Origin of the sequence: Acinetobacter sp. Swhac1, from assembly GCF_013390985.1 — a bacterium.
Lineage (GTDB): Bacteria > Pseudomonadota > Gammaproteobacteria > Pseudomonadales > Moraxellaceae > Acinetobacter > Acinetobacter towneri.
The window spans coordinates 1-49987 of record NZ_JACASN010000023.1 but is presented as its reverse complement, the minus strand read 5'-3'; the positions used below and the strand labels follow the sequence as shown (position 1 = coordinate 49987).

The window sequence follows — 49987 nt, the reverse complement described above, 5'->3', positions numbered from 1 at the left end:
GAAGCTGACCAATACTAATTGCTCGTGAGGCTTGACTATACAACACCCAAACAGTTGGGGTTGTATGCTCAATCGATTCAAATCCAATCAGTCAATTCAGACTGACCTTGATTTAGTTAACGCTAAACAATAAAATTCAGACCCAATACAGCCCAACCTGTTAATAACTCATTTGGAACAAAGTAAGGCATTACATGCAAAAGCAGAGTAACTAAGACCCGAACAAGTCCATAACAGTTGTGCTGGCGACCATAGCAAGAGTGAACCACCTGATCCCTTCCCGAACTCAGAAGTGAAACCTCTTCGCGCTGATGGTAGTGTGGGGTTACCCATGTGAGAGTAAGTCATCGCCAGCTCATTATTCAAACACCCTCAACTAGCGTTGGGGGTGTTTTTTTATGTGGAAAAGAAAATATTAAGAAGAAAAGTAGAAAAAGAAAGGATAATAAAACCATCTGAGGATGGCTTTAATTCAACGGGTATTGGCTACTTTATTAAGCTAGTAAGTCAAAATTAAAGTGCATCTTTTAAGTTTTTTTGGTGCTGTTTGACTTGTTTCGCGTAGCGTTTACCTTGCTTTTTCATTTTTCGATTACTATTGTAGCCAGTAGGTCCCACATTGTAATAGGCCAAAGCTTTAGGCCATTTACCCGACTGATTTTTATAATGATTTAAAATAAATGTACCACAGTTGATATTGGTATGTTCATGGAATAAATCGCCAGGACAAGTCTGCTGCCAATAACGTGGAATAATTTGTGTGAACCCAACTGCACCTGAAGGTGAAACAGCATAGGCACGATAATTCGATTCTTGTCTAATAACTGCAGCGACAAGCAGAGGATCAACATTATGTTGTTCTGCACTTTGTACAATGATTGGTGCTACACGATTTGCTGTATCAGGATGCACAGCATAAGCCTTTTGGATCCCTGTAGAAAGTTTAGCTGAGCGTTTTGCAAGAGAGCCACCTCCTAGTGGAGAGCAGGCTGCTAACGTTAAAACAGTACAACCAATACTGAATATTTTTATAGATGGATATTTTCTAAATGCATTAAAAATCATATTAAAACTATATCTGTCATTTTGGCGTATGTGAGTATATATACTGATTTTGAGGTGAGCGATTGGTTCAGTCAAGTGAACTGAAGATTTGAATTGTATCGTGTCAGCATAATACAGAGGTTTCGTTTTGTTTTATCGAATGATTGGATAAACCAATGGAGTCTGATCTATCCTTAGGTTTTAATAATATGTCAAATTGATGATAAGTTTTTTATTTAATATAAACTATTGGAATAGAACAAATAAACTGCAATTTTAAGATAAAAGTACGTACAATATCGGCTTTTTAGCACTTTGAAAATTGCTTATTGCACAGGGAGTAAGTGTGTTAGAAGTCTTTGTACAATTATGTGGTGGTATTGGCCTATTTTTGATTGGTATGACCATGATGACGGACAGCTTAAAAGATATGGCAGGGGAAACCTTGCGTATTTGGTTGTCTAAGTTCACAGGTTCACCCATTAAAGCTGTGCTTTCAGGCATCGGTTTAACTTTAATTGTACAGTCTTCTACGGCAACAACTTTAGCCACGATTGGTTTTGTTAGTGCGGGGATTCTTACTTTTGCTCAGGCAATTGGTGTCATTATTGGTGCGAATATTGGCACAACCAGTACGGGTTGGATGGTGGCATTTTTAGGTGTTAAATTTTCCATCACCAGTTTTGCATTACCTTTGCTGGGTTTGGGTGCAATGCTCAAATTATTTAGTCAGGGGCGAGTTGCATTATTTGGAATGACATTGGCAGGTTTTAGTCTGATTTTCCTTGGCATTGATATGTTGCAAGTTGCCATGTCAGGTTTTGCTGAACGTGTCGATTTATCAGTATTTTCAAGTAGATCTTTGATTGCGCAACTCAGTTTGGTTTTGGTCGGTATTATCATGACCATTCTGTTGCAATCTTCAAGTGCTGCAATTACCGCGACCTTAGCAGCATTGGCCAGTGGTGCGATTGATTTGCAACAGGCTTTAGGTTTGGTGATTGGACAGAATATTGGTACGGTGGCGACAGCCATTATTGCTTCAATTGGTTCAACTGCAAATGCCAAACGTACTGTAGCGGTTCATGTGATTTTTAACATCATTTCAGCCATTTTTGCTTTTATTATTTTAAAACCGTTATTTCTTGAGCTAACACAAAATCAACGTCTTATGGCAACATGGGACAATGTGGTGATTGTTGCTGCATTTCATACAGCATTCAGTATTTCTGGTACTTTGATTATTTTGCCTTTTATCCGTCAGTTCGAAAAACTGATTATGAAAATTATCCCCGATCAAACTCAATCGGTTTTATGTTATCTCGATCAAGCGAGTTTATCTGTGCCCGCCTTGGCTATTCATGCTGCATCAAAGGTGATTTACCATAGTTTGTATGACGTTTTGGTGATGCTAAAACTGGCTATCCAAGAGGGAAGATTACCTTCAAAAGTACGTTTATTACAGCTAGATGAAGTACTCATTCAAGTCCAACGCTATTTGGAAGAAATGTCGATTTCAGAAAATGAAGCCGATCAACAGCGTTTAATGGCGATGCTTCGTTTGATGGTGTATTTACGTGTTTTACGAAGTGATTTGGAAAATATTACTTTAGCAAAAGAAATACGCACCCAACCTGCAATTTATCAAGTTGGCTTAGATTTTGTACAAATTCTTGATGAACATCTAAAAGAAATGGATGATTTTGATGTGCATAAACATGTACTAAGTCTAAATACCGAATTATCTAATTTGAAAAAATGGGCAGAAGATCAACGTGCCGAAAACCGTGAAAAAGTGTTGCAATATACTGCTGTGAATCAGCTCAATGCTGCGACAGGTTTAGAGTTGTTGGCGGCACAACGCTGGTTGGACCGCGTGATTGCGCATGCACAGCGCTTAGCTAACGTGTTGGTTGAAAATTCACGTAAACCAAGTTAATGATTTTAGGCTATTTTTTCGATAGTTACTTTTATATTTAAAAATGGCCTAAGCGAATTCACTTTTAATCTCAATCAAGCGTATAATTTGAGCATCGTTTTTTACAGTATTTTTTCAATGACTCCAGCAGCTAAACTTTTAAAAGCCAAGAAAATTCAATTTTCTATGCATGAATATGAACATGATCATAATGCTAAAAGTTTTGGTTTAGAAGCTGCGGAGAAGTTAGGCTTAGATGTCACAGAAGTATTTAAAACTTTATTGGTCAGTGATGATAAGCATTATTTTGTGGCGATTTTACCTGTCCATTACCAATTAAATCTTAAAAAAGTTGCGGCTGCTTTTCAGTGTAAAAAAGTACACATGGCTGATCCTAAAGATGCTGAGCGTTTGACAGGTTATTTGGTTGGGGGCATTAGTCCAATTGGGCAGAAGAAACAACTGAAAACAGTGATTGATGCATCCGCTCAACAGCTTGCAACTATGTATGTGAGTGGAGGGAAGCGGGGATTAGATATTGGTTTAACACCAAGCGATTTGGCAAAAGTTTTAAATGCTAATTTTGTAGATATTGTAGATGCATGATATGTTGAACTTTATATTGTTTTGAGTCCAAAGCACACAGATGCTTGTTCTTGTATGAATGTAGCAACTATTCCTATTCGTTTCATCTCAGTGATTCTTGTTCTAAGTGACCATTTAATAACAAAAAAAGTTATCTTTAAGCAATAAATAGGGTAATTAAAAACTCGTATTGATGATTTTTTAACAAACTAAATTTTATGTTATATTAGTGAAAGTTAAGAAATTCTGAGAGGTGCAGTATGGGTAAGCGTCTTAAAGACTACACAATCGAAGATCGAAAAGCTCGTCCAATGTGTCCAGCTAAACCTATTGACTTTGGTGATGATGAGACTACCAATCGCATTATGTTAGATGCTGCTAAACGTGTAATTCGTAGGCATAAAAAAGAACTTATTGCGCTTGCTCACAAATGAGTCTAATGCCCTCAACTTTTGTCGTTGCTGTCTATTTTGATATATCTTTATTACGTTATGAGGCAGTCATTTAGAATGACTAAATTTTCTGCCTTATGACTTAATATCAGCCAAAAACTTGCGAAATCTCTCTCACATCGCAAACATAGACGAATAGTCAGATGAAGTTTACAAAACTTACAAGAGAATAGTTGAATAATAATTACAATAATATATTATAAAAACATATATTGTTTTGGGTGTTCAAAATGCATGATTATCTGCTGGCATTAATCGGTGGTGGATTGCTTGGTCTTGCAGTCGTGGGCTATTTATATGTTCATGGTCGTATTGCAGGCATTAGTGGTTTACTGGCTCAAGTATTAAATCCGCAAACGCTGTTCAAAACGCCTGCATTGTGGTTTGTGTTAGGTATTTTCATTGTGCCTTTTTTCTATGGCATCGTGGCTCAACCTAAAGTTGAATTGAATGCAAGCCCATTGATGATGATTGTGGCGGGATTGTTGGTTGGTTTCGGTACTCGTTTGGGTTCGGGTTGTACCAGTGGACATGGTATTTGTGGCATGAGTCGTTTATCTAAGCGCTCCATTGCAGCAACAGCTACCTTTATGTTAGCTGGCTTTATTACCGTTTATGTTATCCGCCATATCACAGGAGCATTCTAAATGAAAAATTTCTTAGCCTTTGTTTTCGGTGGTATTTTTTCAGCTGGATTGATTCTTTCTGGTATGTCGAATCCTGAAAAAGTTTTAAACTTCCTCGATCTTTTCGGTACATGGGATGCAAGTCTGGCATTTGTTATGATGGGTGCAATTGCGGTTGCCTTTATTCCATTCCAAAGAATTATGCGCCAAGCTGAACCAAAAACCATTTTAAATGAACCAATTGATTTGCCTAAACAAACTCAAATTGACTCTAAACTGATCACAGGTAGTTTTATTTTTGGTATCGGTTGGGGCGTTGCAGGAATTTGTCCAGCGCCAAGTCTAACCTTGATTGGTTTAGGTTATTATCAAGCAATCTATTTCATTGTTGCAATGTTGGTGGGGATTCTCATTCATCGTAAGGTTGCAGGAGCATAAGATGCACGCAGATATTCAGCATTTTTTTGATGAAAATACTAATACATTCAGTTATGTGGTAAGTGATCCTGTAACGCGTCAATGTGCCATTATTGACAGCGTGTTGGATTATGACCCTGCATCTGCGACTACTTCAACAATTCATGCCGATGAAATCATTGCTTACATCCAAAAAAATGAATTAACGGTTGAATGGATTTTAGAAACGCATGTGCATGCCGATCACCTGACAGCTTCTCAATATTTAAAAGAGCAGTTGGGTGGTAAAATTGCCATGAGCCATAAAATTTCGATTGTGCAAGAAACATTTAGTGCTATCTATAACTTGGATATCAAGTATTTCAATTCACATCAATCATTTGATTATCTGTTTGACGATCATGAAACTTTTACGATTGGTGAATTACAAGCCTATAACATCCCTACACCGGGGCATACGCCTGCTTGTTTAAGCTATGTGATCGGTGATGCTGTATTTGTAGGTGATACTTTGTTTATGCCTGATTATGGTACGGCACGTTGTGATTTCCCGAAAGGCAGTGCAGGGCAGTTGTACGATTCTGTGCAAACGCTATACGCATTGCCTGAAGAAACACGAGTGTTCTTATGCCATGATTATCTACCAGAATCACGTGAACAATATGAACATGAAACACTGCTCAAAACTCAAAAAGAGCAGAATATTCATATTCATACAGGGGTAAGCAAAGCTGTATTTATTGAGATGAGAACTCAGCGTGATGCTACTTTAACGATGCCTAAATTGATTCTGCCATCAATTCAAATCAATATGGACGCAGGTAAGTTCCCACAACCTGAGGCCAACGGCATTCGTTATTTGAAGTTGCCTTTGAATTATTTTAAATAAAATTTTAAGAAAAGTTCATCTTGTATGTTATTGCTTAGGTTTATACAAATAGCCTAAGCAATATTATAAGTTATCACGATAAAAAGCACATATAAAATTTGATTTATAAACTCAAAACTCATTAAATAGATTAATCATTTGTATTCAAGTTTAGAGTCTATTTTATGTTATTAAATTATCAAATCACGCAAAATCAGCCTGAATCTACGTTGCCATCTTTGGTTTTTATTCATGGTTTATTTGGTAGTTTGAGTAATTTAGGCATGCTCGCACGTGCATTTCAAGAACAGCGCACCGTAATTCAATTAGATGTGCGCAATCATGGTAAGTCTGCGCATTGTGATGACATGAATTATGCAGCAATGGCACAAGATGTTTTAGAAACGTTGAACAGCTTGAATATCGAACAGTTTTCTGTGGTTGGGCATTCAATGGGCGGTAAAGTTGCAATGACTTTAGCTCCTCTGGCTGCTGGGCGTTTACAGCAATTGGTTTTATTGGATATTTGTCCTTTTGCTTATCCTGAAAATCGTCACGATCAAATTTTTACAGCCTTGTTTGCTGTGCAAGATGCACAAGTTGAAAGTCGCCAAGCGGCAATGGAAATTATGCGTGAGCATCTTCAAGAAGAAATGGTTGTGCAATTTTTGATGAAGTCATTTAGCAAAGGGCAATGGTTATTTAACTTAAATGCGCTACATGAACATTATGCCGAAATTTTGTCATGGCAGACGGTGCATAGTGATGTCAATACTTTGTTTATTCGTGGCGGTAATTCACCTTATATTGAGTTACCTGAGCATTATGCCGCTATTCAAGCACAGTTTCCTCACGCAAAAGTTGAAACAGTCGCTCATGCAGGGCATTGGTTGCATGCCGAAAAAACCGCAGAAGTATTGGCATTCATGACTGAGTTTTTAGATTAATCTTGTCTAGTATTTTGCATCATTCGATGATCTAAAATGATCTCAGTTTTTAAATCAATTTTTAAACCAATACTCCATTTGGAGTATTGGTTTTTTATTCATACTGATCTGCATAGATGAACGGTTTAGCTTTTATTCTCAACAATAAAAAAGAGCTGACGTTGAATCATCAGCTCTTTATTTTAAACTTAAGCAACCTTAATTACTTATGCTTTTTCTTCTTCATTGCCAGCAAGTTGCTTTAGCAAATGCTTTTCAAGATAGTGAATATCCATTGCTTGTTTGCAGAAGTTTTTATCTTGCAGAATCAAGTCTTTGTGCAAAGGAATGTTGGTTTTAATTCCTGTTAAGATAGTTTCATCCAAGGCTTGACGCATACGCGCTATACTGGTTTCACGATCTTTACCATGCACAATCAGTTTAGCAATCATTGAGTCGTAATACGGCGGAATGCTATAACCTTCGTAGATGTGTGAATCTACACGAACACCTGCACCACCTGGGGCATAGAAGTGTTCAATTTTACCCGGTGAAGGTACGAAGGTGGTTGGGTCTTCTGCGTTAATACGACATTCGATTGCGTGACCACGAATTTCAACCTGATCTTGCTCAATGTCTAAACCTAGACCTGCAGCAATACGCAATTGTTGTTCAATGATGTCAATGCCTGTCACCATTTCAGTTACAGGATGCTCAACCTGAACACGTGTATTCATTTCAATGAAGAAGTATTCATCATCTTCAAATAAGAATTCGAAAGTACCTGCACCACGGTATTGCATTAATTTACATGCATTAACACACGCTTCTAAAATATCGGCACGTGCTTGTTCTGGTAAGTTAGGTGCTGGCGCTTCTTCAAGAACTTTTTGGTGACGACGTTGTAAAGAACAGTCGCGGTCATAAAGGTGAATCGCGTGACCATTACCATCAGCCAATACTTGTACTTCTACGTGACGTGGCTTTTGTAAGAAACGTTCCATATAGACCGTGTCATCACCAAACCACATTTCTGCATCACGTTGAGCCGCTTGAACTGATTCAAGCAGGGTGTCTACGCGCTCTACAATACGCATACCACGACCACCACCACCAGCAGCCGCTTTTACAATGAGCGGGAAACCAATTTCTTTGGCTTCAGCTAAAGCATTGTGTGGTGTAACGGCGTGTGCTGAACCCGGTACAGTTGGTACGCCAGCTTTACGCATTGCAGTAATTGCAGAAACTTTGTTACCCATTAAGCGAATATGCTCAGGGCGTGGACCAATGAAAATGAAACCTGAACTTTCTACAATTTCAGCAAATTCGGCATTTTCGGCAAGGAAACCATAACCAGGGTGAATGGCATCTGCACCTGTAATTTCTGCTGCAGTAATAATTGCAGGAATATTCAGGTAACTTTCACTGCTCGCACCCGGACCAATACACACGGCTTCATCACAAAAGCGTAAGTGCATCAGGTTTTTATCGGCATCTGAATAGATACCCACGGTTTTGATCCCTAAAGTTTTGCAAGCTCGGGTGATGCGCAGGGCAATCTCACCACGGTTTGCAATTAAAACTTTTTGCAACATTGTGAATCCCCGAGGTCTTAAGCGCGGTAGCGGAAGAGTGGTTGACCAAATTGAATCACTTCGCCATTTTTAACTAGAATTTCTTCAATCACGCCACTTTGAGTTGCTTCAATTGGGTTCATGATTTTCATTGCTTCAATAATACCAAGCGTTTCACCAGCAGAAACAGTTTGACCCACTTTAATAAATGGTGCTTCACCTGGGCTTGGTGCTGCATAGAACACGCCAACCATTGGAGAAGTTTCAACAGCACCACGTGGTGAAGATTTAGGTGCAGATGGTACTTCTGCAGAAGGTGCAGGCATTGCAGGAACTGCTGCCGCTACTACTGGACTGCGACGAGTTAATGCAATCGACTGATCGCCTTCTTTAACTTCAATCGCTTGTAAGTCAGATTCAATCATCAAGTCGATGAGTTTCTTGATTTTACGAATATCCATGGACAGTATTCCTAGTTTAAGATTGTGTAGTAGGTTGAATTTTTTCAAGAACAAAGTCGAGTGCTGCGGCATAGCCTTTTGCGCCTAAACCGCAAATCACACCAATGGCTTTGTCTGATAAATATGAATGATGTCTAAACGCCTCACGTGCATGCACATTCGACAAATGGACTTCAAGAAATGGAATAGCGACCCCTAACAAGGCATCACGTACCGCAACAGAGGTATGCGTTAATGCAGCAGGGTTAATAATGATATATTGTGTGCCATCTAACGCGGCTTGATGAATTCGGTCTACAATTGCGCCTTCCCAATTACTTTGGAAAGTATCTATAGAAATTGATGCTTTTTGCGCTTGTGAAATGAGCTGTTGATTTATATCCTCAAGAGTGAGGTAACCATAAACTTCGGGTTCACGCTTTCCTAGCAAATTTAGATTCGGTCCATGAATAACCAAAATGGTCGAACTCATTCCGCTTGCTCCAATAAATAATTGCAATAATACTTTGCAAGATGTCTGCAAAGTTTGCTAATTATGGCATAAAATTCCACATTTTTTTTGTAATTTGTTTAATTTGACGTAGAAAGCGTGTGCCAAAATAAGGCTCTATAATGAAAACTTTGCAGGGAATTCGCAATGTTAAAAAATTACATTTTTAGTTTTTTTTGCTGATTTTTATATTCTAAAACAACTGACCAAATCTATTCATTTGTTTTCTGTAACGACTGATCAAGCGAGTGACTTGAACTGGTTTGATTCGGAATGTCAAAGCCAGAAAACAACCAACATCAATATCGCCTTTCTTTATAGCATGATATTTCGTTGCTGTTTATAAAAAATGGCGATTCCATTTTTTCAGTTCATTCAAAGTAGATGACCACACAAACTGCAGTGGATCATCTAATACGTTTTGTGATCATCGTTCAAGTGGTTATGGATTCGATAGAAAGATCATTTCGATAATAAGATATTTTAAAAATTCAACTTTATTTAAATAAAACATGAGCTTAAATGGAATGCTTTGATTGATATATTTATCTATATTTTAGTCTGGAATAGATGCTCCTACGCTGCGTATTATATTTTGAGTGGGGTGCTGTTGGTTTTATGTACACTTTAATTAAGTTGTAGATTGATCACAAGACCAAGCACATGCACGATCTGCACGGATATCTACCTCATTTAAAAATATGACGTGGTATCGAACAAAAAAACGGTGATGAAAGTTTCAGCAATTTTTTTCTAGCCAATGTTCTTCTACTCAATAGCCCGCAGCATCTACATCATAGATAAAATTTTAGAACGCATTGACCTTTTATTTCAAAAATCACCTTAAAAATGGCGTTATCGTAAAGTAGAGCAATATGTTCGGTATTGGCAAAAGTTAAGTGATCTTGTTCTGAATCTTGCTTTATTTGCTGTTAAAGCTCAGAAAAGCTTAATCCGTCTGTTGTTTCTCTGTTGCAGAAGGTGCTGCATCAAAACTGACAATCACTTTTAAACCTTGCGGTTGGTTAGCCTGAAATTGAAGTAGGTAGCCATATTGCTCTAATAATACTTTGACTAGAGTTAGACCTAAGCCATAGCCTTGTTTATGCGCAGATTTACGCCAAAAACGCTGAGTCAGAATGGTAAAATCATCTTCATTCAGGCTTTTGCCTTGGTCTGCAATGATCAATTGCAGGTCTTGCATATAAATTTGAATGTTTGGCGCATCCTCTGCATGCAAATAAGCATTTTGAATCAAGTTTTTCAGTACCATGTGCAACGCAGGCGCTGGAATATTAATGTGTTGTGCTACCAAACTCGCCCAATCAATCTGTAATTTCGCTGATAGATTGGGATATTCCACAGTCAGTTCCGACAAGACTGTTTCTAATACGCTACGCATATCTGCATGGCTATGTGCCGCTTGAATACCTGCTTCAGTTTGACTGAGCAATAACAGTTGTTCCAAAAGTTGTTGATAACGTTGGATGCTGCGTTCTGCGTGTTTTAAATTGTCGATGACTTTGGCTGTATCTTGGGCAGATGCGGTTTGATTCAACATCAATTGGCTCAGTTGCACATGCGTTTTAATAGCCGTTAACGGCGTGCGCAGTTCATGCGCAGCAAATGCACTAAAGTTTTTTTCGTGTTCCAGACTTTTATGTAGGCGTTCAATCAGCATCAATAAGTTATCGACAAAAGGCTGAATTTCTTTAGGAATTTTTTGTGATCTCAGTTCAATTAAATAACGAGAAGCTTCATCTAAAGATTGTTTTTTCTGAATTAAGTGGCGGGTGATGTGATCGAGCGGTAAAAACTCCAGACGGATAATCCACAAAATTAGCAAAATACAAATAATCAAAGTAAGCAGTAAAGGAATCAGTACCGACTGTAAAATTTGTTTAAGTAGGTTTTGCCGTAACTGAATTTTTTCAGCCACCACCACCTGAACTTCACCTTCACGCAGTACATAACTACGCCATTGCAGTCCATTTTCTGTCCATGTGCTGAAACCGACTTGTTGGTTTTTTAAATTTTTCGGTGCGCCTTGAGTGCGTGCAATCACATGCTGTGGTAATGAAACATTGGCACGGAAAATAGAGACTTCACAAGCAATTAAACTATGTAGCAAGGCATTTTCTGATTCGGCATGCAAACTTTCTGTGAGTTGTTCTAGGGGCAGTTGCTGAATCAGGCGGGCGACCATACGGGCTGAGGTAGAAAGTCGTTCATCCAGCGTATTTTGTAAGCGTTGTTCCAAGTCATGGTAGAGCCATGCAAAGACAATCACCCACAGCAAAATAAATGCACAGCTGATGGTCGATACCAAACGCCATTTCAGACTGTAGTTTTTCATGTCAGCAGCTCAGGTTTAAAGATGTAGCCGACACCACGCACCGTTTGAATAAAATCGGGGTGGATTTTATGCCGTAAATGGTAGATATGCACATTTAAGGCATTGCTTTCGATACTGTCTTGAAAGCCATACACTTTATCTATCAGTTCTTCATTTTTTAAGATTTGGTTCGGATGCCGTAAAAAGGTTTCCAATAGGCTATATTCACGGCGTGAAAGCTGAATGTTTTGTGAATGCCAACTGACTTCTTGTGTATCGAGGTTCATGTGTAACTGACCACTTTGCAGTTGGTTCGATGAATAACCACGATGACGGCGGCTTAATGCATATACACGGGCAATCAGTTCATTTAATTCAAAAGGTTTAGTTAGGTAGTCATCTGCTCCTAAGTTGAGCGCCTGTACGCAGTCTTGAGTATGATTCCGCGCGGTTAATACCAATACTGGAATATGAATGGCATCTTTACGCCAGTTTTCGAGTAACTGTAAACCATCTTGGTCAGGCAGACCTAAATCGAGCAGGCACAGATCTACCGCACTATGACGTATGAAGTAATCGGCATCGCGCGCGTTATTCACGTGTTCGACTGAAATACTTAAAAATTCGAGTGCTGCCACAATACTTTGGGCAATATAAGGATCATCTTCCACCAAAACGACGAACATATTTGCTCCTATACCACAGTCAGCCCAATATATGACACATCTCGATCACGCCACAAATTTAGATTAGGCACCTACAATGCTCAAGTTTACAAAGAAAAATCTTTATTAATGTTCTCTTAATCTACACTTACCGATAATACAGTCAGTTTTTTAATTTTTAGTATAAATACATGATTTTTATTCGCGTCATTGCTTATTTTGTGTTGAGTCTGTGTGCGGTGTGGGTCAATGCTGCCAATGAATTTTTAGCGTCCGATCAAGCTTTTAAGTTTCAGGCGACGTCATTGTCTGAACAAACGGTTGAACTGAAATGGGATGTCGCACCGCATTACTATTTATATCACGATCAATTCAAAGTCAGTCAGGCTCAAAAGCCGCTTGCTTTTAAATTGCCTGCAGGGCAGGAAAAAGATGATCCGACTTTCGGGCTGACACGTGTGCATTATGGGCAAGTGACAACACAGATTCAGGTGAAGCCTAATCAGCAATATCAAATTACTTGGCAAGGCTGCGCTGAAGATGGTTTGTGTTATCCCGTACAGCGTAAAACGATTCAAACCGATGCCGATGGTTTATTGCCACAGCATAATTTAAGTGCGGGCAAAGGTAATTTACTTCAGCAACTCAATCAGAATAATCTGGCTGCTTTAAACACTAACTTAAATGATGCAGATAAGCATCAAGCCAATGGTTCTAGTACACAAAAACAAGTTACGACAACTGCAAATACTGTAACGACAAAAGAACTCAAACTTGAACAGCAAACGCTAGAAAACAAAGCACAGCTTGCTGAAAATGCGGTTGCTGTAACACAAGCTGATCCTAAACTTACCCCTGAATCAGTAGAAAACGTTGATTTAGCAAATTCCTTAGAGATTGAAAATACAGATACGGCGTTGACAGACAATACATTCGCTGCATCAGCCAATTCAAGCAATACGGAAACAGCCAGTAGTACGAGTCTGAATCAGCAATGGAACAATGATCAATTTTTCCTGAATTTATTGTCTGGGCAAGGGTTGTTACTGAATGCGTTTATCTTTTTAGGTTTTGGGGTATTACTGGCTTTTTTACCGTGTTCATTGCCGCTGATTCCAATTCTTTCTGGCATTTTGGTGCAGCGCAATACAGGCTATAAAGCGGCAGCAATTGCGATCACCTTTATCGTCAGTATGGCGCTAGTCTATGGCTTGATGGGCGTTGTTGCGTCACACATTGGTTATAGCGTACAGCGTTGGTTCCAAAATCCCGTAGTGATTGCAGTTTTTGCTATGTTGTTTGTGCTCTTTGCTTTAAACCTGTTTGGACTGTATCAGTTGTCATTACCACAAGCAGTGTTACAGCGTTTAGATCGTATTCAGCAATATCAAAAAGGCGGTACTTTATTGGGTGCGGGCGTTATGGGAGTGATTTCTGCACTGATTGTCGGGCCATGTATGAGTGCGCCTTTAGCGGGAGCATTGCTGTACGTCTCACATTTGGATCAAGCAGCATTGGGTGGTTTATATTTGTTCCTGCTCGGTTTAGGTATGGGAATTCCTTTACTTATTGCCAGCGTGTTTGGCGCGAAATATTTGCCAAAGCCAGGTTTGTGGATGGAACGGCTAAAATTTAGCTTTGGTTTTATCATGTTGGCAATGGCTTTGTATTTTGCTCGTCCGCTATTTTCTGTGACTTGGTACTATGTTGCTTTTGCTGTGGTGTTATTTGCCTTCGCTGCATATTTAATTGCAATTTTGCGCCACGTGTTACATCGTCCACAGCGTTTTTCGTTATTGGCTTTGGCGGCAGTAATCGCCAGTAGTGGAATTTGGCATGTCAATCAGAGTATTGCCAGTGTCAATGCGCAGGTACAAGCAGACCAATTACAGCCATGGATCAAAGTACGCACAGAACAAGAGTTGAATGCAGCTTTGGCCGCACATGCTCATCAAAAGATTGTGATTGATGTCTATGCCGATTGGTGTGTGGCGTGTCAGCCGATTGAGCGTGATGTGATTCCTCGTACCGATGTGCAAGATGCTTTAAAGCATGTGGTGCGGATTAAACTCGACTTAACCGAACAGCATCCTTCACAAGATGCCTTATTGAAAAAATGGCAGATTTTAGGGCCGCCAACGTTGTTATTTTTGGCAGATCCACAACGGGAACAACGTGAATTGCGTCTAACAGGTGCTTATAACGCAGCGCAATTGATTCAAAATATTCATCAACTGCAAGAGGCTGCGCCATGATTCAATCCGCAGTCTTGCAGTTAGGCATGTTGATGATTCCATGGCCATTGGTGTTTTTATTGCTAGGACTGATTGTCGTCTTTGCAATGGGTAAATTTTTTCAGCGTCGTTATACATGGAATGCACAGACTTGGACAGGTTATCAGGATGCATTATGGAATGCGCTGTGGATTGGTGCTTTAGTTGGGCGGGCAGTTTTTGTGTTGCAGCATTATGAGCTGTACTTTGCCAACCCGATTGATATTTTAAAAATTCAGGACAAAGGCTTTCATCTGATTGCCGCAGTTATGGCAGGTGTGGCGTGGTTTGTCTGGAAAAATCGCGCTATTCAACGTGTTGTTCTGGCATGGGCAGTTGCGCTCTTTATTACAGTACAAGTTGTAGGTTGGAGTCTTATCCAACCTTTGCAGACGCAGCATGCCTATCCCAATCTAGTATTGCACAACCTAGCGCAACAACCTCAAGATTTAGCTCAATTTTCAGGGCAGCCCACGGTGATTAATCTCTGGGCGACTTGGTGTCCAGTTTGTCATCGTGAAATGCCTGTTATGCAACAAGCACAGCAAGATTTCCCTGAGGTCAATTTTGTATTTGCCAATCAAGGCGAATTTGCAGCAGAGATTCAAGCCTATTTACAGAAACATCGATTTCAGTTTGAACACGTGTTATTAGACCCTGCAGCTCGTTTAGGACAACACTTCAATATGTTCGGTTTGCCAAGTACTTTGTTTTTTAATGCACAAGGAGAATTGGTCGATCATCACATGGGTGAATTGACCAAGCCGATGCTGCAGCATTATCTGAAAAAAATACAAGCGAATCCATAAATGCGCTCTTAACGATTTGAAAGAAAACCCGCCGTGAAGCCAAAATTAAGGACAATCAATATGACATCAAACATCAAAAATAACATGCTGAAACTGGCGATAGGTATGAGTCTTGCCAGTAGTGTGAGTATGCTGCAAGCACAGGACAACCTCAAACAGCACATTGAAAAAGAAGGTTTTAAGTTTGTGCAACAAATTCAAGCACCTGCACAAATGACAGGTTGGGCAGGGCATATTGAACAAAGTCCTGCGACAGTGTTTATTTCCAATGATCAGAAATACTATATTGTAGGCACTTTGTTTGATGCACAAGGCAATAATTTAACCGTCGATGCTTTAGACCGTTATGTGAAAAAGTCGGTACTTGAAGATGTGTGGCAAAGTCTGGAACACGCTACTTGGATTCAGGATGGGCAAACCAGTGCTGAAAAAATTGTCTACGTGTTTTCAGACCCGAATTGTCCGTATTGCCATACCTTTTGGAAGCAGGCACGTCCGTGGGTAGAATCTGGCAAAGTTCAGTTAAGACATATTATTGTGGCGGTGATCCGACCTGAAAGCAAAGGGCAGGCCGCGACTTTATTAATGGCGAAAAACCCACAGCAGACCTTTAATGCGTTCCATCGTCAATACGGACAAAAAAAGCTGATCAAGCAAAAAACTGTGCCTGTACATGTAGAAAAAACCTTAGAACAGAATCAGGCACTGATGGATAAATACGAGTTCTTTGCCACACCTGTTGTGCTTTGGAAAAATAAACAGGGCGAATTACAGTCGGTACAAGGAATGCCAAAATCTATGAAAGATGTGTTTGAGTGATTTTAAAAATTTCCGAGCAAATATCTAACTGAATATTCAAATCTAAAGCGCAAAAAAGCTTGCTCTAATTGCATTGGAGCAAGCTTTTTGATGTAAAAGATTCAGTCTTTTATTTCTGAATACGAATCGCAAATTGAATGACGTGGGATTTGCCCTGATGCAGTTTGCCTTCTGAGCGTTCTACATCGCCCACAAAGAAATGAATCAGATGATCGTGTTTAAAATGGCTTAAAAACTCGATAGGATCGTACAGCATTTCTACTGCACGTGGGCCGCCCGTTTTATATTCTAGCTGACGAGTAGAATACAGCTCACCAACAAATAAACCGCCGTTGACCAAAGTTTCGCGCACGCCATTTAACACTTTTTGCTGTGTTTCAGGGTTAAAGTGACCAAATACGCAAATCACGTTGTCATATTGATTCGCTGGCCAATTCACCTGACTTAAATCTTGCTTTCGTGTATTTAGACTTAAACCACGTTGCTGTGCATAGCCTTGGGCCTTATCTAAAGCAACTTGCGAGTAGTCCCACAAATCTGCTTCAAATGCTTGCCCATTGGCTTGTGCCAAAGCGGCCAAATATAACAAGTTACGACCTTCACCTTCGGCCAAGCCCAAAGTTTTGCCGTGAATAGACAGTTTTTGCGTAATGTCCTGAATGAACGCATTGGCTTGTTCACCATAAATATGGTCATGTTGGCTGTAGCGTTCATCCCATTCATTATGGATATTTAACATAGTTTCGACTCGGTAAATAATTTGATGCTGTTATTCGGCTGTAGATGGAGAAAACTCTTTAAATGCTGCCACGGCGTTTGCGGCATACATGAGTGATGGGCCACCGCCCATATAAACAGCAATACCTAAAATTTCATTCAATTCTTCAAAAGTCATACCCATTTTGACCAAAGTTCTGACGTGAAAACCGATACAACCATCACAGCGTTGTGCTACGCCAATTGCCAGTGCAATAAATTCTTTGGTTTTGGCATCAATTACGCCATCTTTCATCGCAACTTGTGACAGGGCATTAAAACTTTTAAGTAAATCGGGAGATTGTTCTTTAATGGATTTGATATTAGACGAAATTTCAGCAGTGAGTTCGGTATATTTCATGTTGTTTCACCATCAAGCAGATTAGAACCTAAAGACAATATAGCATATATTTAAATATATTATGTTTGTATATATTAATTAGCAGCTTTGCTTAAATTCAGTAAATCTGTATTTATAGCATTATCAATTCACCTAAATCACTTTATAATGTTGTCGCATATTCTGGAGTCGCTGTTATACCGTTGCGATGACTTCAAACCTCATTTTTAAGTCTTATTCTCCCTCTTGATTCGGCTTATAAATCAATATTTTAGAATTTTGTGTCTGAGTAGGCACATACAATAGGTGCCTGCATGGAAATTAAAGTCAATTATTTAGACAACTTGCGTCTTGAAGCTAAATTTGACGATTTTACCGTCATTGCCGATCAGCCCATCCGTTATAAAGGCGATGGTTCTGCGCCAGGCCCATTTGACTATTTCCTTGCGTCATCTGCATTGTGTGCTGCGTATTTCGTGAAGGTTTATTGCCAATCACGAGATATTCCAACCGATAATATTCGTTTATCTCAAAACAATATTGTCGATCCTGAAAACCGCTATAAGCAGATTTTTAAAATTCAGGTGGAATTGCCTGCAGATATTTCTGAAAAAGACCGTCAGGGGATTTTACGTTCTATTGACCGTTGTACCGTAAAGAAAGTCGTGCAAACAGGCCCTGAGTTTGTGATTGAGCAAGTTGAAAGTATTGATGCCGATGCACAAGCTTTGCTGATGCCGAACTTGACTTCATCTCAAGCGACTTTTATTGCTGGTAAAGATTTACCGCTTGAAGAAACTATTGCCAATATGTCAGGTATTTTGGCAGGTTTGGGCATGAAAATTGAGATTGCCTCATGGCGTAATATCGTACCCAATGTCTGGTCATTACATATTCGTGATGCGCAATCGCCAATGTGTTTTACCAATGGTAAAGGCGCAACCAAAGAAAGTGCATTAGCATCTGCTTTGGGTGAATTCATTGAACGTTTGAACTGTAACTTCTTCTATAACGATCAGTTCTGGGGTGAAGAGATTGCCAATGCCGAATTTGTGCATTATCCAAATGAAAAATGGTTTAAGCCTGGCCCAAATGGTGAATTGCCTAAAGAAATTTTAGATGAATATTGCTTAGAAATTTATGATCCTGAAGATGAGTTGCTGGGCACACATTTATATGACACCAACTCAGGCAATACTGAACGTGGTATTTGTTCATTGCCATTTGTGCGTCAATCCGATGGTGAAACGGTATATTTCCCATCAAATTTAATTGAAAACTTATATTTAAGTAACGGGATGAGTGCAGGTAACACGCTTGCAGAAGCTCAAGTGCAGTGTTTATCTGAAATTTTTGAACGTGCAGTGAAGCGTGAAATTATTCAGGAAGAAATGAGCCTGCCTGATGTACCGCAAGAAGTTTTGGCAAAATATCCAAGTATTGTGGCAGGTATTCAGGCTTTAGAAGAACAAGGTTTCCCAGTATTGGTCAAAGATGCGTCTTTAGGCGGTCAATTCCCTGTCATGTGTGTGACCTTAATGAACCCGCGTACAGGCGGTGTTTTTGCTTCGTTTGGTGCACATCCAAACTTTAAAGTCGCTTTAGAGCGCAGCTTAACTGAACTATTGCAAGGGCGTAGTTTTGAAGGTTTAAATGATTTACCACAGCCGACCTTTAGCACGAATGCGGTAACTGAGCCGAATAACTATGTTGAACACTTTATTGATTCTAGTGGTGTAGTGTCTTGGCGTTTCTTTAGCGCGCAGGCAGACCATGAATTTGTAGAGTGGGATTTCACCAACAATGGTCAATATAGCAATGTCGAAGAAGCTGAGGCTTTATTTGCGATTTTAGAAGAAATGGGCAAAGAATCCTATATGGCGATTTATGAACATTTAGGTGCAACTGCTTGCCGAATTTTAGTCCCTGATTATTCAGAAGTGTATTTGGTAGAAGACCTGATTTGGGATAATACCAATAAAGCTTTGCTGTACCGTGAAGACGTTTTAAATCTGCACCGTTTGGATGATGAGCAACTTGAAGCTTTAGTTGAGCGTTTGGAAGAATGTGAGCTAGATGACTATACCGAAATCAAAACCTTAATTGGCATTGAATTTGATGACAATACCGTTTGGGGACAGCTCACTATCCTTGAATTAAAATTGTTGATTTATTTGGCATTAGAACAGTTTGAAGAAGCTAAAGATTTAGTCGAAGCATTCTTACAATACAACACCAATACCGTAGAACGTGGCTTGTTCTATCAATGTATGAATGTCGTGCTTGAAGTTATTTTAGATGATGAAATGGATATTGCCGATTATGCTGTCAATTTCCGCCGTATGTTTGGCAATGAACGTATGGATGCAGTCATGGGTTCTGTTGAAGGCACAGTACGTTTCTATGGTCTAACCGAAACCAATATGCAGCTTGAAGGTTTAGATCGTCATTTACGTTTAATCGACAGCTACAAAAAACTGCATAAAGCACGTGCCAAGTTTGTTGGGCTGAATAAAGACTAATCTTGCAGAAGTAGAACGCTGTTCTGATTTGAATCACCGTCCAAGAAAAAGACTCGGCTTTAAAAGTCCGAGTCAGGTATTATGGCAACAACATGGTGTTGCATTTCAAATGCTATCTAAGATTTGCTGTTGCTATAGGAAAGGCAAAATAATAACCCTCGTTGTTGAGGGCTATTTCATTTAAGCGAGATGGTCACGAACAAATTGAGGATCTAAAATAAACAATTTAATCAGTGATTGAGCTGCTCCTGAAGGTCTTCTAACACCTTGCTCCCAAGATTCCAATGTACGTTTAGAGATACCTAAAATTTTAGCAAATTGATCTTGAGTGAGTTCAGACTTTCTTCGTGCTAAAGCAACATCTGTTTCATTGATCACAGTTTTTCTTGCTGCGTTATTAGCAAGCATTTGTTTAACGCCTTCTAATAATTCAACATTTAAGTCTCGTTTTGCTTCTCGAGCTTCCAATTCTTTGTCACTTAATAAACGACTCATTTCAGTAACTCCGCTAATTGTCTAAGTGTCTTTTTCTCAAGTTGGGTAATTGTGTCTTTACTATATAAGGTCAATAACCAAATTTCGCCATTTGCTAAACGGTTGTAATAAATTACACGAACACCACCTTGTTTACCTTTACTCTTTCCACCCCATCGAATTTTACGAACGCCGCCAGTACCAGGTTCTACATCTCCTGCTGTAGGGTTCTCGGCAATGAAAATTTTAAAGTCATTGTATTGTTCTTCAGTCCAATAGTAGGGATATTCATTGGTAAAAAAGTAGTCTCACAGATGGTATACATCAAACACCTTTATACTACTTTGTAGTGTTTAATTGTATACTACTTTGTAGTACTTTTAAGCATTAAATTAGGTCTCATATTGTGAGCTTTTTTAGCCCAATCAAATAACTGCTAATCACCAAGCGCCAATAAACCTTCCCAGCTAAAATAATTCGGGCTTAAATGGCTGCGCTGCATCGCCCAAGTTCGATCTTGCAATTTACATGCTCCAATGGCGAGTTTTTGCACACCAAATTTATTTTTCACGGTATCCAACACTTGCTGTAATTGTTCCTGTTTTTCAATGGCGTCAGTATCTGTAAGCAGGTCGGGAATATAGCCTTGCTTTGGCTCAAGTCCTGTTAAAATCACACCACATTTTTTAAAGGCAATTCCTTCCTGAAATAGCGTTGTCACATGCTTCATCATGGCTTTGTTCATGAGCAAAGCAGAATCTGTTGGCTCATTGAAAGCAATAGTGACCGATTGATTGTAAAAAACTTGGCGCGGATCAAAACGGTTAGATTGCGCAAAAATGATCATACAACCACATAAACTTTTTTCAGCTCTGAGCCTTTGCACAGCAGATTGTAAATAATCGCTCAAAGCTTCTGAAAGCGCATGAATATCTGTTACACGCTGCCCAAAAGAACGTGAGCTGATGATTTGCTGCTTACTTACGGTATTGTGCTCCAGTTCAATACATGCTGTACCTGTGAGTTCAAGAATGGTTTTTTTCATCAAAATAGAAAATTGGCGCTCCATTTGGTCTGGATTGCTTGTTGCTAGATCAAATACAGAACGGATACCCAATGATTGTAATTTTTTAGCGTTTTTGCGTCCCACACCCCAGACTTCAGCGGCATCAATGTGTTGAAACAAGGCTTCTTTGCTGCATAAATCCATATCCAGTAAATTACATACGCCGTTGAAATAGCGGTTTCGCTTAGCAAGATGATTGGCTAGTTTGGCTTCAGTTTTACTTTGACCAATACCAACACAAACAGGAAGAGCCAGCCATTTCCACAAGGTTGTTTTAATTTCCTGTGCAAGTGCGTTTAAATCGCGCTGAGAATATGAATTCAGTTCAATAAATGTTTCATCAATTGAATAAATTTCAATATCTTTGGCACTAACAAATTGTTGAATCGTATTATTAAAACGTCTGGACATTTCCGCATAAAGTGCATAGTTACTTGAAAAGACAGCAACATCGTGTTGTTGAATCAATTCTTGAACTTGGTAAAAGGGCACAGCCATTTTAATGCCAAGTTGTTTGGCTTCCTCGGAACGTGATACCACGCAACCATCGTTATTGGAGAGCACTACTACAGGACGATGATTCAAATGTGGTTGAAACAGCCGCTCACAGCTCACATAACAATTATTGATGTCAATCAGCGCAAAAATTTGCTTTAAAGGTTTCATGTATATTCTGCTTATTTGACTTTTATTATGGTGTGCTGGTTTAAGCCATCAAGTTTTTTAAGTTCCACGTCACCACCGCAAAGACTTCAAACGTTTGCCCATCTTTCAGGTAAATGCTGTCATAGTCGGGACTTTCTGCTTTGAGCCAAGCTTCAGGCAAAGTGGCAGGGTCATAGTCTTCACCAAAATGTTCAGCCAATTCACTTTTGGACATTTTGGCTGTAATCATCAGGCGTTTAATAGTCAGGTCTTTTTGGTCGATTAATGCAACCACAATGCTGCGGTGTTTGGCTTCTTTGCTACGATCTACCAATACAATATCGCCGTATTCAAGCCCTGCATTCACCATAGAGGTAGTGCGTACCACATTTAAAAAGGTCGCATTTTCATTGGAAATGAGATATTCATTCAAATCAATATTTTTATCAATATAGTCTTGAGCAGGTGAAGGAAACCCTGCAGGAATAGATTCAACAGCAACTGGAAGCGGTAAAACGGTACGTTTGCAAACAGGCTGAAACTCATATTCATTCAGCAATTCTATCTGTTCTAGAATGGCATTCAAGGTTGGGCTAGGCTTACCATCCATACCCATGATTTTTTGTAATGACGCCCAAGCAGCGTCAGAGAAGTAAATAGGTAACTTCTTAGACATGAGATTACTCCTACGCAACTAGGCGTGTTTGAAGTGAAATTTGATGTGTTGATAGCATAGCTGAAAATGTGATTAAGATTCAATCTACCTGTATGGTTGATTGTTAGATATAGATAAGGCTCTACGATTGCATAGCTATACAAACACAAGCCTTTCCGTTAGGATTTTTCTATCGCAGCAGCATATTTAGAGATTGGCATGCATATTGTTGAAGACATTTATTTAACGAAAGAAGAAGTTGAATCTTTACTGTTGGGATTAATCAATTCACAACTTGAACCTGAGTTTTTAATGCAGGATTTCATTAAACATCAGGTCTGGTCTTTGGCTGAATATTTTAAGCAAAATACTGAACATGAAATTGACTTTGCGCAAATCAGTTGCCCGATTAAAGTCAAAGCGGAATATCAAAATCATCGTTTAAAACGTCATTTTCTGGTTGAGTTTCATCTGACCACCACACCTTTTTTTAATTATGAGCCAGAAGAAAATAGCGTGGCTTACTCCTACATGATGAAAGATTTTTATCTGACCGATATTATTTTTTATGATGCCTATACGGGTGAAAATTTGCAGGCTTGGATGCAAAAAAGATTCGTGATTTTGCAGGGTGAACGTGAAATAGAAGTGAATTCATTGTCATGGTATGCAGATTACAATTTACCGCAAGTTACGCAAAATATGGTGTCTTTTGTGAGTGAAGCCGCTTATGACACGGGTTTAGATCAGATTGTAGATGAAGTCAATTTACGTTTACGACAAGCCAAAACAGTTAATTAAATAGATAATATTCATCTAAAAAATGGTTGTTTGAGATGGATGATGGGGAATATACGATTACACAATACTGATCAAGTTAAGGAATATCTAAAATGACCACAATCACACATGATTTAGGTCATGGCATGGGGAATGACTGGGAACATAAAGATTGGGCACATCTGACTGTCTCAGAATTACACAACCTGCAACCGTATTACCCATGTTTGCAAGGGAATATTCAAATTTTGTGGTGCAGTCCGCGCCCATTTTCATCAGCCGCAGTGATTGAAGTCACGCAGGATGCAGTCAGTACAGATAAAATAGGAAGTCGCTCGTATTTCATTAAACGCAGTCATCGTTCATTTCGTAATGCGCAAGATATTTTGCAAGAGCATGCTTTTTTGCGACATTTAGCCAGTAAAAACATTCCTGTTGCGACATTAATTGCCTCGAATTGCGGACTGACCGCTTTAGAAATGGGCGACTGGACTTATGAAGTCTACGAAAAAGCAGCAGGTTTTGACTTATATGTCGATCAGCAATCTTGGACGCCGTTTTTCTATACAGAACATGCTGCCAAAGTGGGGAGTTTACTTGCGAAACTGCATGTCGCCATGCAGGATTTTCCTGAGTTACATGGCAGATCGGTACGTTATTTAGTATCAAATCAGCAGCTTTTAGAAAGTGAAAATATCGTAACGGCTATTCAGCAACGTATTCAAAATAGCCCTGAATTGAGCCGTTATTTTGCCGATAAAAACTTAGACGCCGTTTTTTTAGAGCGTGTATCTCAGACGCATCATAAAATTAAGCATATATTGCAGCAGACCACTAAAATTTGGACGCATAATGATTTGCATGCTTCCAATCTGTTTTGGTCTGCGCAAAGTGCCGATGCCAATATTACAGCGGTAATTGATTTTGGTTTATCAGATCGAAATTCAGCGCTTTATGACCTTGCGGTCACGATTGAGCGTAACTTTATAGATTGGCTGGCTTTAGAACATACGTCACAAATTAATGTTGATGAAGCGGGTTTAAGCGCGTTTTTACAAGCGTATTGTGCAGAAATACACCCACAACAAGACTTTAGTATTTTGCCAGAACTGCTAAAAATTGTGCATTTGGATTTCGCATTTTCAGAACTTGAATATTTTGTCGGGATTACCCAAAACCTGAAACATGCCGATGCTGCTTATTATGATTGGATTGTTGGACATGTAAATTGGTTTTTTACAGAGCAAGGACAGCAATTTACCCAGACTTTTACTCGATTCCTTCAACGCGAATTGTCATAATCTGCACAGCTAAATGCCTCAAGCATCACTACTTTTTTAATGCAAGATTTTATATGTACAATTGTAAATTCAAACAGAATATATTCACTGCGCCTTTAAAAATCTTCATTCTGTCATCGCTGTGTTGGGTACCTTGGGTTGATGCAGAAAATGGTATTCAATAATTTGATACGATTGTCATCACAGCCAATGAAACCACGCCGTATTTTAGTTTTACAGTAAAGACTGAGGGTTTGCGTACAGATTGTTTACAAAAAGCGTCTGCCTCTATTTCTGTTATTACTGCAGATGCGATTGTCGATCAATTTAATTTATGGTTTGAATGTACAACATAGCTCTGCTGCTGGAACAGGAGTACATTTAGAAATATTTCAACTGCCAATCATCACTATAACTGCTGAAAAGCAGAATGAACGTCATTCTTCATCTCAAGCGATTACACAGTTCAAGCACAATTGACTAGGTCTTAATTGAGAAGTGTCCGTTTTAATTGGGGGCTATTACACAACATCAATTCACTGACAACCTACGTGTTAATGCTAACTGAACCGTACTGGGTTTGTCGGATAGTCTCTCAGAATATTGACTCTCCGACAAACCCGGTACGGTTCAACTGGATTTACAACAGGCATTCAGCTAAATAAAACGTTAAATCTAAAAGACCCAAAATTTTTCTGGGTCTTTTTTTATGAGAATAGATAATATTTTAAACAACGGTCACTTCTTGCTGATAAATACAGGATTGCGCAATCTGTTTTTTTTTGGCTGCGGTCATTTCAATATTTTCCCATTTATCCATCTGCTGCAGGAGCCAGATAAAATCATCGACTTTCGGTTCGGCACTTTCCCCAACAAAATTCCGGATGATATTCTTGATCTTGTAAAAGTCATAGACATGCCGCTGGGCGGAACATTCAAACTGAATAATCTGATAGTCTACCAGCATGTCCCATACTTCTGATAAATCACTGCACTGCTTTAAATCATCCTGCGCTTTTTGTACTGCCTTGACCACTGCCTCTACAGTAAATGGATGCTGTTCTGCCCATTCCTGGGTCATGGCCAAGACTTTATCGGCAACTTTTGGAATGACATTCTGGCTTGCCGCGACGATAAAACTATAGCCTTCAAGTTTGGCCTGAATATTCCAGGGTTCTCCCACGCAAAAGCCATCAAATACCTGTTCTGCGATTCCTTTTACCATGGAAGGCGGTGGAGAGGTCATCAGCTGGATATTCTTGGCCAGTTGTGGATCAGTCAGCGCCAGCCATTCTTTTAAACAGTAATGGTGAATCGAATATTTATAAACATAGGCCAGATTGATGGAATGATTCTGTTGTAAAGCCTGTACCAGTTTCTTTGAGGTATTCTGTTCATCATCCCCAGGCTGGATGCCGAGTTCATAGCACAAATCCTGGCGCAGGCTAATAAAAGCCTGATTCACGCTCAGTACTAGAGGGGTTTGCAAAGCCACCTGTAACTGGTCTGTACCCAGGGCAGCAGCGGGCAGCATGGCAGACAAGCAATGTGCAGCATCCAGAAAGCCATAGGCCAGACGGTCACGCAAACTAGACCAGGAGGCTTCACGGATTAAATTGATGGTTAATCCTTGCTCAGCAAAATACCCCTGTTTTTCGGCCCAGAGAATGGCAACACAATCAAGTAAAGGAATATAGCCAATATTGAGTTCAGTTTTTTCTAATGTGGACATATGCTTTTCCTTATTGGCCCAATAACAGCTTCTGTGCATCCAGTAAGCGTCTGGCCATTTCACCAATGGTAATCCGGTGACTCATGGCATTTTTACGCAATAAAGCAAAAGCTTGCTCTTCCGTTAAGGCATGTAGCTGGATGAGCAGTGCTTTGGCTTTATCAATATCTTTACGATCAATCAGCTTGTCCTGGGTTTCTTTTAAATCATTCAGCAGCTTTTTATGCTTGCGAAACTGTTCAATTGAAATTTCCAGAATGCTTTCTAGTTTGGTGGGATCAATACCATCGACAATATAGGCCGTGATTCCGGCATCAATCGCACTCTTGATGGTGTCTTTATTGGAGTTCTGGGTAAACAGCACGGTCGGGAGTTCATATTGGCTGACACAACTTTCAATAATATCCCGATGCGGATGATCCATATTCAACAGGATCACATCTGCATGAATGCCTTTGACATGTACCATATTCAGGTCATTCAGGATTAAGCAGGCCACCACCTGAAAATCATGTAAAAGCAGGGATTCCTGGATGAATTGGGCACGCTCCAGATCATCATCAATAAGAGCAATTCGTAATTTGGACATGGAATATTTTCAAGTAAGGCCTAAGGAATATTCAAGCAGGATTAAAGCAAAAAACATGCCATTAAATTGGTGCATAAAATTTCGTTTTTCTGTTCAATTTAGTGCACAGCTTTAGGGATTTCAGCTGATAGCTGATCAAAATGAAGCATTTAGGTAGATCATCTGCCTGAAACAAGGCATTTTTCTATTAAAAAAGTTGGCACGGTTTCTGCATTTATTAAATCGTCAAAGATGACTTTCAATACTAACAACGGCCAACGATGTCCGTTCTGATCGTAATTGCATTTTCAAAAAATGTGATTGGTATTTCGTTCAGCACAGGATAAATGACATGGTCAGTTGTTCAGCAATACAAAACGCACAAGCGTTTCAACCCTTCCTCCAGCATTACAAAGTGCTGGGTCGCGGTATTTACAACATATTCAATCAGCAGACATATCAATGCCTAGACGTGATATGTGGCTTTTTATCATCTTTAAAAAAACAATAGTTGGAGTGCAGATATGAAAATTCTCATGATTGGGCATGGCATGGTGGGGCATAAATTCATCGAATCTGTACTGGAACAGGCCGGTGATGACATTGAGCTGACCATTTTGGCAGAAGAGCCACATTTAGCTTATGACCGGGTACATTTGACCGAATATTTCAGCGGCAAGTCGGTCAAGGATTTGAGTCTGTGTCGTAGTGATTTTGCCGATGCTTATGACATTGATTTGCGACTTAATACTAAAGCGGTTGAAATTGATCAGCTCCATAAAACCGTCACCACCAGCCAGGGTGATGTGCTGAGTTTTGACAAGTTGATTCTCGCTACCGGTTCTTATGCCTTTGTGCCACCAATCCCGGGCAATGACCGTCAGAATTGCTTTGTTTATCGTACCATTGAAGATCTGGATGCCATTCGTGCAGCCAGTCTGAATGCCAAAACTGGCGTAGTGATTGGCGGCGGCTTGCTAGGGCTGGAAGCAGCGAAAGCCCTGCGAGATCTGAATCTGGAAACCCATGTCGTAGAATTTGCTCCGCGTCTGATGGCGGTGCAGATTGATGATCTGGGCGGCCAGATACTGCGCTCTAAAATTGAAGACCTGGGTGTCAAGGTACATACTCAAAAGGCCACGTCAAGTATTGAAGATGGTGACAGCACTCAGCATGTAATGAAGTTCGGAGATGGTTCGGTGCTTGAAACCGATATCATCCTGTTCTCGGCCGGCATTCGTCCGCGTGATGAACTGGCGCGCCAAAGTGGTTTACTGATTGGTGAGCGTGGCGGCATTATCATTAATGATTATTGCCAGACCTCACATCCGGACATTTATGCCATTGGTGAATGTGCACTTTGGGACAATAAAATTTATGGTCTGGTTGCACCAGGCTATGACATGGCGCGGATCGCGGCAAAACATGTCCTAGGCCAAGAAAGTCATGCATTCGCTGGTGCGGACATGAGTACCAAGCTCAAACTGATGGGCGTGGATGTTGCTTCTATTGGTGATGCACATGCCATGTCCCCAGGTGCTTTGAGCTATTTCTATGCTGATGAAGCCGCGCAGGTTTATAAAAAAATCGTGGTGTCAGCAGATAAGACCAGGCTGCTGGGCGCGGTGCTGGTGGGCTGTGCCAAAGAATATAGTGATCTCCTGCAAATGATGCTGAATGGTCTGGCTGTACCGGAGCAACCGGAAAGCCTGATCATGCCGGGCTTTGATCAGTCAACCTCCAAATCAGGTGGCAGTGGCATCGATTTATTGCCTGACAGTGCGACCATCTGTTCATGTAATAACGTTTCTAAAGCTGATATCTGTTCAGCCATTGATGGCGGTGCAACTTCATTGGGTGCATTGAAAAAATGCACGCAGGCTGCAACTGCGTGCGGTGGCTGTGCGCCACTGGTAACGCAGGTTCTCAAATCTGAATTACAGCGTCAGGGTGTCACGGTGAACAATCACCTGTGTGAACACTTTGCCTATTCACGTCAGGAACTGTATCACCTGGTACGCGTGCATGAGATCAAGACATTCTCTGACCTGATTCAGCAACATGGGCACGGCATGGGCTGTGATATCTGCAAACCGACTGTAGCCAATATTCTGGCATCCTGTTGGAATGACTTTGTTCTAAAACCTAGCCATGCCGGTTTGCAGGATAGCAACGACTACTATCTCGGCAATATCCAGAAAGATGGTTCTTATTCGATTGTGCCACGTGTGGCAGGCGGCGAAATTACCCCGGATGGCCTGATTACCATCGGTCAGATCGCCAAAGATTATGGTCTATATACCAAAATCACAGGCGGACAACGAATTGACATGTTTGGTGCACAGGTACATCAGCTGCCTGAAATCTGGGAAAAACTGATCAATGCCGGTTTCGAGTCCGGACATGCCTACGGCAAATCCTTACGTACGGTGAAATCTTGTGTGGGTAGTACCTGGTGCCGTTTCGGAGTCGATGATTCTGTCGGCTTGGCGATTTTCCTGGAGAATCGTTATAAAGGCCTGCGTTCACCACATAAAACCAAAATGGCAGTATCTGGCTGTACCCGTGAATGTGCAGAAGCACAGAGCAAGGATGTCGGTGTCATTGCCACCGAAAAAGGCTGGAATCTATATGTATGTGGCAATGGCGGTATGAAACCGCGCCATGCTGAACTACTCGCCTCGGATCTGGATACTTCCACACTGATCAAATATATCGACCGCTTCTTTATGTTCTATATCCAGACAGCAGATCGTCTGCAACGCACCAGCGTATGGCGTGACAATATGGAAGGTGGGCTGGACTATCTGAAAGATGTCATTGTGCATGATTCACTGGGTATTGCTGCTGAACTGGAAAGCCGTATGCAGCATGTGATTGGCACTTATCAGGATGAATGGCGCACCGCGATTGAAGATCCTGAAGTACGCAAACGCTTTAAGACTTTTATCAATGCCAAAGCAGCTGAGCAGAATGACCCGAATATTCAGTTTGCGCCTGTACGTGGCCAGATTCGTCCAAAGACAGAAGCTGAACGTGATTTAAACCGTATTCCAGTGGTTGAAGCCTAAATACCACAGTCAGGGAGAATGAAAATGACAATTTTAAAAGACATGAACGAACTGAACTGGTACGAAGTCTGCAATCTGGATGAGATTACCCCGAATACCGGTGTGGCAGCCCTGATTGAAGATCAGCAGATTGCAATTTTTCGCGTGGGTCAGGAACAGCGGGTGTATGCACTCAGCAATCAAGATCCATTTAGTCTGGCCAATGTCATGGCACGTGGCATTCTGGGTGATCTGCAAGGTGAGCGTGTAGTCGCATCCCCAATTTATAAGCAGCATTTCAGTCTGGTGACCGGCCGTTGTCTGGAAGAGCAAGACCAGAAATTACTGGTATTTCCAACCCGAATTGAAAATGGCAAAGTTCTGGTGAGTCCGACTCCACAAAAGACCTATATTTCCAGTAATGGTCAGAACACAGAGCGTTTAAAACTGGTACTGGTCGGAAATGGGCTGGCGGGCATGCGCTGTCTGGAAGACTTGCTGGATATGGCGCCAGATCGTTATGACATTACCGTGATTGGGGAAGAGCCATGGGGCAATTACAATCGGATCATGTTGTCACCGGTATTGTCTGGTGAGAAAAGCTTTGCAGAAATTATGCTGCATTCAGCCGACTGGTATGCCGAAAAAGGCATTCGATTCATCGCTGGAGATGCTGCCAGCTCTATCGACCGTTCACGTAAGCAGGTTCATACCGAAAAAGGTGAAATCGTTGCTTATGATCGTCTGATCCTCGCTACTGGTTCCAAACCCTTTATACCACCAATTTCAGGTGCTGAACTTGAAGGCGTGATTAGCTTCCGGGATATTCAGGATGTTAACCACATGCTGGATTACTGCAAAACCAAGCAAAATGCCGTCGTGATTGGAGGTGGGTTGCTGGGTCTAGAAGCAGCTTATGGACTGAAGCAGCAGGGGATGAATGTAACTGTGCTGCATCTGATGGACCGTATTATGGATCGTCAACTGGATATGAAAGCCAGTCAAATGCTGAAAAAATCAATTGAAGATAAAGGCATCCGAATCATCACTGAAGCCAACACCGAAGAGCTGCTCGGTATAGACGGCCACGTGACTCAACTGCGTTTAAAAGACGGGACAGTGCTGGATGCTGATTTGGTAGTTTTTGCCGTCGGGATTCGACCAAATAAAACTCTGGCTGAACAGGCTGGCTTGCGCTGCAATCGTGGAGTACTGGTGAATGACACCATGCAAACCTATGACCCGAGTATTTATGCAGTGGGTGAATGTATTGAGCATCGTGGTCAGACCTTTGGATTGGTTGAACCCCTATGGGGACAAGCCTTTATCTGTGCGACGCATCTGGCTGAACATGGCCGACTGACCTTTAAGGCACCGACTGTTCCGACCCAACTGAAGGTCAGCGGATGTGACGTATTCTCAGCAGGTAATTTTGAACCGACTAATGATTTCGAAGATATCGTGCTGAATGATGAGAAGCGTCAGATTTATAAACGGATCATCATTCAACAGGACAAGGTCATTGGTGCTGTGCTATTTGGCGATACCGAAGATGGGGCTTGGTATGCAGAACTGATTGCAGACCAGACACCAATTAGTAATATCCGCAGCAAACTGCTTTTTGGTCGGGATTTTGCATTAAAAAAGGCAGGGTAATCGGATAAACCTCCTCCAAACCCTCTTTGAAAAAGAGGGGAACCTCCCTCCTTTGCTAAAGGAGGGTTGGGGAGGATTAAAACTTTTGAGATATAGAAAATATTTAAATCAAACCTGTAAAAACTAGATATCAGAGATTTGGTGAAACACGTGAATTTGGATGATTAAGGAGCACAGCAGCAATGAATAGTATTCCGGTTATGGAACTACATAGCTCTACTGAATCCCAAATAAAAACTACTCAGACGACCTGTCCTTATTGTGGAGTAGGCTGTGGTGTCACGCGCACGTAAGCCAAACCTCGATGGGTGAAAAGGTTCAGATGGAAGGTGATGTTCAGCATCCTGCTAACTTGGGCAAGTTGTGTATTAAAGGCAGTCATCTTGCCGATACACTTGGCTTAAAAAACTGGCTTCTACATCCGATAACAGGTCGAAAAGAGCAGCGGCAAATAAGCACTTGGGATCATGCCATTTCAAGTATTGCCAATAAATTTCAGCAATGTATTGAGCAGTATGGACGCGACAGCATCGCCTTTTATGTCTCCGGCCAGCTTTTGACTGAAGACTATTATGTGGTGAACAAGTTTGTAAAGGGCTATCTGGGTACTGCCAATATTGATACCAATTCAAGACTGTGCATGTCTTCTGCTGTGGCGGCACATAAACGGGCTTTCGGCGAAGACCTGGTACCGGCCAGCTACACAGATTTTGAGCAGACAGAAATGGTGATTCTGGTCGGTTCCAATACTGCCTGGTGCCATCCGGTGCTTTATCAGCGCATCATGAAAGTCAAAGAAGAGCGGGATTTATTTGTGGTGGTGATTGACCCGCGCTTTACTGCAACCTGTGAAGCGGCAGACTTACACTTGCCGATTTTACCGGGTCAGGATGTCGCGCTGTTTAATGGTTTGTTGCAGTATCTTCAGCAAAATGGTCATGCCGATCTGGATTTTGTTACCCAACATACTCAAGGTCTGGAGCAGGCGCTTGCCAGCAGCTCGACAGAGTCATCGATTGAAAGCGTGGCTCAACGAACCGGGATTACTATTGAAAAATTAACCTTATTTTTTCAGAAATTTGCCCAGACCGAAAAAATCATGAGCCTGCTATGAGCTGCACTGGATTATCTGCCCATCTCAGTACACATCGTGCCGAACCGTATTGTGAAATTCATTCGAATGATGCATTGAAATACGGGATTCAGGATGGTGAGCTGGTCGAAGTTCGTTCTGAATGGGGACAATGTAATGGCCTGCACAACGTATCAACTTCTGAAGCGTTGTTGCTTTGTCAAAGGTGGCATTACACCATTATGGGGTATGTCCTTCTATGACAGATGGCGCACTTGCGAAACAGTGTTTCTCATACCAAAATGCATTAGCAGAGCGGATTAATGGAATATTAAAGCAGGAGTTTTTAACTACACGATGTCAAACCATGAAGGAGTTAGATCACTTAATTGCGGAATCTATCATGATTTATAATTGCTATAGACCACATTTAAGTTTAAATATGAACACCCCGAATCAGACGTATGAGCAAACTAAAACTGAGCTAATTGCTTAACTCGGTTTGAAGTGGAATACTGTCAATCTATTTCAGGACAAGACAAATTAATAAGTTTTATAAGGTAAAAACTTTCCGGATAATACGACATTCACCCGATCTCCGTTTGGATTACTCTCACGTTGAATATCCATATTGAAATCAATTGCACTCATAATTCCATCACCAAATTCTTCATGAATCAGTTCTTTAATGGTCGAACCATAAACACTCACTACTTCATACCAGCGATAAATTAAGGGATCAGTAGGCACGCTGGTCGGCAATGAACCTTTGTATGGCACGATTTGTAGCCATGCAACAGCTTCATCACTTAAGCCAAAAATCTGACCAATCTTTTCTGCTTGCTCTTTATTAAACGCCATCTGACCTAAACATGCAGCGGTTACCCATTCTTTAGAAAGACCAATCTCTTTGGCAACATCTGACCACTTAATTGACTTTAAAACTTTCGCTGAAATGATCATGTCAGTTACTTGTTGACGATGGGTAATCATAATCCTCTCCAAATTATTCTCAAATGAATGTATGCAGAACGCATAATGCAGATATCATGCCAACAGCATTCTAGAGTTCATGCTAAATAGAAAATGAATATTTAAGTGATTGTAAATTATTTGTGGCATAGCTTTTGCTTATATTTCGATATACATGGCAACGACGCCATTCACCATTACCTGTTCTAATATTCAAGGCAACGGCGCCTAAGGTCTTCAATGATCTTAGGCGTCTTTTTTTCGAAAAACAGGTCCGTATATTGAAAAAGAGGACGACAACATGGCATATCTTGCTCCTGCGGAGTTTGCAAAAAAAGTAGTAGATGCGGGTGAATCCAAATTGCATATGGCAACCCGTGATGTATTGATTCGTGCCTTTATGGCAGGGGCCATTCTGGCCTTGGCAGCGGTATTTGCCATTACCATAGCCGTGCAAACAGGATCACCATTGATTGGTGCGCTCCTGTTTCCAGTTGGTTTTTGTATGTTGTATTTATTGGGCTATGACCTATTAACTGGGGTGTTTGTACTTACGCCGCTGGCATGGCTAGATAAACGCCCAGGGGTGACATGGGGACGTATTCTAAAAAACTGGGGCTTGGTGTTTGTAGGGAACTTTACAGGCTGTTTAGTCGTTGCGGTGCTCATGGCAGCGGTTTATACCATGGGTTTTGCAGCGGATCCAAACCCTGTCGGCGTAAAAATTGCGCATATTGGCGAGGAGCGGACATTAGGTTATGCCGAATACGGATTCGCCGGCTGGATGACTATTTTTATCCGTGGCATGCTGTGTAACTGGATGGTGTCATTAGGTGTCATTGGCGCGATGATGTCTACTACGGTGAGTGGCAAATTTATTGCCATGTGGATGCCAATTATGCTGTTCTTTGCCATGGGCTTTGAGCACTCTGTCGTGAACATGTTCCTGTTCCCATTTGCCATGATGATGGGCGGTGACTTCTCGATTGCTGACTACTTCCTATGGAATGAACTGCCGGTTGCTTTAGGTAATCTGGTGGGCGGTTTGGCATTAACAGGTCTTGCACTTTATACCACCCATGTCCGTACTGGTGTTAAAAAAGAATTTTAACATTCATCATTTTATAAAGGGATCATATAGATCCCTTTTTGAGCTTTCAGCATGAAAAAAACATTAAAAGTCAGTATTGGGCAATATTCTACTGCCGGAGTTAAACAACAGAACCAGGATTTCCATGGAGTATATCTGCCCGAAGGACATGTGCTGAAACAGAAAGGTATTGCATGTGTTATAGCGGATGGAATCGGTAGCAGCAATGTCAGCCATATTGCAGCAGAAACTGCAGTCAGCAGTTTTTTATCGGATTATTATTCTACTTCAGATGCCTGGAGTACACAGACTTCAGCAGAACGAGTGATCCGCGCGACCAATTCATGGCTTTATGCACAGACTCAACAAAGTCAAGGACGTTTTGATAAAGACCGAGGGTATGTCTGTACCTTATCTGCACTGATTTTAAAACAGCAACAAGCCCATGTTTTTCATGTTGGTGATAGTCGTATTTACCGCATTCGCGATCATGAAATTGAATTACTAACCCATGATCATCGTGTCTGGTTGTCTTCCAAAGAGCATTATCTTAGTCGAGCCTTAGGTGCGGATTATCGTATTGAAATTGATTATCGAAATATTGAACTTAAAGAAAAAGATATTTTTTTACTAATGACCGATGGGGTCTATGAATTTGTCACAGATCAACAATTATTAGATTTAACTTTAATAGATGCAGATTTAAATCAACTTGCCAAAGGATTAGTTGAAAAAGCTTTAGAACAGGGCAGTGATGATAACTTAAGTTTCCAGGTGATCCGTGTAGAACAGTTGCCTGAACTGAATCAGTTTCATACTCAGCAGGATTATGTATTTCCACAACAGCTCAGTAAAGGTGAAGTTTTTGAAGGCTATGTGATTGATAAGATTTTGCACCAAAATCATCGCAGTTGCCTGTATTTGGCACACGATACTCAGCAGCAGCCTTTGGTTATAAAAACTTTGGGGGTAGATTTACAGCAAGATAAGTATGCCGTAGAGCAATTTCAACTCGAAGATTGGGTATCAAAACGTCTGAAGCATGACAACCTGATGCAGTGTTATCCACATAACACTGAGAAAAAATATTTATTCCAATGTTATGAATATTTACAGGGTGAAACTTTGGCTCAATGGCTGCATCGCCATGAAAAGCCTTTAAATCTCGATGAGATTTTACCAATTTTGCAACAAACAGCTTTGGCTTTAAATGCAATGCACCGGCTGGAGATGCTGCATCAGGATATACGGCCAAAAAACATCATTGTTTTAAATACAGAAAGTGCCATGAAAATTAAACTGATTGATTATGGTTCAACAGCAGTAAGAGGCCTGGTCGAAATTAATCCTAAAAATGCGAATCGACCACTCGGAACCTTAGCATTTATGGCACCGGAGTATTTTATTGATCATTCGCCATCTGTACATTCAGACCAATTTTCTTTGGCGGTAATGGCCTATTATTTACTGACCAAACAATTACCTTATGGGACAGATTTAGCTCGCTGTAACAGTTTAAAGCAGCTTAAAAAAGTTCAATACTATTCCATCAGGAAATATCGGCCTGATTTACCTATATGGTTAGATAAAATTTTAGGCCAAGCGCTGAGTATTGAACCAACACATCGTTTTGAGGCCTTATCTGAACTCATTCATAATCTAATGCATCCTTCCAAAGAATTATTAAACTCTAAACCACCAGCAATCATTGAACGAGATCCTTTGCGTTTTTGGCAAATTAGTTGCACCGTATTAGGGCTATTATTTTTACTGAGTATTGCATGGCCATTTATTTGAAAAGAGAGAATCAAACCATGCTTAAAATTGAAGGTACATAGATAAGTTTTTATTCAAACTAGACTATGAGATTGACTGGGCTTTGTTGCATAAACATTCAAAAGCTGAGTTTTCCCCAATCCATTCAAATTCAAGAGACAACTTGGGTGTGAGGTCTACCTAATTCCGTAAATCTATTCAGAACTGCCACACGCGCATGAATTTCATTGACCTGACTTTGAAAATGTCTTGCCGTCAGCTTATCTCCTAATAATTTGATGCAATGCATCTTGATTTCCACCAAACTACGACGGTGATAACCCGACCATTTTTTCCATAGGGTTCTGCCTAAATGTTTAACCGTTTGAAGTAACTCATTTCGTTCTATTGAACTTATTTTAGAATCTTTCCAGGGCTTGGCATTCTTTCTGGGTGGAATTACTGCATGTGTTTGACGATCTGAAATCACTTGTCTGCAGTACTTCGTGTCGTACGCGCCATCGGTATAGACAGAATCTATTCGCTCATCTAGTGGAATTTGATCCAGTAAATCACCTAGTACTTGTGAATCACTGACATTATTTGTCGTAAGCTGAACGGCACGTATTTGCAGTGTTTCAACATCTATACCAATATGCAGTTTACGCCATTGCCGACGGTATTCAGGCTGATGTTTTTTACGCTTCCATTCGCCTTCACCTAAAAATTTTAAACCCGCAGAGTCGACGAGTAGGTGTAACCCATCACGACTTTTCTGATAGCTTATCGCAATATCAATATGCTTTTGTCGTCTACAAAGGGTGGAGTAATCTGGCGCTGTCCAATTCAAGCCACAGAGTTTAATCAGGCTTTGAACAAAGCCAGTAACCATACGTAAAGAAAGACGGAATAGAGATTTGATCATTAAACAGCATTGAATCGCTGTATCGGAATAAGTTTGATTTCGTCCGTGCTTGCCTTGTGGTTGTGCATACCATTACGTCTTAGGAGCAAACCAGATTGAAATATTTCCTCGCTTGATTAAAGCTTGGTTATACGAGGACCAATTGGTTGTACGATAGATTTTAGGTGTAGGCTTCTTCATTTGAAAATTATATCGCTGAAAAAGCCTTTACACATAGGTTTGTGCAACAAAGCCTGATCGCATTAAAAAATTAACAGAACCAACCTAATGGCTAAAAGAAGTAAATGAGCCGAATAACCTGCATATTTGGCTCACCATATGAGCTGTTTAAGCCAATTATTCGGCTCACAATCTAGGTTTTATTAGGTCAATCGTCATAAATGAGCTGAATAACTGAATTAATAGCTCACTAAATGAGCCGAATAGGTGTTACAATCGGCTCATGCAGTAGGGGGAATGCTTATGAAAAAATGGGTATGGCAAAAAGCAAACTGGACTAAATTTAAATGGGATGAAGCACTTGTCACAGTAAAATTACGTTTAATTCATAAGAAGATAGGTCAATTAGTCGGAGAGAGCAAAGTATCACCAGAAGCTGAGGCATTACCATTAGATACACTGCTCACAAATCTAGTCGCATCCTCACTCATTGAAGATGAGAAGTTGAATGTTCGTTCACTCAAATCCTCATTAGCTCGGCGTTTAGGGGTAACAGAAGAAAATCCTGCACCCATTCAAGATAAAAATGAAGGTTTAGCCAATATCATGATGGATGCAGTGAGCAATCATAATGCGCCATTAACAATGGAGCGCTTATTACAATGGCATAACTGGCTTTTTCAAACTATAGAACGCTTTAATTATGCTGCGCAAAAAATCAAAGTAGGAGAAATTCGTGATAACGAGGCACCAATGCAGGTTGTTGGTGGTTCTCTTTATGGCACTACTACCAAGGTTTACTTTGAAGCACCTGAGGGTGGAGAGCATTTACAGGGACTAATGAATGAATTTATAGAATGGTTCAATAGTTCTAGAGAAGATGTAATGCTTGATCCGTTATTGCGAGCTGCACTTGCTCATTTTTGGTTTGTGACATTACATCCATTTGAAGATGGTAATGGTCGTATTACGCGTGTTATTACAGATTTAGCATTAGCTCAAATGGATCACCAAAGTATCCGTTTATATGCTATGTCCGTGGCCATTCATGAAAATCGTAGTAGTTATTATGAGGTTCTTGAGAAATGCCAGAATGATACTTATACAATCAATGAGTGGTTGGTCTGGTTTTTAAACACCTTAGAAAAAAGTATCGATAGGTCTTTACTACGACTTGATCGAACGATCACTAAAGCGAAATTTTGGAGCACTTATTCTCATATCGAATTCAATGAAGCCCAGAATAAAGTTTTAAATCGTTTACTCAATGGCGAAGAGAATGATTTCCCTCTCGGAATTAATGCTTCACAGTATCAAAAGCTCACTGGAGTAAGTAAGGCTACAGCAACACGTCACCTAACCGAGCTTTTGGAAAACGGTGTGCTGTATAAACTGGAAGGTGGTGGGCGTAATACCCGCTACGTGCTGAAAATTGATAAAGAAAAGTTTACTCAAAAAGAGGTGGTCTCACTTGTTTGAACAACTAAAAGCTTATTTATAAGCTTTATAAGCGATATTCTGTATTAGTTCAGACTTGATCGTACATTCTCATTAAAGGAGTATGAAAATCAAGCTTCCTTTTCAATCTGTTTCACAATAAAACTTTAGAATTGAAGCAACAGATCAAATCTAAATCAGATTTGAAAAATAATTACGGTGGATACTGTCCTGTGGTAATAACTCTAATAAACGCTGTACAGCATCAATTCGGTCATGTGTCTGCCCAATAATTCTTAATAACTGATCGATATCCTTTATTTGATAGATCAACTGGCTCAAACGGGCATCAAAACAATGTCTCCAAGTGCTGAGTAAAGGGCTTTCTGATTTAGAGAGAAAGCTACCTTTATATAGTGAGAATGTACTGGAAATAAGATTTGCATTTAATGATTGTTCAGCACGTAAAAAATCACATTGGACTTCACAGCTAAGCCTATAAATGCGAGCTTCAATTGAATGAGGTAATAGGCTACGAAGTTGTGAAAGCTCAGCCTTTAGGGTTTTTAGGCTGACACTACGCTCACCATAAAGGGCATAGTGTAACTCTTCTAAGCCAATTCCATGGGGATTCAAAGCTAAAATGCAAAGTATTTCAATTTGACGGTGACTCAAGTTTAAAGTTTGCCCATTAAATTGAACCCAAGGTGAACCTAGCGCTTTAATGTACAAAAAATTTTGCTGCTCAAATTTTATGGCACGCTGTATTAAATCTGCACAGCGTTCAACTGCGAGCAACCCTAAAGGCGTATGTTTTTTATATTTTGTAGAAAGGTTAATAATGCCGTGAAATTGTCCCGATGTTGGGTCCCAAATCGGTGCGGCATAACAAACCCAATCTCTAACACTGTCCATTTGGTTTTCATGAGAATAGACGCAACTTGATATTTGGCTGTTTAACGCCATACCAATCGCATTGGTTCCAACTGCCTGTGTAGACCAATGCCCACCCTCAATAAAATGAACCTGTTCGGCAGAAGAAAGCATTGCAGAACTACTCCATGTCCATAACAGAGTACCTTGATGATCTGTGAGACCAATCGCCATATCTGAATCATCAGCTATTTTGAGTAAGTCGGCATAATTATGTTGGATAGAGCGGCGAAATAAAGACGTTTTATCTTCTGGAGGTAAGGCTAAAACAGGAGCCGCATGTACAGTATGTTGATTAATTAAATGGGTTGTTTGCAGATTTTTTGCAGATGCGGTATTGAACAGGTTCATATCATATTCCTTTATGATCAGACTGTAATATTTTTAAATTTTAGAAATGAGTTTCCAAATTTATAGTCATTTACGTCATTTCTTCTTGCTTCAATTTTAAATGCTTTTATCTTTGCTTGGTTAAATCATATCTTATGGCTTTACCAGTCCTTGAGTTACTTTAAAAGTGTTCTTATGAGCTGAAAATGGCTATTTCCATCTGAAATGTTAATAAACGTAAATAGGATGAAAATTCATTCGCTCATGTAAGGGCTAGGCACAGCTTCACCATAATACTGACGGTCAGCAAAATAACTTGATCGTACTAATGGCGCACTCCAAATATTTTTAAACGCTAAGCGCTCTCCATGTGTTTGATAATGCTTAAACTCTTGCAACGTAACAAAACGATGAATTGGCGCATGAGACTTAGATGGCTGTAAGTATTGACCGATTGTGACATAGTCAACGTGGTAATCTTTCAAATCATTTAATAAGACAATAACCTCAGCCTCGACTTCTCCTAAACCGACCATCAAACCGCATTTGGTTGGAATATCGGGACAGTAGTGTTTAAATTTCTTGAGTAAATCCAATGAATGCTGATAGTTAGAGCCTGGTCGCATGGCTTTATACAGACGTGGCACGGTTTCAATATTATGATTAAAAACATCAGGTGGGTTTTGGCTCAGAATCTTCAGGGCAATATCTGCACGACCACGAAAATCAGGAACCAAAATTTCTATCAGAGTCTCTGGACTGGTTTGACGAATTTCTCGAATGCAATCTGCAAAATGCTGTGCACCACCATCTTTTAAGTCGTCTCGGTCAACAGAAGTAATCACGACATACTTTAAGTTTAGATTCTTGACTGTTTCAGCCAGATGCTTTGGCTCATTAGTATCTAGGATATTAGGACGACCATGTGCGACATCACAGAATGGGCAGCGTCGAGTACAAATATCTCCCATGATCATAAACGTTGCAGTCCCTCCGCTAAAGCATTGTGGCAAATTGGGGCAGGCCGCTTCTTCACAAACCGTATGTAGTTCCTGTTGTCGTAATAAATCCTTAATGATTTGAACTTCCTCAGGTTGACTAATTTTAGTCCGAATCCATTCTGGCTTTTTCGGTGTCGTTTCCGTTGGAACAACTTTAATTGGAATACGCGCCATTTTTTCAGCGCCACGTAGCTTCTTTCCAGTTAATACTGTGTTATTTAAATCCATTACAAACACTCCATCATTTAAAATAATTAATATATACCCTGATATTAAATAAACTGATTTAAATGGATTAATAATATTAAAACAGGGCAAAAAACTTATCATATAAAACAAAGGTTGGTTAAAGGTTTGTTTTTGTATGTGATTGAACTATTGTAAAATTTTACAAAATTTTTTAATTTCATAACCTTCTGTTTTTAATATTTATCTCATCTTTTTATGGATTATATTTTTTTAGTCTAATATGAAATTAAGTAAAAATATTCTTATATAAATATACGATTTAAAAATCCAATTATTCAATTTTGGATTTTCTTTTAAGCGTAGTGAATAAGGAACAAATATATGCAATTAACGGAAGAGCAATTGCTAGCAGCATACAAAAGAATGCGCGACATTCGTGAATTTGAGGATCGACTTCACGATGAAAACAATACAGGTGATATCCCTGGTTTCATCCATCTCTATAGCGGTGAGGAAGCTGTTGCAGTAGGGATTTGCGAAAATTTAACAGATAAGGACTTCATTACATCAACACACCGTGGACATGGACATTGTATTGCTAAGGGCTGTGACATTCACGCCATGATGCTAGAAATTTTTGGTAAAGATGATGGTTTGTGTCGTGGTAAAGGCGGCTCAATGCACATTGCGGATTTAGATAAAGGCATGCTCGGTGCAAACGGTATTGTAGGTGGTGGTCCACCTTTGGCTATTGGGGCAGCTTTAAGTGCTAAAACACTCAAGAATGGTGGTATTGGTCTGTCATTTACCGGTGATGGCGGGTCAAATCAGGGCTTAACTTTTGAAGCAATGAATATGGCTGTGGTGTTAAAGCTTCCTGTCATTTTTGTTTTTGAAAATAACGGTTTTGGTGAAGGTACTGCACATGATTATGCCGTAGGCAGTAAAGACATTGCAGGCCGAGCAGCAGGTTTTGGCTTACCCGCTGAAAAAGTAGATGGAACAGACTTTTTTGCTGTGTATGAAGTTGCACAAAAAGCCATTGAACGTGCCCGCCGTGGTGAAGGCCCGAGTGTGATTGAAACAGTAACTAACCGTTTTTATGGACATTTTGAAGGTGATCCGGGACTTATTCGTTCCAAAGAAGAACTGGATTATGTCAAAGAACATAAAGATCCATTGAAAATATTCCGCGAAAAAGTCAAAGACAAAATTGACGAAGCCAAGCTCGATGCGATTGACGCTCAGTCTAAAGCCAATGTAGACGATGCCGTTGCAAAAGCACGCGCAGCTAAGTACCCAGAAGTCTCTCAGTTACTTACTGATGTTTACGTCTCTTACTAAAGGAATAGTAGAAAAATGCCAAATAAAAGTTATCGAAACGCGATTAAAGAAGCAATTGAATTAGAAATGCGCCGAGACCCAAGTGTCATTGTGGTCGGTGAAGATGTTCGTGGTGGGCATGGTGGCAAAAATACCGATGACAATAAACTGGAAGGTTTTGGCGGTGTACTTGGTGTAACCAAAGGCTTATGGACTGAATTTGGTTCTGAACGAGTCATTGATACGCCAATTACAGAATCAGCGATTATTGGTATGGCGGCAGGTGCTGCTGCAACGGGTTTAAGACCTGTGGCAGATTTAATGTTTATGGATTTTTACGGCGTGTGTTATGACATGCTGTATAACCAAGCAGCTAAATTTCGCTACATGTTTGGCGGCAAAGCCAAAGCGCCACTCGTTGTACGAGGCATGATCGGTGCAGGTTTTTCTGCCGCAGCACAGCATTCTCAGTCGCCATATAACGTGTTTGCCTCAGTACCTGGCTTAAAAGTGGTGGTGCCTTCGAGCGCCTATGATGTGAAAGGGTTATTGATTCAAGCCATTCGAGATGATGACCCAGTAGTCTTTTGTGAACACAAGTTATTGTACGACATTAAGGGCGAAGTACCAGATGAGGCCTACACTATTCCTTTTGGTGTCGCAAATTACACACGTGAAGGTACTGATATCACCATTATTGCCTTAAGCCTGATGGTGCATCGTGCCAATGAAGTTGCTGACAAGCTCGCAAAAGAATGCATTTCGGTTGAAGTGGTTGACCCTCGAACCATTTCTCCATTAGACGAAGATGGCATTTTAGAGTCAGTGGCTTCAACAGGTCGCGTAGTTATTGTGGATGAATCAGCAGCACGTTGTGGTTTCGGACATGATGTGGCTGCGCTTATTGCCCAGAAAGGCTTTCATTATCTTAAAGCACCAATCGAATTAGTCACTCCACCACACTCACCCGTACCATTTTCACCAGTACTAGAAAAAGAATGGCTACCTAGTGTAGAACGCATCGAACAGGCTGTACGCAAGACGTTGGAGGCTTAGGATGAGCGAAATTAAAACTTTAGAAATCCCAAAATGGGGTTTGTCCATGGAAGAGGGTACGATTGCCCAATGGCTGATTCAGGAAGGTACCCAATTTAGTAAAGGACAGGAAATTTGTGAAATTGAAACCACAAAAATCGTCAATGTATTGGAGGCACCTTTTGATGGCCTGCTACGAAAAATTATTGCTAACGATGGTGACACACTGGTCGTAGGTGGAATCATTGCAATTTGTGCAGACGCTCAAGTTTCCGATGCAGAAGTTGAAGCATTTGCACAGTCTTTAGGTGGAACACCTGCTGTAACTGAAAATAAAGCGGTAGCAGCGGTTCCTGAAAAAGTCGATGTGGCTCAAGTTGAAACCAAAGTACAAGCTGCTCCTAAACAGAACAGTGTTGGTAATGGATCAAAAGCGGTGACTCAGGGCGGATATTCTATTCCTGATGAGTTACAAGGCTACCAACAAAGCGATGATATTTTTGCAACGCCACATGCCTTGAAATTGGCTGAAAAGCATAATGTAAACTTGGCTCAGATTACAGGTTCTGGACGTGAAGGCCGTATCAGTGTTCAAGATATTCAGGCCGCAGTTCAAGCTGCTGGTGGTTCTTGGCCAGATGTACGTCATCAAGCCAGCACGAAAGCCGCGAAATCTAAAGCAGATGATAGTGATGTTCTAGCAACACCTGTTGCTCGCCGTTTGGCAAAACAATGGGGCATTAATTTGCATGATTGTCGTGTATCGGGTTCACGTGGACGAGTCTGTAAGGAAGATGTTGAAGCTGTATATCAACGTGAAAACCCTGTACAAGCTCAACATACTGAGTATGCGTATCCAACAGAGTCAGCAAAATTCACCACCGTAGCTATGAATGGTATGCGTAAAGCAATCGCTGCACGGCTACAAGCGGCAAAACGCAATGCACCACATTTTCGCTTAACGATAGACTTAAATGTTGAGTCGGTTCAGGCTTTGCGTCAGCAAATTAACAGTACTGTACCGCAAGTCAAACTGTCCATTAACGATATGCTGATTAAAGCTGCTGCTGCTGCACTGATTAAAGTTCCACAAGTTAATGTTCAGTTTGATGAAGAGAATCAGCAGATTTTACAGTTTGAACAGGCTGATATTTCGGTTGCTGTAGCCATCGAAAATGGACTGATCACGCCAATTATTAAAGCAGCGAACCGTAAATCTTTGGCGCAAATTTCCAATGATATGCGTGATCTGGTGACACGTGCCAAAACTGGAAAATTGGCACCTGATGAGTTTCAAGGGGGCAGTTTCAGTATTTCCAATTTAGGCATGCTTGGTATTCAACAGTTTGATGCCATTATTAACCCGCCTCAAGGTGCAATTCTAGCCTTAGGTGCAGCAGAGAAACGTGCTGTCGTTGAAAATGATGAGATTGTTGTTCGTGAAATGGTGACCGCAACATTGTCTTGTGATCATCGTGTCATTGATGGTGCGTTGGGTGCTCAATTCTTATCGGCATTTAAGCAGTTTGTCGAAAATCCTGCATTAATTTTGGTGTAGGAGGAATAGCCATGTCAGATACACAATTTGATCTTGTGGTTATTGGTGCTGGTCCTGGAGGATATGTCGCTGCGATTCGCGCAGCGCAACTGGGATTAAAAACTGCAATCGTTGAAAAACAACACTTAGGCGGAGTGTGTCTTAATTGGGGATGCATTCCAACCAAGGCATTATTGAGCGGGGCTGTGCTTGCGCAGCAGTTCAAACATGCAGGGCAGTTTGGCTTTACGCTTAACGCGATTGATTTTGATATTCAAAAACTGGTCCATCATAGCAGACAGGTTTCTGAGCAACTCGTGCAAGGTATCGGTCAATTATTGAAAAAAAATCAAATCACTGTTTTTAACGCGGCAGCCCAGTTTGTTGCCAAAGAGCAATTAGAGCTTACAGATGCGAATGGTCAAAAACAGCAGATTTCTGCACCGCATATTATTGTCGCAACAGGTGCACGTGCGGCCAATTTGCCTCATATTCCTGTAGATGGCCATCAGGTCTGGAGTTATAAAGAGGCTTTAGTTCCGGAACAATTACCAAAATCTTTACTGGTCATTGGTTCGGGGGCTATAGGCAGTGAGTTTGCAAGCCTATACCAAGACTTAGGCTGCCAAGTTACCTTGGTTGATATTGCAAAGCAGATTCTCCATAGCGAAGACATTGAAGTTGCGAAGTATGTACAAAAGCAATTTGAACAGCAGGGTATGCAGGTTTTAACCGAAGCGACTGTAAAAAAAATAGAAACTGATCAGGCTCAAGTACATTGTCATATTGAAACTGCCACAGGTGTGCAAATCATTACTGTTGAAAAGGTGCTTTCAGCTATTGGCGTGAAACCGAATGCTGAAAATCTTGGCCTAGAAGCTTTGGGAGTTGAATTTGAGAATGGTTTTATTAAAGTCGACTTATGGTGTAAAACCAATGTAGTGGGCATTTATGCAATTGGTGATGTCGCAGGTGCACCGTGTTTGGCACACAAAGCCAGTCATGAAGCCATTCTTTGTGTGGAGAAAATTGCAGGCCTAAGTCATGTACATGCTTTAGATCGTACACAAATTCCGGGCTGTATCTTTACCCATCCACAAGTGGCCAGTATTGGTTTGACAGAACAGAAAGCGAAAGCTACGGGCTTGAATATCAATGTGGGTAAGTTTCCTTTACAAGCGAATGGTAAAGCATTGGCTTTAGGCGATAGCGCAGGATTTATTAAAACCATTTTTAGTCAGGAAACGGGTGAATTGTTGGGTGCTCACATGGTTGGACATGAAGTCACCGAACACATTCAAGGTTTTGCGATCGCAAAATATCTAGAAGCAACCGATGAAAGCTTAGCACAGGTCATTTTCCCTCATCCTACTTTATCTGAGGCGATGCATGAGTCGGTCTTGTCTGCGATGCAACGTGCAATTCATATCTAAGGAGTCGCAACATGCCTAGAGGTTTAAACAATAAAGTTGCATTAATTACGGGTGCGGCACAAGGTATTGGACGCGGTATTGCCTTACGTTTAGCACAAGAAGGTGTTCATATTGGATTGGTCGATCTTCACCAAGAAAAGTTAAATACTGTTCAACAAGAGGTTGAAGCCTTTGGCGTAAAAGCCACCGCATTTATTGCGGATATTTCAGATCCAATACAAATCAGTGACGCTATTAATCATGCAGAATCGACACTTAATGGTTTTGATATCATGATTAATAATGCAGGTATTGCACAAGTCAAAGCTTTGGCAGAAGTAACGCCGAGTGAATTTAATCAAATTATGAACATCAATGTCGGTGGTGTACTTTGGGGGATTCAAGCCGCAGCAAATAAATTTAAACAACGCCAACAGGCTGGAAAAATTATTAATGCATGCTCAATAGCAGGTCATGAAGGTTTTGCTTTACTCGGTGTTTATTCGGCAACTAAATTTGCAGTTCGTGCATTGACGCAAGCTGCTGCTAAAGAATATGCCAGTGCTAAAATTACGGTAAACAGCTATTGTCCGGGTGTTGTTGGTACAGACATGTGGGTCGAAATAGATCAGCGGTTCTCTGAAATTACAGGTGCACCAATTGGTCAAACGTATAAAAAATATGTAGATGGTATTGCTTTAGGACGTGCTGAAACACCAGATGACGTGGCTGCATTAGTTGCATTTTTAGCCAGCGAGGATGCAAACTATATTACAGGTCAGTCTATTTTGACAGATGGTGGAATGGTTTACCGTTAATATCAACATAAGGAATACACAATGAAAGCAGCTCGTTTTTATGACCGAGGGGATATTCGAATTGAAGATATCCCTGAACCGAAAGTACTTCCAGGCACAGTTGGAATTCAAGTTGCGTGGTGTGGTATTTGCGGTACAGATTTACATGAATTCATGGAAGGTCCTATTTTTATTCCACCTTGTGGTCACCCACACCCAATTTCGGGAGAATCTGCACCTGTAACAATGGGACATGAATTTTCAGGCGTGGTTTATGCAGTTGGAGAGGGTGTAGATGATATCCAAATTGGGCAACATGTCGTAGTTGAACCCTACATCATTGCTGACGATGTGCCGACTGGCCCCAATGATAAGTATCATTTATCAAAAAATATGAACTTTATTGGTTTAGGCGGACGCGGTGGTGGTCTTTCTGAAAAAATTGCAGTTCAGCGGCGTTGGGTTCATCCTATTTCAAATGATATTCCTTTAGACCAAGCAGCATTGATAGAACCTTTATCTGTCGGTCATCATGCCTATGTCAGAAGTGGCGCAAAAGCTGGCGATATCGCACTGGTTGGTGGAGCAGGCCCAATAGGCTTACTTTTATCTGCTATTTTAAAGGCTAAAGGTCTCACGGTCATCATTACTGAACTGAGTGCAAAACGTAAAGAAAAAGCGATAGAAGCGGGTGTTGCCGATTATGTACTAGACCCATCTAAGGTTGATGTAGTTGCTGAGGTAATGAAAATTACAGAAGACCGCGGTGTAGATGTCGCTTTTGAATGTAGTAGTGTCAATAAAGTCATGGATACACTCGTTGCAGCAATGAAACCAACTGGTGTAGTCGTTATCGTTTCTATTTGGAGCCATCCTGCCACAATTAATGTGCATAGTGTGGTGATGAAAGAGCTAGATATTCGTGGCACGATTGCTTATGTAAATGATCATCAGGAAACTATCCGTTTAGTTGAGCAAGGTAAGATTAATCTAGAACCTTTTATTACCCAACGGATTGCATTAGATGATCTTGTTTCTAAAGGCTTTGAAACGCTGATTCATAATAATGAGTCTGCAGTAAAAATTATTGTTCATCCGTAGTAAAGTCTAATTTTAACGACAAATTTGAATAAGTTAGAAATAAACTCTATGTAACTATTTCTAATATCTTTATAGATAGGGAATGAGTCTGTACGTACAGATTCATTCTCAAATTTACAGTGTTGAGTGCCAGTATGATTTTGATCATACAGCCTAGTAAAGATAGAAAATAAGTTTTTAAATAAACCATAGGGATATAGACTAAATTTTGCCAGGAGAGTGGTGGCAGTCTACCACTAACTAATTGAAAGGTATCTACAAAATCATTGGCTATTCACTAAGTTTAGTTTTCTGTTTGGTATAAAATATTATGCTGAGTTTTGATAGCTACGATTTTTGTTTGGCTTTTTGACGTAAGACATACAAATATAAGCTTTCAACTTTTTCACGTGCCAATGGTGTGGTACGTAAAAACCGTAATGATGACTTAATACTTGGATCTATACAAAAACATCTAATTTCAATTTTACGACTTAAGCCATCAAAGCCACATCAGAAATAATGAACAAAATGACAGGTGTTATTTATTTAACTTATGTTCACCTAAAGTCTACTTCATAGATTTATTTATGAATAATTTCTAATATTTTCAAAATATTATTAAAGTCATTTTAGATTTTTTATTGTATTAAGTTCATGAACCTACTATAAAAGTAAGCGTCCGCTGAATCCCATACCTATTTTTTAATTCGATTTAGGTTTCCAGCAGTGCGGCAGCAATTCTTCAATCTGGGTCACTTTATGTGTCGGCAGCCTTTTCAGCACATCACTTAAATAGGCATACGGATCCAAGCCATTCAGCTTTGCTGACTGGATTAACGTCATGATGTTTGCCGCTCGCTGACCACTGCGCAGCGAACCTGCAAACAGCCAGTTCTTGCGCCCCAACGCCCAGGGACGCATCTGATTCTCGACCCAATTATTGCAAATCGGTAGATTGCCATCATCCAGATAGCGGCTTAAAGCTGGCCAACGCTTCAGAGTGTAATTGATGGCCTTGGCGGTGGGAGAACTCGATGGCACTGTCAGATGATGTTGGTTGAGCCATTCATATAGTTGTTGCATCACTGGTTGACTATGCTGTTGTCGGTATTCGCGGCGGTCTTCCGCTGTACCATCGGTCTTTTTCCTGA

42 protein-coding genes, 1 rRNA gene and 4 pseudogenes are annotated in these 49987 nt (G+C 40.5%); 28 read left to right on the top strand and 19 right to left on the bottom strand.

The genetic code is table 11. The annotated features are described in order from the left end of the window. The first annotated feature begins 241 nt into the window (after positions 1-241). Positions 242-356, top strand: a 5S ribosomal RNA gene (gene rrf / locus HX743_RS11780). A gap of 157 nt (positions 357-513) precedes the next feature. On the opposite strand, the gene HX743_RS11775 is transcribed toward rrf, so the two are convergent. Further along, positions 514-1065: a lytic transglycosylase domain-containing protein gene (locus HX743_RS11775; protein ID WP_004973862.1), complete on the bottom strand. Its 552-nt coding sequence runs from the start codon at positions 1063-1065 to the stop codon at positions 514-516. Between the two features lie 325 nt (positions 1066-1390). On the opposite strand from HX743_RS11775, the gene HX743_RS11770 reads away from it, so the two are divergent. The 7 genes from HX743_RS11770 (at position 1391) to HX743_RS11740 (ending at position 6857) form a co-directional block, all read left to right on the top strand. Beyond that, positions 1391-2983, top strand: a complete 1593-nt coding sequence (locus HX743_RS11770) for a Na/Pi cotransporter family protein (protein ID WP_178319307.1) — start codon at positions 1391-1393, stop codon at positions 2981-2983. Positions 2984-3100: 117 nt separating this feature from the next. Continuing rightward, positions 3101-3568, top strand: a complete 468-nt coding sequence (gene ybaK / locus HX743_RS11765; RefSeq protein WP_004973860.1) for a Cys-tRNA(Pro) deacylase — start codon at positions 3101-3103, stop codon at positions 3566-3568. A gap of 239 nt (positions 3569-3807) precedes the next feature. After that, positions 3808-3981, top strand: a complete 174-nt coding sequence (locus HX743_RS11760) for a hypothetical protein (protein ID WP_004973856.1) — start codon at positions 3808-3810, stop codon at positions 3979-3981. Positions 3982-4229: 248 nt separating this feature from the next. Beyond that, complete coding sequence (locus HX743_RS11755) at positions 4230-4646, top strand: YeeE/YedE family protein (protein WP_004973854.1); 417 nt, start codon at positions 4230-4232, stop codon at positions 4644-4646. Further along, positions 4647-5063 (top strand): DUF6691 family protein, encoded by a 417-nt coding sequence (locus tag HX743_RS11750; protein ID WP_004973852.1) that lies wholly within the window; start codon positions 4647-4649, stop codon positions 5061-5063. A 1-nt stretch (position 5064) separates the two neighbouring features. Then, positions 5065-5931 (top strand): MBL fold metallo-hydrolase, encoded by an 867-nt coding sequence (locus HX743_RS11745; protein ID WP_178319306.1) that lies wholly within the window; start codon positions 5065-5067, stop codon positions 5929-5931. A gap of 164 nt (positions 5932-6095) precedes the next feature. Continuing rightward, the gene (locus tag HX743_RS11740) at positions 6096-6857 is read left to right on the top strand and encodes an alpha/beta fold hydrolase (protein WP_104851942.1); all 762 of its coding nucleotides are present in this window, start codon (positions 6096-6098) and stop codon (positions 6855-6857) included. A 206-nt stretch (positions 6858-7063) separates the two neighbouring features. Here HX743_RS11740 and accC read toward each other — a convergent pair whose 3' ends face one another. The 5 genes from accC to HX743_RS11715 form a co-directional block, all read right to left on the bottom strand. Beyond that, positions 7064-8431: an acetyl-CoA carboxylase biotin carboxylase subunit gene (gene accC / locus HX743_RS11735; protein WP_178319305.1), complete on the bottom strand. Its 1368-nt coding sequence runs from the start codon at positions 8429-8431 to the stop codon at positions 7064-7066. Positions 8432-8448: 17 nt separating this feature from the next. After that, a complete protein-coding gene (gene accB / locus HX743_RS11730; protein WP_004973838.1) occupies positions 8449-8871 on the bottom strand; it encodes an acetyl-CoA carboxylase biotin carboxyl carrier protein in 423 nt (140 codons plus the stop codon). 16 nt (positions 8872-8887) lie between these two features. Beyond that, the gene (aroQ, locus tag HX743_RS11725; protein ID WP_096902340.1) at positions 8888-9343 is read right to left on the bottom strand and encodes a type II 3-dehydroquinate dehydratase; all 456 of its coding nucleotides are present in this window, start codon (positions 9341-9343) and stop codon (positions 8888-8890) included. 967 nt (positions 9344-10310) lie between these two features. Then, entirely contained in the window at positions 10311-11717 is a 1407-nt protein-coding gene (locus HX743_RS11720) for an ATP-binding protein (protein WP_178319304.1), read from the bottom strand. After that, complete coding sequence (locus tag HX743_RS11715) at positions 11714-12382, bottom strand: response regulator transcription factor (RefSeq protein ID WP_104851944.1); 669 nt, start codon at positions 12380-12382, stop codon at positions 11714-11716. The genes HX743_RS11720 and HX743_RS11715 overlap by 4 nt, the downstream gene beginning before the upstream one ends. 170 nt (positions 12383-12552) lie before the next feature. Between HX743_RS11715 and dsbD the strand changes: the two genes are divergently transcribed. The 3 genes from dsbD to dsbG are packed head-to-tail and all read left to right on the top strand — an operon-like array spanning position 12553 to position 16262. Then, positions 12553-14616 (top strand): protein-disulfide reductase DsbD, encoded by a 2064-nt coding sequence (gene dsbD / locus HX743_RS11710; protein ID WP_178319303.1) that lies wholly within the window; start codon positions 12553-12555, stop codon positions 14614-14616. Further along, positions 14613-15443: a TlpA disulfide reductase family protein gene (locus tag HX743_RS11705; RefSeq protein WP_104851946.1), complete on the top strand. Its 831-nt coding sequence runs from the start codon at positions 14613-14615 to the stop codon at positions 15441-15443. Before dsbD ends, HX743_RS11705 begins: the two co-directional genes overlap by 4 nt. A 60-nt stretch (positions 15444-15503) precedes the next feature. Next, a complete protein-coding gene (gene dsbG, locus HX743_RS11700) occupies positions 15504-16262 on the top strand; it encodes a thiol:disulfide interchange protein DsbG (protein WP_178319302.1) in 759 nt (252 codons plus the stop codon). A 109-nt stretch (positions 16263-16371) separates the two neighbouring features. On the opposite strand, the gene HX743_RS11695 is transcribed toward dsbG, so the two are convergent. Beyond that, complete coding sequence (locus HX743_RS11695) at positions 16372-17001, bottom strand: class I SAM-dependent methyltransferase (protein ID WP_178319301.1); 630 nt, start codon at positions 16999-17001, stop codon at positions 16372-16374. Between the two features lie 30 nt (positions 17002-17031). Further along, positions 17032-17379: a carboxymuconolactone decarboxylase family protein gene (locus HX743_RS11690; RefSeq protein ID WP_004973824.1), complete on the bottom strand. Its 348-nt coding sequence runs from the start codon at positions 17377-17379 to the stop codon at positions 17032-17034. Between the two features lie 293 nt (positions 17380-17672). On the opposite strand from HX743_RS11690, the gene HX743_RS11685 reads away from it, so the two are divergent. Continuing rightward, on the top strand, positions 17673-19880 hold the full coding sequence (locus tag HX743_RS11685; protein WP_154320753.1) for an OsmC domain/YcaO domain-containing protein: 2208 nt from the start codon (positions 17673-17675) through the stop codon (positions 19878-19880). A gap of 180 nt (positions 19881-20060) precedes the next feature. On the opposite strand, the gene HX743_RS11680 is transcribed toward HX743_RS11685, so the two are convergent. The 3 genes from HX743_RS11680 to HX743_RS11670 all read right to left on the bottom strand — a co-directional run bounded on the left by HX743_RS11680 (position 20061) and on the right by HX743_RS11670 (position 22741). Continuing rightward, a complete protein-coding gene (locus HX743_RS11680) occupies positions 20061-20375 on the bottom strand; it encodes a DNA-binding transcriptional regulator (protein WP_004973819.1) in 315 nt (104 codons plus the stop codon). A 415-nt stretch (positions 20376-20790) separates the two neighbouring features. Next, positions 20791-22086, bottom strand: coding sequence for a Y-family DNA polymerase (locus tag HX743_RS11675; protein ID WP_178319300.1), 1296 nt, complete (start codon positions 22084-22086; stop codon positions 20791-20793). A gap of 40 nt (positions 22087-22126) precedes the next feature. After that, complete coding sequence (locus HX743_RS11670; RefSeq protein ID WP_178319299.1) at positions 22127-22741, bottom strand: LexA family transcriptional regulator; 615 nt, start codon at positions 22739-22741, stop codon at positions 22127-22129. A 198-nt stretch (positions 22742-22939) separates the two neighbouring features. Between HX743_RS11670 and HX743_RS11665 the strand changes: the two genes are divergently transcribed. Continuing rightward, the gene (locus HX743_RS11665; RefSeq protein ID WP_004973810.1) at positions 22940-23521 is read left to right on the top strand and encodes a hypothetical protein; all 582 of its coding nucleotides are present in this window, start codon (positions 22940-22942) and stop codon (positions 23519-23521) included. Between the two features lie 92 nt (positions 23522-23613). Continuing rightward, positions 23614-24801, top strand: a complete 1188-nt coding sequence (locus HX743_RS11660) for a phosphotransferase enzyme family protein (protein WP_178319298.1) — start codon at positions 23614-23616, stop codon at positions 24799-24801. A 706-nt stretch (positions 24802-25507) separates the two neighbouring features. On the opposite strand, the gene HX743_RS11655 is transcribed toward HX743_RS11660, so the two are convergent. Both HX743_RS11655 and HX743_RS11650 read right to left on the bottom strand, forming a co-directional pair. Next, a complete protein-coding gene (locus tag HX743_RS11655; RefSeq protein WP_096902353.1) occupies positions 25508-26512 on the bottom strand; it encodes a CmpA/NrtA family ABC transporter substrate-binding protein in 1005 nt (334 codons plus the stop codon). A 10-nt stretch (positions 26513-26522) separates the two neighbouring features. Beyond that, entirely contained in the window at positions 26523-27101 is a 579-nt protein-coding gene (locus HX743_RS11650; protein WP_070154220.1) for an ANTAR domain-containing response regulator, read from the bottom strand. Between the two features lie 503 nt (positions 27102-27604). On the opposite strand from HX743_RS11650, the gene nirB reads away from it, so the two are divergent. The 5 genes and pseudogenes from nirB to HX743_RS11620 form a co-directional block, all read left to right on the top strand. After that, the gene (nirB, locus tag HX743_RS11645) at positions 27605-30151 is read left to right on the top strand and encodes a nitrite reductase large subunit NirB (RefSeq protein WP_214129016.1); all 2547 of its coding nucleotides are present in this window, start codon (positions 27605-27607) and stop codon (positions 30149-30151) included. Between the two features lie 24 nt (positions 30152-30175). Further along, a complete protein-coding gene (nirD, locus tag HX743_RS11640; RefSeq protein WP_178319297.1) occupies positions 30176-31786 on the top strand; it encodes a nitrite reductase small subunit NirD in 1611 nt (536 codons plus the stop codon). Positions 31787-31968: 182 nt separating this feature from the next. Further along, positions 31969-32894, top strand: a pseudogene (locus HX743_RS11630) (molybdopterin-dependent oxidoreductase); the annotation flags it as partial. Between the two features lie 2 nt (positions 32895-32896). Beyond that, positions 32897-33121 (top strand): molybdopterin dinucleotide binding domain-containing protein, encoded by a 225-nt coding sequence (locus HX743_RS11625; RefSeq protein ID WP_178319295.1) that lies wholly within the window; start codon positions 32897-32899, stop codon positions 33119-33121. Beyond that, a pseudogene (locus tag HX743_RS11620) lies at positions 33103-33354 on the top strand (integrase core domain-containing protein); the annotation flags it as partial. The gene HX743_RS11625 and the pseudogene HX743_RS11620, both read left to right, overlap by 19 nt. A gap of 47 nt (positions 33355-33401) precedes the next feature. Here the strand turns inward: HX743_RS11620 and cynS are convergent. Continuing rightward, positions 33402-33851: a cyanase gene (cynS, locus tag HX743_RS11615; protein ID WP_178319294.1), complete on the bottom strand. Its 450-nt coding sequence runs from the start codon at positions 33849-33851 to the stop codon at positions 33402-33404. Positions 33852-34131: 280 nt separating this feature from the next. On the opposite strand from cynS, the gene HX743_RS11610 reads away from it, so the two are divergent. After that, complete coding sequence (locus HX743_RS11610) at positions 34132-34941, top strand: formate/nitrite transporter family protein (RefSeq protein ID WP_008303564.1); 810 nt, start codon at positions 34132-34134, stop codon at positions 34939-34941. Between the two features lie 51 nt (positions 34942-34992). Continuing rightward, the gene (locus tag HX743_RS11605) at positions 34993-36717 is read left to right on the top strand and encodes a bifunctional protein-serine/threonine kinase/phosphatase (protein WP_178319293.1); all 1725 of its coding nucleotides are present in this window, start codon (positions 34993-34995) and stop codon (positions 36715-36717) included. A 130-nt stretch (positions 36718-36847) separates the two neighbouring features. Here the strand turns inward: HX743_RS11605 and HX743_RS11600 are convergent. Continuing rightward, a pseudogene (locus tag HX743_RS11600) lies at positions 36848-37780 on the bottom strand (IS5 family transposase). Between the two features lie 282 nt (positions 37781-38062). Between HX743_RS11600 and HX743_RS11595 the strand changes: the two are divergent. Continuing rightward, positions 38063-39238 carry a Fic family protein gene (locus HX743_RS11595; protein ID WP_178319292.1) on the top strand — a complete coding sequence of 392 codons (1176 nt, stop codon included), beginning with the start codon at positions 38063-38065 and terminating at the stop codon, positions 39236-39238. Between the two features lie 150 nt (positions 39239-39388). Here the strand turns inward: HX743_RS11595 and HX743_RS11590 are convergent, their stop codons facing one another. Together HX743_RS11590 and lipA are read right to left on the bottom strand one after the other, a co-directional pair. Beyond that, positions 39389-40480, bottom strand: a complete 1092-nt coding sequence (locus HX743_RS11590; protein WP_178319291.1) for a transcriptional regulator — start codon at positions 40478-40480, stop codon at positions 39389-39391. A 233-nt stretch (positions 40481-40713) separates the two neighbouring features. After that, positions 40714-41688 (bottom strand): lipoyl synthase, encoded by a 975-nt coding sequence (gene lipA / locus HX743_RS11585; RefSeq protein ID WP_178319290.1) that lies wholly within the window; start codon positions 41686-41688, stop codon positions 40714-40716. 342 nt (positions 41689-42030) lie between these two features. Here lipA and HX743_RS11580 point away from each other — a divergent pair, with 342 nt between their 5' ends. The 6 genes from HX743_RS11580 to HX743_RS11555 are packed head-to-tail and all read left to right on the top strand — an operon-like array spanning position 42031 to position 48854. Next, positions 42031-42993: a thiamine pyrophosphate-dependent dehydrogenase E1 component subunit alpha gene (locus HX743_RS11580; RefSeq protein WP_178319289.1), complete on the top strand. Its 963-nt coding sequence runs from the start codon at positions 42031-42033 to the stop codon at positions 42991-42993. A 15-nt stretch (positions 42994-43008) separates the two neighbouring features. Then, positions 43009-44028: an alpha-ketoacid dehydrogenase subunit beta gene (locus HX743_RS11575; RefSeq protein WP_178319288.1), complete on the top strand. Its 1020-nt coding sequence runs from the start codon at positions 43009-43011 to the stop codon at positions 44026-44028. A 1-nt stretch (position 44029) separates the two neighbouring features. Continuing rightward, positions 44030-45565 (top strand): 2-oxo acid dehydrogenase subunit E2, encoded by a 1536-nt coding sequence (locus HX743_RS11570; RefSeq protein WP_178319287.1) that lies wholly within the window; start codon positions 44030-44032, stop codon positions 45563-45565. Between the two features lie 11 nt (positions 45566-45576). Further along, positions 45577-46977, top strand: a complete 1401-nt coding sequence (gene lpdA / locus HX743_RS11565; protein ID WP_178319286.1) for a dihydrolipoyl dehydrogenase — start codon at positions 45577-45579, stop codon at positions 46975-46977. 11 nt (positions 46978-46988) lie between these two features. After that, positions 46989-47774: an acetoin reductase gene (locus HX743_RS11560; RefSeq protein WP_178319285.1), complete on the top strand. Its 786-nt coding sequence runs from the start codon at positions 46989-46991 to the stop codon at positions 47772-47774. A gap of 21 nt (positions 47775-47795) precedes the next feature. Beyond that, a complete protein-coding gene (locus HX743_RS11555; protein WP_004281883.1) occupies positions 47796-48854 on the top strand; it encodes a 2,3-butanediol dehydrogenase in 1059 nt (352 codons plus the stop codon). A gap of 327 nt (positions 48855-49181) precedes the next feature. Here the strand turns inward: HX743_RS11555 and HX743_RS11550 are convergent. Beyond that, positions 49182-49343, bottom strand: a pseudogene (locus HX743_RS11550) (VF530 family DNA-binding protein); the annotation flags it as partial. A gap of 195 nt (positions 49344-49538) precedes the next feature. Continuing rightward, on the bottom strand, positions 49539-49987 hold a 449-nt coding region (locus HX743_RS11545), incomplete at its 5' end, for a transposase (RefSeq protein ID WP_032022216.1).

Excerpts from the sequence above, each read along its gene's own strand:
- HX743_RS11775 (WP_004973862.1), bottom strand. The coding sequence starts at position 1,065 with ATGATTTTTAATGCATTTAGAAAATATCCATCTATAAAAATATTCAGT.
- ybaK (WP_004973860.1), top strand. The coding sequence starts at position 3,101 with ATGACTCCAGCAGCTAAACTTTTAAAAGCCAAGAAAATTCAATTTTCT.
- HX743_RS11760 (WP_004973856.1), top strand. The coding sequence starts at position 3,808 with ATGGGTAAGCGTCTTAAAGACTACACAATCGAAGATCGAAAAGCTCGT.
- HX743_RS11755 (WP_004973854.1), top strand. The coding sequence starts at position 4,230 with ATGCATGATTATCTGCTGGCATTAATCGGTGGTGGATTGCTTGGTCTT.
- HX743_RS11750 (WP_004973852.1), top strand. The coding sequence starts at position 4,647 with ATGAAAAATTTCTTAGCCTTTGTTTTCGGTGGTATTTTTTCAGCTGGA.
- HX743_RS11745 (WP_178319306.1), top strand. The coding sequence starts at position 5,065 with ATGCACGCAGATATTCAGCATTTTTTTGATGAAAATACTAATACATTC.
- HX743_RS11740 (WP_104851942.1), top strand. The coding sequence starts at position 6,096 with ATGTTATTAAATTATCAAATCACGCAAAATCAGCCTGAATCTACGTTG.
- accC (WP_178319305.1), bottom strand. The coding sequence starts at position 8,431 with ATGTTGCAAAAAGTTTTAATTGCAAACCGTGGTGAGATTGCCCTGCGC.
- accB (WP_004973838.1), bottom strand. The coding sequence starts at position 8,871 with ATGGATATTCGTAAAATCAAGAAACTCATCGACTTGATGATTGAATCT.
- aroQ (WP_096902340.1), bottom strand. The coding sequence starts at position 9,343 with ATGAGTTCGACCATTTTGGTTATTCATGGACCGAATCTAAATTTGCTA.
- HX743_RS11720 (WP_178319304.1), bottom strand. The coding sequence starts at position 11,717 with ATGAAAAACTACAGTCTGAAATGGCGTTTGGTATCGACCATCAGCTGT.
- HX743_RS11715 (WP_104851944.1), bottom strand. The coding sequence starts at position 12,382 with ATGTTCGTCGTTTTGGTGGAAGATGATCCTTATATTGCCCAAAGTATT.
- dsbD (WP_178319303.1), top strand. The coding sequence starts at position 12,553 with ATGATTTTTATTCGCGTCATTGCTTATTTTGTGTTGAGTCTGTGTGCG.
- HX743_RS11705 (WP_104851946.1), top strand. The coding sequence starts at position 14,613 with ATGATTCAATCCGCAGTCTTGCAGTTAGGCATGTTGATGATTCCATGG.
- dsbG (WP_178319302.1), top strand. The coding sequence starts at position 15,504 with ATGACATCAAACATCAAAAATAACATGCTGAAACTGGCGATAGGTATG.
- HX743_RS11695 (WP_178319301.1), bottom strand. The coding sequence starts at position 17,001 with ATGTTAAATATCCATAATGAATGGGATGAACGCTACAGCCAACATGAC.
- HX743_RS11690 (WP_004973824.1), bottom strand. The coding sequence starts at position 17,379 with ATGAAATATACCGAACTCACTGCTGAAATTTCGTCTAATATCAAATCC.
- HX743_RS11685 (WP_154320753.1), top strand. The coding sequence starts at position 17,673 with ATGGAAATTAAAGTCAATTATTTAGACAACTTGCGTCTTGAAGCTAAA.
- HX743_RS11680 (WP_004973819.1), bottom strand. The coding sequence starts at position 20,375 with ATGAGTCGTTTATTAAGTGACAAAGAATTGGAAGCTCGAGAAGCAAAA.
- HX743_RS11675 (WP_178319300.1), bottom strand. The coding sequence starts at position 22,086 with ATGAAACCTTTAAAGCAAATTTTTGCGCTGATTGACATCAATAATTGT.
- HX743_RS11670 (WP_178319299.1), bottom strand. The coding sequence starts at position 22,741 with ATGTCTAAGAAGTTACCTATTTACTTCTCTGACGCTGCTTGGGCGTCA.
- HX743_RS11665 (WP_004973810.1), top strand. The coding sequence starts at position 22,940 with ATGCATATTGTTGAAGACATTTATTTAACGAAAGAAGAAGTTGAATCT.
- HX743_RS11660 (WP_178319298.1), top strand. The coding sequence starts at position 23,614 with ATGACCACAATCACACATGATTTAGGTCATGGCATGGGGAATGACTGG.
- HX743_RS11655 (WP_096902353.1), bottom strand. The coding sequence starts at position 26,512 with ATGTCCACATTAGAAAAAACTGAACTCAATATTGGCTATATTCCTTTA.
- HX743_RS11650 (WP_070154220.1), bottom strand. The coding sequence starts at position 27,101 with ATGTCCAAATTACGAATTGCTCTTATTGATGATGATCTGGAGCGTGCC.
- nirB (WP_214129016.1), top strand. The coding sequence starts at position 27,605 with ATGAAAATTCTCATGATTGGGCATGGCATGGTGGGGCATAAATTCATC.
- nirD (WP_178319297.1), top strand. The coding sequence starts at position 30,176 with ATGACAATTTTAAAAGACATGAACGAACTGAACTGGTACGAAGTCTGC.
- HX743_RS11625 (WP_178319295.1), top strand. The coding sequence starts at position 32,897 with ATGAGCTGCACTGGATTATCTGCCCATCTCAGTACACATCGTGCCGAA.
- cynS (WP_178319294.1), bottom strand. The coding sequence starts at position 33,851 with ATGATTACCCATCGTCAACAAGTAACTGACATGATCATTTCAGCGAAA.
- HX743_RS11610 (WP_008303564.1), top strand. The coding sequence starts at position 34,132 with ATGGCATATCTTGCTCCTGCGGAGTTTGCAAAAAAAGTAGTAGATGCG.
- HX743_RS11605 (WP_178319293.1), top strand. The coding sequence starts at position 34,993 with ATGAAAAAAACATTAAAAGTCAGTATTGGGCAATATTCTACTGCCGGA.
- HX743_RS11595 (WP_178319292.1), top strand. The coding sequence starts at position 38,063 with ATGAAAAAATGGGTATGGCAAAAAGCAAACTGGACTAAATTTAAATGG.
- HX743_RS11590 (WP_178319291.1), bottom strand. The coding sequence starts at position 40,480 with ATGAACCTGTTCAATACCGCATCTGCAAAAAATCTGCAAACAACCCAT.
- lipA (WP_178319290.1), bottom strand. The coding sequence starts at position 41,688 with ATGGATTTAAATAACACAGTATTAACTGGAAAGAAGCTACGTGGCGCT.
- HX743_RS11580 (WP_178319289.1), top strand. The coding sequence starts at position 42,031 with ATGCAATTAACGGAAGAGCAATTGCTAGCAGCATACAAAAGAATGCGC.
- HX743_RS11575 (WP_178319288.1), top strand. The coding sequence starts at position 43,009 with ATGCCAAATAAAAGTTATCGAAACGCGATTAAAGAAGCAATTGAATTA.
- HX743_RS11570 (WP_178319287.1), top strand. The coding sequence starts at position 44,030 with ATGAGCGAAATTAAAACTTTAGAAATCCCAAAATGGGGTTTGTCCATG.
- lpdA (WP_178319286.1), top strand. The coding sequence starts at position 45,577 with ATGTCAGATACACAATTTGATCTTGTGGTTATTGGTGCTGGTCCTGGA.
- HX743_RS11560 (WP_178319285.1), top strand. The coding sequence starts at position 46,989 with ATGCCTAGAGGTTTAAACAATAAAGTTGCATTAATTACGGGTGCGGCA.
- HX743_RS11555 (WP_004281883.1), top strand. The coding sequence starts at position 47,796 with ATGAAAGCAGCTCGTTTTTATGACCGAGGGGATATTCGAATTGAAGAT.